This window comes from Chryseobacterium sp. Tr-659, assembly GCF_011752975.1.
Taxonomy (GTDB): domain Bacteria; phylum Bacteroidota; class Bacteroidia; order Flavobacteriales; family Weeksellaceae; genus Chryseobacterium.
The window spans coordinates 1-57671 of the sequence record NZ_VWWP01000013.1 but is presented as its reverse complement, the minus strand read 5'-3'; the positions used below and the strand labels follow the sequence as shown (position 1 = coordinate 57671).

Below are 57671 nucleotides of genomic sequence, written 5' to 3'. Positions count from 1 at the left end.
CATTTGCAGGCTTCTATCCGGCGGATAGCCCGAAATATACGTGTTATGTGATGGTAAGTGAGCCAAGCCCTTCAAAAGGGTTTTACGGAGGAACAGTTGCCGCACCGGTATTTAAGGAAATTGCAGGAAAAACATTCCTGAAAACTCCACAGAACATTGAAAAAGAAATGCTTGTGGACAAAAAGGTAAACCTGAACAAAATGGTGGAACCTAATGTAAAAGTAGCTGTCAATGATAAACAAATGCCCAATGTGGTAGGATTAATTGGAAAAAATGTAATCCCGCAATTGGAAAATTTAGGATACCGTGTAGACTATAAAGGAGTAGGAAGAATTAAAGAACAATTCCCATTAGAAGGCACAACGATCAGTAAGAATCAGAGAATTTATTTATCTCTGCAAAATTAGAAAACAGAGTCTTTAAAGACGATTTAAAACAAAATAGAACACAGTTCTATTGATAAAAATGATAATAACAGAATTAGTAAACAGAATCCCAGTAGTAGAGATCCACGGTGATAATAACCGTGACATTGCAGAATTGGTGATCGACAGCAGAAAGATTACAGAAAACTCTCTTTACATTGCCATGAGAGGAACAGTAGTGGATGGTCATTCATTCATCGCTTCTGCTATTGAGAAAGGAGCAACCGTAATTGTTTGTGAGGAGCTTCCTGAAACATTAGCAGAAAACATTACTTACATTCAGGTAAAAGATTCATCCAAAGCTTTAGGTCATCTTGCTTCCAACTTCTACGGAAACCCGTCTCACAAATTAAAACTGATTGGTGTTACGGGAACTAACGGAAAAACATCTGTTTCTACCCTTCTTTTTGACGTATTCAAAAATCTGGGATATGATGCAGCTCTGCTTTCCACTGTTGAAATCAGAATTGGTGAACAGATCATTCCGGCGACACATACAACTCCGGACGTTATTACCATCAACAGAATCTTAGCCGAAGCCGTTGAAAAGGGTTGTGAATATGCTTTCATGGAAGTAAGTTCACACGGAATTGCTCAGAACAGAATTGAAGGATTACACTTCAAAGTAGCAGGTTTCACCAACCTTACCCATGATCATTTAGACTATCATAAAACATTCGAAGAATATCTAAAAACTAAAAAAAGATTCTTTGACCAATTAGAAGATACGGCCATTGCTATCACCAATGTTGATGATAAGAACGGTAATGTGATGCTTCAAAATACAAAGGCTAAAAAGAAGTCTTATGCTTTGAAAACCATGGCAGACTATCACGGAAAACTTTTAGAAGTGGACTTCAACGGAATGCTGTTGAACTTCAACGGAAAAGAATTCTGGACGACATTGACCGGAAAATTCAATGTATACAATTTACTGCTTGTTTTCGGAATTGCTGCTGAACTAGGTTTTGAGCAGAATGAAATTCTTCAGGCAATCAGCAAATTAAAAAGAGTTTCCGGGAGATTTGAAACCTTCAAATCAGATGGTGGAATTTTCTTTATCGTAGACTATGCACACACCCCGGATGCTTTGGAAAATATTCTGGACAGCATTAACGATATCAGAACCAAAAACGAAAGATTAATCACAGTTTTCGGCTGCGGAGGAGACAGAGATCACTCCAAAAGACCTGAAATGGGGAATATTGCCACTAAAAAATCAACACTGGCAATCATCACTTCAGACAACCCGAGAACAGAAGATCCGACACAGATCATTAAAGAAATTGAAGCAGGCGTTGAACCACAAAACTTCAGCAAATACACTTCAATTCCGGATAGAAAAGAAGCCATTAAGATGGCCATAAAATTTGCAGAACCTAAAGATATTGTTTTGGTTGCCGGAAAAGGCCACGAAAACTATCAGGACATCAATGGTGTAAAACATCATTTTGATGACAAAGAAGTGATTAATGAACTTTGGAAATTAATGAGTAAGTAAATTATAAACGATAATTGATCAATAATACCCATTTTATCATTCATCAATTATCAATGATCATTTATTAACAATTGAAACTATGCTATACTATCTATACGAATATCTAACCAACCATGGAATTCACGTTCCGGGATTAGGAATGCTGAAATACATTTCCTTCCGTGCCGGAATGGCCGTGTTATTCTCTCTGGTTATTGCTCTTGTCTACGGGAAAAGAGTCATCAATTACCTGAGAACAAAACAAATGGGCGAATTGGTACGTGATCTTGGATTGGATGGTCAAAAACAGAAAGAAGGAACCCCTACCATGGGAGGACTTATCATTATTCTGGCCACCATCATTCCGGTATTGCTGTTTACAAGGATTACCAATGTATATATTGTTCTGCTTCTGGTTTCCATGTTCTGGATGGGGGCTATTGGTTTCCTTGATGATTACTTAAAGAAAATCAAAAAAAATAAAGACGGCCTAAGTGGTAAATTCAAAATTGTAGGTCAGGTTGGATTAGGGTTAATTGTCGGAATTACAATGTATTTCCATCCGGATATTACAGTTAAAAGAAAATATGCAGATGCAAAAGTGGTGAACAGAAATAATGTAGAACAGAACTTTATGCCTACGGAAAAAATTACTGTTTCTACCGTTCCTTTTGCAAAGAACAATGAATTCGATTACAGTGGAATGCTATTTTGGATGAATGATAAAGATGCCCATGAGTGGGCATGGATTGTCTTTATCCCTATTGTAATATTCATTGTAACGGCAGTTTCAAACGGGGCCAATATCACAGACGGAATAGATGGTCTCGCAGCAGGGACGAGTGCCATTATACTGCTCACCTTGGCACTTTTCGCCTACCTTTCCGGGAACATCATCTTTGCAGACTATCTCAATATTATGTTCCTTCCGAATATGGGAGAAACCACCATTTTTGCTGTGGCAATGGTAGGAGCTGTTATCGGATTTTTCTGGTACAATACCTATCCTGCACAGGTCTTCATGGGAGATACCGGAAGTTTGATGCTGGGAGGAGTAATTGCTGTTTTAGCCATTATTTTAAGAAAAGAATTGTTGATTCCTGTATTATGCGGAATCTTCCTTATTGAAAACCTATCTGTAATGCTGCAGGTAATTGTTTTCAAATACAGAAAAAGAAAATACGGGCTGGAATATGCCCAAAACAACAGACTATTCAAAATGTCACCATTGCACCATCATTATCAGAAAGAAGGATTCCACGAAAGTAAAATCGTGAACAGAATGATCATTATCGGGGTAATATTGGCTATTGTATGTCTGATCACATTAAAAATGAGATAAAAATTAAAAGCTGTACGCAATAAGCAATAAGCTTAAAGCCTATAGCATAAAGCTTTTATAATATGAAAATAGTTGTTTTAGGAGGTGGAGAAAGCGGATGCGGTGCTGCTTATCTGGCTAAAAAGAAAGGTCTGGAAGTATTTCTTTCAGATAAAGGAGCCATTAAGGATAACTATAAGCAGTTTCTTACCGAAAATGAAATTGAATTTGAAGAAGGAAACCACGATGAAGAAAGAATTTTAAATGCAGACTGGATCGTAAAAAGCCCGGGAATTCCTAAGAAGGCAGAAATCATTCATAAAATTCATGAGAAAGGAATCAGACTTTCTTCTGAAATTGAATTTGCTTCTGAATTTACAGATGCTAAAATCATCGCAATTACCGGAAGTAACGGAAAAACAACAACCACTTCCCTGATATACTATATCCTGAAAAATGATGGGATGAATGTAGGTTTAGGAGGAAACATAGGATATAGTTTTGCAAAACAGGTTGCAGATGAAAACCATGAATATTATGTACTGGAAGTAAGTTCTTTCCAGCTGGATGATATTCAGAATTTCAGACCTTATATTTCTTTATTGTTGAATCTGTCTCAGGATCACCTGGATCAGTACAACTACAACTATGAGGAATATGCTCTGGCAAAATTCAGAATCACTGAAAATCAGGAAAATGATAATTTCTTCATCTACAACAAAGATGATGAGATGAGCAAAAATCTTCTGGAAAAGCTTGAAATAAAAGCTAAAATGATTCCTTTCTCAACAAAAGAGAAGTTATCTGAAGGAGGATTTATCAATGATGATGAAATTGTGGTAAAAATGAAAGATGAATTCGCAATGAAAGTTGAGGAATTATCTCTATTGGGGAATCACAATGTTGCCAACAGTTTAGCAGCATCCATTGCCGGTAAGATATTAAAAATCAACAATGAAAGCATCAGACATTCATTAATGACCTTCCAGGCAGTTGAGCATAGATTGGAATTTGTTACTGAAATTGACAGTGTAAAATACATTAATGATAGCAAAGCAACCAATGTAAATGCAACTTATTACGCATTAGAAAGCATGAAAACCCCAACCGTATGGATTGTGGGTGGTTTAGATAAAGGAAATGACTATACTGAAATTGAAGATTTAGTCAAAAGAAAAGTAAAGGCAATTGTCTGCCTTGGAGTTGATAACAAGAAGATCATAGATTTCTTTAAAGATAAAAAAGAATTTATTTATGATACTTCAAGTATGGAGGAAGCCGTGAAAATTTCAAAATCACTGGCTAAAAAAGGAGACACCGTACTTCTGTCACCATGTTGTGCAAGCTTTGATTTATTCAAAAGCTATGAAGACAGAGGACGTCAGTTTAAAGAGCAAGTATTAAAAGACAACGGCCAATAGCATTAAATATGGACGAACAGAATACAGAAAGCAGATTTGAATTTCTAAAGGGCGATAAAGTACTTTGGATGGTCATTCTTGTGATCTCCATTTTCTCTATTTTCCCTGTATATTCTGCAAGTTCAAATCTGGAATACATTGTTAATAACGGGACTACAACGGGTCACGTTATCAAGCATATGTTCTTTGTAGTCTTAGGTTTAGCAATTATGAGACTGGTAGGAACTATAAAATATGAATACATCGGAAAGCTCAGCAGTATATTGCTCGGGCTGATGATTATATTATTGGTAGTGACCATGTTTACCGGACAAACCATTGATGGAGCCAGTGCTTCCAGATGGCTGAAAATCCCGGGAACCCCAATTTCATTCCAGCCATCATCTTTTGCATTTTTAATGTTAATCATCTATTTATGTAGATATTTAACTAAAAAAATTACCCGGGAAAGGCTCCCGATAGAGAATATCATGTATATTTTCGGACCTATCTTACTTGTCTTTGTACTGGTTGCCAAAGATAATGGTTCCACAGCCTTAATGATTTTAATGGTTTCCGTGATTGTTCTCATAATAGGACAGCTTCATTGGAAATACATTGCAGGATTTATCTCCGCTTCATTCATAGCTATTGTATTCTTCCTGTTAATAGCGCTGAACACCAGCCTGATCGGAGGAAACCGTGTCCACACATGGATGAGCCGTATTGAAACGTTTACCTCAAGCAAAGCAAAAACTGCAGATGTAGATGACGAAAGCGTAAAAGCCAAGAATTATCAGGTAATGCAGGCTAAAGCAGCCATCGTACACGGTGGAATTACCGGAATGGGGCCTGGAAAAAGCGCATTAAAACAAATGCTTCCACAATCCGCATCTGACTTTATCTTCGCTGTAATCGTAGAAGAATATGGAGTGATTGGAGCTGCTTTCCTGATCAGTTTATATCTGATTATGATGATCAGGATTGTAATGATTGCGAGTAAAATGCCGGCATTCTTTGGATCGTTGCTCGTGCTCAGTCTCGGAGTGATGATCTTTATACAACTCTCGGTGAATATCGCCGTAGCTGTGAATCTGATCCCGGTAACAGGACAGCCTCTGCCTTTGATCAGTTACGGAGGAACCTCAATGCTGGTAACCTATTTACAGCTGGGTATTATTTTAAATATAAGCTCAAGAATCCAGATCTATGATGAAGAAGGAATGGGCAAAAAACAAAGTATAGCAGAAATAAACGATATCGCTTAAAATGGACAAAAAATTAAAAATAATATTATCAGGTGGAGGAACAGGAGGACATATCTTCCCTGCCATCGCCATTGCAGATGAGATCAAGAAAAGATTTCCTGATGCAGAGTTTTTGTTCATTGGTGCCAACGGAAAAATGGAAATGGAAAAAGTTCCACAGGCGGGCTATAAAATAGAAGGAATTGATATCGCCGGAATAGACAGAGGAAATTTGTTATCCAATCTGGGACTGCCTTTCAAGATTTTGAAAAGCTTATCAAAATCTAAAAGAATTATCAAAAACTTCGCTCCGGACTTTGCCATTGGAACAGGAGGGTTTGCCAGCGGACCAGCTCTTTATGAAGCGAGCAAGATGGGAGTTCCTATTTTTATACAGGAACAGAATGCTCATGCAGGAGTAACCAACAAAATATTAAGCAAGAAAGCGAAAGCCGTTTTCACTGCCTATCCGAAAGTAGAAGGTTTTCCGGCAGAAAAAATAAAGTTCCTGGGAAATCCTATCCGTGAAAACATTGTTTCAGGAATGCAGGAAACTGCTCAGGCAAAAGAAAAAATGGGATTAAATAAAGATAAACTTACGATTCTTTCCGTAGGAGGTTCTTTAGGTTCCAGAACATTGAATAATGCCTGGAAAGAAAACATTGAAAATCTGAAAGAAAAAGGATATCAATTAATTTGGCAGACAGGAAAGTTGGATTACAAAGAATTGTCTTCCAGCCTCCAGCTTCCAGCTTCCGTTCATCTGAAAGAATTCATTAAAGATATGGAGCTGGCTTATTCTGCTGCTGATATCATCGTTTCAAGAGCCGGAGCCATTGCCATTTCAGAGCTGGCAGTAGCACAGAAACCGGTCTTATTGGTGCCTTTCCCTTTTGCAGCGGAAGACCATCAAACCAAAAATGCCATGAATCTGGTTGAAAAAAATGCAGCCAGAATGGTAAAAGACTCTGAAATGCAGGAAAAATTCTGGAATACATTATCAGAAATCTGCGAAAATGAGAATATAAGAAAAGAAATGTCTGACAACCTGAAATATTTTGCCAAACCAAACGCCGCAAAAGAGATTGTAGACGAGATTTTTAAAGCAGTAAAATAAAAATGATAACTGGGATTTATTACCAATGTTATCAAAAAAATAAGATGAAAGATTAGAAGGCTTCGACAAACTCAGCCTGACACCATTAAAATTTATTTCATTAATGAGTCATGGAGGTTAGTTGATTAAAGCTTATAATATTAATAATAAAAAACTCTGAACCAATTCAAGAGTGATTAAAGATTAAAATATAAATGAACATTTTACAAACATATCAAACTTTTTACTTCGTTGGAATCGGAGGTATCGGAATGAGTGCTTTAGCACGCTATTTCAATGCATCCGGGAAAAAAGTATTGGGCTATGATAAAACCAATACTAAACTTACTCAGAATCTGATGAATGAAGGCATTGATATCGTTTTTGAAGACCTTATTGACGAAAGGATCACCTCCCTTCAGAAAGAAGATACACTTGTCATCTATACCCCGGCAATCAAAACACTTGGAATTTTAGATTATTTCAACCAAAATCAGTTTGAAGTCTTAAAACGTGCTAAAGTTTTAGGACTGATTACAGAGAATACAGATTGTATCGCAGTGGCTGGAACTCATGGAAAAACAACAACGTCTACCCTGGTTTCTCACTTGTGTAAAGAAGCAGATCTTCCTTTCTCATGTTTTTTAGGAGGGATCTCTGAAAATTTTAAATCCAACTTTCTGTATAATGGATCTACCTATTCCGTAGTAGAAGCAGATGAATATGACAGAAGTTTCCTGAACCTTTCTCCGGATTGGGCAGTAGTAACTTCTACAGATGCGGACCACCTGGACATTTATGGAGATAAAACTCATATAGAAGAAGGATTTAGACAGTTTGCCGCCTTGGTTCCCGAGGATAAGAAACTGTTCGTAAGAAAAGGAGTTGAAATCGGCAGAGGACATCAAACCTATGCAGTAAATGAAAAAGCAGATTATTATTCCGATAACCTGCGTATGGATCACGATAAAATCTATTTTGACTTTCATACTCCAACTGAAACAATAAAAGATTTCGTCTGGGAAATTCCGGGTATTCATAATGTTGAAAATGCTACGGTAGCACTGGCTATTCTGCATAATTTAGGCGCAGATTTTGATACGCTGAAAAAAGCTATTGCCAATTTTAAAGGAATTAAAAGAAGATATACTAAACATATCTATCAAAACGGGAAAATTTACATTGATGACTATGCGCACCATCCTACAGAGATCAATGCAGTAATGGGCTCAATTAAAACATTTTATCCTGATAAAAAACTACTGGTAGTATTCCAGCCACACCTGTTCAGCAGAACCAGAGATTTCGCAGACGGATTTGCTGAGAGTTTAAGTAAAGCTGATGAGCTAATCTTGCTTGATATTTATCCCGCAAGAGAGCTTCAGGAAAATTTTAAAGGAATTACCTCGAGCTGGCTGTTGGAGAAAGTAACCTTAGATAAAAAAGAAGGATCAGCATTATCTGATGCTTTTGAAAAAATAAAAGAAAAAGAATTTGATATCCTTCTTACAGTAGGTGCAGGGAATATTGATACCCTTTACGATCCTATTTGTGATTGGATAGAGAAAATTTGAATATAATAAGTATAAACGCAGTGTTCGCAAAGATAGAATAAGAATTTGTTCACAAGGCGTTTCACTTAGCAAAAATGGTAAAACTTAGAATGATTTTAAATTTTCATTCAATGTTATCTAAAAATGGAGTAAAACGAGTTGTAAATAAATTATTAAGAAAATAAAACTACTTTACATCCTTTGTGATTAAAAAATATGAAAAATAAATACAGAATATTAAAAATTGTTGTTACGGTAATCATCCTTGGATTATTACTGAGTTTCTCCTTGAAGAGATTCGGTGGCCAGAAGATTACGGACAATAAGATTTCTGTAAAAATGAGCGAAAAAACTCCGGTATACTTCGTTGATGAAAAAGATATACGGGAAATCGTAAAAAAAGAAAACCCATCAGGAAAAGTTGGAGATCTTAATATCCCTTCACTGGAAAAAAAGATCAATTCCCTGCCGGCTGTAGATAGCGCCAATGTCTATCTTAACCTGAACGGAAAACTGAATCTGGACATTAAACAGAGAGTTCCTGTCTTCAGACTGAATAAAGACGGAAAAGACTTTTATGTAGATGAAAAAGGGATTGAATTTCCTATCTCAAGGACCTATTCTCACCCTTGTATGCTGGTAACAGGAAATGTTCAGCCTGATGAATATGAAAAACTGGCAGAACTGGTTGAAAAAATTGATAAAGATGATTTCAGTAAGAAATACTTTATCGGGATCTCAAAATATAAAGACAGCTATAATCTCCTTACAAGTGAAGGAAATTACAGAGTAGAGATCGGAGATTTGGACAATATTGATTTTAAGGTAAAAGGATTTAAAACCTTTGTGGAAAAATACCTGGTATATCAGGATCCACAAAAATACAGCATGGTTTCTGTAAAGTATCAAAACCAGATTGTAACCACTTTAAACCCGTATTTTAAAGAAAACGACAGTCTTCTGAAAGCAGGAAAACTGGAATTGGCAAAAGCCCCTTCCCCGGCGGCTATTCCTAAAAAAGCAGACAATAAACCCAAGCCGGCGGAAACAAAAAAAACAAACTCAACCACGGCCAAACCGAAAGAGAGCATAAAACCGAAAACACATACAAAAGACACGAAAAAAACAGAGAAAAAATCAACGGTACCGGCAAAACCTAAGCCAAAGGCCAAAGTAAAAATAGAATAAAAAAGTCCTCAAAGGGCAATTTAACACAAATAGAACAAAGTTCTATCATAGAAAAAGTAGAAAAAATCAAATCGATATAAAAATGGAAAATCAAGAGTATTCAGTAGGTCTGGACATCGGGACAACGAAGATAGTCGCGATTGTCGGAAGAAGGAATGCACACGGGAAAATAGAAGTTCTCGGTGTAGGAAAAGCTAAAAGTCTTGGTGTTCATAAAGGTATTGTGAATAATATTTCACAAACTATTAATTCAATCAAGGCTGCAGTATCCGAAGCACAATCCAGTGCTGGAGTTCCTATCCGCAAAGTTACGGTAGGTATTGCAGGAAAACACATTCGTTCTCTGCAGCACTCCGATTATATTATGCGTGAACATCCGGATAAATTTATTACAGATGATGACATTGAAGCACTAAAAGATCAGGTAAAAAAACTGGTTATGCTTCCCGGAGAAGAAATTATCCATGTACTTCCTCAAGAATATAAAGTGGATTCCGAAGGTGAAATTCAGGAGCCTGTCGGAATGCACGGAAAACGTTTAGAAGCCAACTTCCACGTAGTTGTAGGCCAGATGGGCAGCATCAGAAACATTGCAAGATGTGTTCGTGAGGCCGGACTGGAAATGGAAGCCCTTACTTTGGAGCCTTTGGCCTCTTCAGAAGCCGTTCTTACAAAAGAAGAAAAAGAAGCCGGAGTAGCCATTGTAGATATTGGTGGGGGAACTACCGATATTGCCATATTTAAGGACAATATCATCCGTCATACCTGCGTAATTCCATACGGAGGAGGAATTATCACGGAAGATATCAAAGAAGGCTGTTCAATCATCGAGAAACATGCAGAACAACTGAAAGTAAAATTTGGTTCTGCCGTTCCGGAATTGGAAAAAGACAGTACTTTTGTAACAATTCCCGGGCTTCACGGAAGACCAGACAAAGAAATTTCTTTAAAAACTCTAGCACAGATCATCAATGCAAGAGTAGAAGAAGTTCTGGAAATGGTTAATACAGAGTTGAAAGCTTATGGCGCCTTTGAACAGAAGAAAAAACTTATTGCCGGAATTGTTCTGACAGGTGGTGGTTCAAACCTGAAACACCTGCGTCAGCTTGCCAATTATACAACAGGTTTTGACAGCAGAATCGGTTTTGCGAATGAATATATCGCCAACGATAAAAACCAGTATCTGAAAGGCCCTGAATTTGCTACGTCTATTGGATTACTAATGGAAAGTTTAAAGATCAGGGACAAAAAACAAACAGCTGAAGAAGTAATTGAAGTTGTCACTGAACAAGCCAAACCGGAAGTAGCTGCAACACAAGCAGAAACGGTTCAGCCAATTCAACAGACAGCACCAGTACAGGAACAACCTGTTTCGAATGAAAGGCAAGAGAACAGAAAAGCGAAACTGACCTTTGGGCAGTCGCTTATGGAAAAAGTTAAAAAATTCTTTGAAGAAGTAGAATAAATTGTAAATGAGAAATGATAAGTATAAATAATCTTGTTCTTATCATGAATCATCTGTCAATTATTAATTATTAAAAGTATAGTTATGGAAAATATAGGTACACAAGGATTTTCATTTGATTTGCCAAAAGGAAATTCATCCATCATAAAAGTAATCGGTGTAGGGGGCGGCGGAAATAACGCTTTGAAGCACATGTACGAAAAAGGGATTCACGGGGTTGACTTCGTGATCTGCAATACAGATGCTCAGACTTTAGATAATAACCCCGTAGCCAATAAAGTTCAGCTGGGGACTTCAATTACGGAAGGTCTTGGAGCTGGTGCCGACCCTGAAGTAGGTGAGAAATCAGCAATCGAAAGTATTGAAGATATCAAAGCTGCTATGGGCCAGAACACCAAAATGGTGTTCATCACTGCCGGAATGGGCGGTGGTACCGGTACTGGAGCTGCTCCTGTTATTGCAAAAGTAGCAAAAGACATGGGTATTCTTACCGTGGGTATTGTTACGGTTCCTTTCAGCTTCGAAGGTAAAAGAAGATTGGATCAGGCTGAAAACGGTCTTGATAAACTAAAAAATAATGTTGACTCATTAATTGTCATCAACAATGATAAATTAAGACAGCAGTTCGGAAACCTTGGATTCAAACAGGGATTCTCAAAAGCAGATGAAGTTTTAGCTAATGCAGCCAAAGGTATGGCAGAAGTTATTACAGGTTACTTTGATGTAAACATTGACTTTAGAGATGCTAAATCTGTACTTCAGAATTCTGGTACCGCATTGATGTCTACAGGAACAGCTTCAGGCGAAAATAAAGCAGAAGAAGCCGTAAGAAAAGCCCTTGATTCTCCATTATTGAATGATAATAAGATTACAGGTGCTAAAAACGTTCTTTTATTGATCAGAAGTGGTGCTGAAGAAGTTACCATGGACGAAATCGGTATCATCATGGATCACATCCAGAAAGAGGCCGGAAATACAGCTGATATCATCTTTGGAGTAGGTGCAGATGAAGAATTGGGAGATGCGGTAAGCGTTCTTGTTATTGCAACAGGTTTCTCTAATGACAACAAAAAATTCGCCGGACCTACTGAGAAAATCAGAATAAGTCTTAATGATAGTTTTGAAGCCCCAAAAAACTCTCCTTTTAAAACAAGAGAGGAAAGAGAAGCCACTCCTGAAGCAACGCATGATTTCGGCGGAAAAAACCTTTTTAGACTTGACGACGAAGACCATGATGCATCATTCAATGTGACCTCTTCTGAAAAAAAAATGATTATTGAAGAAGAGCAGATCAGAACTGAGATCAAATTCTTTGATAAAGAAGAAGATACGATAAATACTCCGGAACAAGGATGGAGAAATGAAGAAGAAGCAGAACAGGAATACAGCTTATTCTCTATTGATGAAGAAAACGAAGATCCAAACGACCTGGAGATCCAGTCTTTTTCATTCGATTTTGAAAATAAGAAAGAAGAACCTCAGTCTGGTAACACATTCAACAACTCTTTTTCAGAAGAAAAGCCTGTTGAATTCAGTTTCTTCGTAAATGAACAGACCCGAAATGAGCCAAAAACAGATTTCGGACAGCCTAAAGCAGAGTTTAATGCTCCTGTAAGTGCCGTAGCAGAACCTGCTCAAAAAGTTGAAACATTCTTCCAGAAACAGGAAGAACCAAAAGCAGAAACCAAAGCAGCTTTTGAAACCAAAGCTGAAATTGAAGCTCCAAAAACTGAAGAATCAGAATTCACTTTCGTGAATAAAACGATCGATCAGGACAGAGTGATTGAAAGAAGAAATAAATTAAAAGAATTCAACTCCCGCTATCAGAGCTTTGACAGCACCAGCGAATTTGAATCTATTCCAGCTTTCAAAAGAAAAAATATTTCGATCGACGGAAACAATGCTTCAGACCAGAATATCAATACCTATCTGTCTGATAACAACGGATCTATGCAGATTAGAGAAAACAGGTTCTTAAATAAAGACGTAGACTAATTAATATAACAATGTAGAAATGTACCAATGTAACAATTACTATAATTTTATGGGTAAATTGTTACATTGATACATTGTTAAATTTGAAACCATGAGTTTAGAAAATACAATAAACGAAGCTATAAAAACAGCAATGAGAGCTAAGGACAAAGTGGCTTTAGATTCTCTTCGTGCTGTAAAATCTCAGATATTATTGCTGAAAACAGAAGCTATAGGAGCTGAGGTTACGGCAGAACAGGAAATTGCTATTCTTCAGAGAATGGTAAAACAGCGTAAGGATTCTTACGATCAGTTTACTGCACAGGGAAGAAATGACCTTGCAGAAGTAGAAGATGCCCAGATGAAAGTTATTGAGCAGTTTTTACCAAAACAGCTTTCTGCAGAAGAGCTGGAAGTAGAAATTAAAAACATTATTTCTGAGGCCGGAGCTGAATCTATCAAAGATTTAGGGAAGGTAATGGGAGTTGCTTCAAAAGCATTAGCCGGAAAATCAGATGGAAAGAGTATTTCCGAGATGGCTAAAAAGCTCCTTTCATAAGGGAAGTGTGTGGGGGTTTCGGATCCGAAGCCAAACAAAAACCACCCTACCCTTAACTTAAGGATATTCAACCTTTGCATATCGATTTGATTAGAAGCCCGGAACTGATGAGTTCCGGGCTTCGTTTTCTTTGGATATTAAAGTTTGTTAATCAATTTTGAAATCAAAACTGAAAAAAGAATTTAATTACTACCATTTTTCAGGCAGTATTTAAGTGGTTGATTGCTTGAGGGAAAGCTTTAAATGTTTTTTTCATGGTCGTTTGTTTTTCAGAATCATTTCAAATTTAATAAATATATTTTATTATTCCTACTTTTAATTCACTTTTTTTTGAATATTATTGTAATATTAATATTTGATTAATTTTAAATGACTAAACGATTGATAGTTTTTATATATTGAAGAAACGTAAAGAATTGCTTAACTTTGTACTGATAAAAAACAAAATATATGTATCCAACAGATTTAGTAATGCCTATGAAGGCAGAACTTACAGATAAAGGTTTCCAGGATTTAACAACCCCTGCTCAGGTGGAAGAAGCTTTAAAGCAGTCCGGAACTACGTTATTAGTTATCAATTCCGTATGCGGATGTGCAGCAGGTGCTGCAAGACCGGGAGTTGTATACTCATTAACAGGAGATAAAAAACCAGATCATTTAACAACTGTATTTGCAGGATTTGATACGGAAGCTGTGGTAGAGGCTAGAAAGCACCTGGCTCCATTCCCTCCAAGTTCTCCATGCGTAGCTCTTTTCAAAGATGGTGAATTAGTTCACATGTTGGAAAGACACCACATTGAGGGGAACCCTGCAGGAGCTATTGCAGCCAATCTTCAGGCTGCGTACGACGAGTACTGCTAGAAAACAATCAACTCAATATAAGACCGTTACATATTTTGTAACGGTTTTTTTATTTAATTCCTGAAAAAATTCCCTGAAAAATCAAATATCATTATATTTGTTGGAATGGCAACCAAAGCACTTTTTAATACTGTCGTTAACTGGTTCATCCGTCAGAGGATAGACCAGATACAAAATTTCATGGATCATCCCATTGAAACACAGAAAGGTATACTCTTTTCTCAGCTGTTTCATGCAGAAGATACGGAATACGGCAAACTATACGGATTCAATTCCATTTCAAGCTATCAGGATTTTAAAAACAAAGTCCCGATTGTTACGTATGAAGAAATGGAACCTTATATTGAAAAAGCGAGACAGGGACAAAAAGATATAAGCTGGCCCGGCTATATCAAACATTTTGCTAAATCTTCGGGAACAACTAATGCTAAAAGTAAATTCATTCCGATCTCAGCAGAAAGTCTGGAGTACTGTCATATGAAAGCCGGAAAAGATATGGTTTCCATTTATGCCAACAACCATCCGGAAAACCAGCTATTTAATTATAAGAATTTACGTTTAGGCGGAAGTTCTGAATTGTATGCAGATTTCAACACAAAATTTGGCGATTTATCCGCTATTTTAATTGATAATCTACCATTTTGGGTAGAAATTACCACTACGCCGAGCAAAAAGGTTTCTCTTATGGGAGAATGGGAAAGCAAGTTGAGAGCTATTACCTCTGAAGTAAAAAATGAAGATGTAGGAAGTATTCTCGGGGTACCCAGCTGGATGATGGTTCTTCTGCAAAGGGTTTTAAAGGAAACCAATGTAGGAAGCATATCAGAGCTTTGGCCTAATTTAGAGGTCTTTTTTCACGGTGGAATTAGTTTTAAGCCTTACCGGGAGCAGTACAGACAGATCATCGGAAAAAACATCAATTACTACGAAATTTATAATGCATCTGAAGGCTTCTTCGGAATACAGGACAGATCCAATAGTGACGAAATGCTCCTGATGCTGGATTACGGAATATTTTACGAATTTATTTCTATGGATCAGTTTCATTTTTCAAATCCGAAAGTAGTAAACCTTGAAGATGTGGAAATTGGAAAAAATTACGCCATGGTGATCACAACCAATGGAGGCTTGTGGAGGTATCTTATTGGTGATACGGTAGTTTTTACCTCAATAAATCCTTTCAGAATCAAAATAACGGGCCGAACCAAGCATTATATCAATGCCTTTGGTGAAGAACTGATGATCACCAATGTGGAATCCGCCCTCTCAAAAGCCTGTGAAGCAACAGGAGCCCAGATAACAGAGTTTACAGGAGCTCCGGTATTTATGAAAGAAAATGAAGGAGGGGCCCATGAGTGGATCTTTGAATTCAGCCATTATCCTGATAACCTGGACCGCTTCGTTGATGCTTTTGATCAGCATTTGAAGACGATCAATTCTGACTATGAGGCGAAAAGGTATAACAATATGACACTTAAGAGACCTATTGTTCATATTGCTAAAGACAATCTTTTTTATCACTGGCTGGAATCTAAAGGAAAGCTGGGAGGCCAGAATAAAGTTCCTAGATTGAGTAATGACAGAGAATACATAGATCCTTTACTGGAAATGAATAAATAAAGAAGCCTTTTTTGGCTTCATTCTATAAAAATAAAACCCTCAATTCCATTGAATTGAGGGTTTGCATTTATTTACTGAGGTCTTCTTTTACTTTTTTAGCAGCTTCCTCTACTTTTGAAGCTCCTTTTCGGGCGGCTTCTTTGGCATCTTTACCCGCTTCCTGGGCTCCCGATTTAATATCTTTTCCTACTTTGTTCGCTTCGTTTTTGATATCCTGACCGGCTTTGTTAAGATCCTGTTTCGTTTTATCTGCTGTGGCATCAATTTTATCTTTAGCCTTTTGAGCGGCATCATCTATTTTATTACCGGCTTCATCCACTTTTGTTTTAACGTTTTCTTTGGCTTCGTTAATTTTTGAAGTATCCACAACATGAGAAGGGCTTTCCGTAACGGTAGTCGTAGTTGTACTAATAGATCCATCTGGGTTTTCTACCTGTTCCGTCTTTGTTGTCGATTTTGTGCAGGCTACCGTGAATACTGAGATCACTAACGCTGCTAAGATTTGTTTTTTCATATTGTATATTTTAATGATATTGGATTTATTCTGTTTTGGTTTCCTTTGCTTCTTTAGCCGGTGGCGTTTCTGAAGTCTTTTGCTTTTTTTCGGCCTCTGCTTTCTTTTTTTCTTCTTCCTGCTTGGCTTTATTTTCTTTTTCAAGCTCTGCCTTTAGCTTATTCTCTTCATCTTGAAGTTTCTTAGCTCGTTTTACAGAATCCAGATACTGTGGTGAAGACATTCTTATCTTACGGGCAATATCTACTGAAACAGCCCCTGTTGAGAACGAATCAACAGCAGTAGTATCATAATGAATTTGAACGTCCTGCTCTGCACCAAAACCCGGAGATTCTTTCTTGGAGCATGCAGTGAACAGGATTATAAAAATAAAAAGCGCAGACAGTAAATTTTTCATGGAACTAATTTAGAAGAAATTCTGCAATTACCGGATAATGATCTGATAATTTCACAGATTGATCTACTTTATAGCTTAAAGGAATAATTGATTTTGAGGTGAAAATATAATCTATCCTCAAAGGGACCTTGTAGTCATGAAAACTGCTCGCACTACCCTTTCCTGCTACTAAAAAGGCATCCTGAAGATCTTTGCTTAAATTATAATATTCGTAAGAATTGGGAACGGAATTAAAGTCTCCGGCTACGATAACAGGATAAGGAGACATATCTATCACCTTTCTTATTTTTTTCACCTGATCTTCGTGTGCCTGAAAAGTGGGAATCATGTGGGAAAGAAGTGTTGAAACATTTCCTATTCCCAGTTTGTCCAGCTTCATAAACATCGATTTGTGAAGACGGAAGGGCTCAAGATAAACATTGATGATTCTTATAATTTTCCCGTTAATATCTACATCTGCATAGAAAGAATTACCTCTTGATTTATCATCAATCAGTTCTGCCTGTCTTACAATCTTATGTTTTGTTTTAAGGATAACGGAAGGGTACTTTACAAGATCCTGTCTTAATGCACGGTTTGTATCTTTTTCCTGAACAAGAATAATATCTGCGTTCTGTTCTTTAATGTAATTTTTTACTTTATCCCATCCGAATTCTCCATACTTCACATTAAAAGTCAACACTTTGATGTCGCGTATTGTTTTTACATTTTCAGTTTTAGGAGAAAAGTTAACCCATCTTCTTATGGGATTATAAAAAACCAATGTTCCCAAGACAAAAGCAATTGCTATTTTTTGTTTTTTAACAATCCATACCAAAGTAAGAAGTATGTACGCAAGCATCAGATAGGGAAAACCTAGAGAAAGAAGATTCAGGTTGCCCAAAATATTAGGCGGAATCCATGCATTTCCCAATGTGCATAATAGCAAAACAGCAACAGCGATATGTATAAATAGTAATATCTGATTCGACTTCATGAAAAAACGGTCTTGGTACGGATTTTTTTAAGCAAAAACCCTACCAAGGAATCATTTATTAACTATTTTTATGATTATTTCTTGTCCGCCGAAAATTCTGCGACTATCGGATAATGATCTGAAAGACTGACGGAACGATCTACTTTATAAGAAACCGCATGGATTGATTTTGAAGAAAAAATATAATCTATTCTGATTGGAAATTTATAGTCATGAAAGCTGGTTGCACTTCCTTTTCCTGCTGTTACGAATGCATCTTCAAGTCCTTCGGACAATTGGTAATACTCGTAAGAATTTGGAACAGAATTAAAATCTCCCGCTACAATAACCGGATAAGGAGAATTTTCAACGACCTGCTTAATCAGTTCTATTTGCTCCTGATGTTTTTTAAACGTAGGAATCAGTCTTTTTATAATTCCTTTTACTTTCTGCTCATTAGCATCTGTATTTCCGTTAAGAGCCACCATCTCTTTTCCAAATTTAAACGGATTGAGATAGACATCAATAAACCTATATTTCTTACCATTTATTTCAATATCCACCTGAATAGCGGGAGTTTTTAAGCCTTCCTGCTCTGGTTCTAAGATCTTTTCACTGATAACTTTATGTCTGCTGAGAATAGTAATTCCTCTTAATGTACTTACTTTTTCATAGCCCGCAAATTCATACCCTTTACCTGCATCTTCCTGCAAAAGAATAACATCTGCGTTCTGAGATTTCAAATAATCACCAACTTCACTTCTTTTCAAAATGCCTGTTCTGGTATTGAAAGAGATCACTTTGATATCCGCATTTTCTTTTGGCTCCGCAGCATAATTCACCCATCTTTTTACAGGATTAATAAAGGCTAATCCAATAAGCATGAATGCAAAAGCTCTTTTTTTCCAACAAAATACCCAAAATATTGTCAGTATCACATACAAAATGATTAGAACCGGAAATCCTAAGGAAAGTAGATTAAACCAAGGAAAAACTTTAGGAGGAACATAAGCATTCAACAAAGTACCTAACAGCAAAAACAGAATGCCAAGATGTATAATCAGGAGTATAAGTCTGAAAACCTTCACAAGATTATTTTAATTGAACCTGTATAAATGCTTTTTCCAGTTTCTGGCCAGCAGCCACCCAACCAAAGCGCCTCCTACGTGAGCCAGATGGGCAATGCCTCCTCCGTTTCCTGAAACACCAAGATATACGGAGATAACAACAATAATAGGTAACAGGTATTTTACTTTAATAGGAACCGGAATAAACATAATCCCAATTTTGGAATCAGGATATAATGTAGCAAATGCAGCCACCACTCCGAAAATAGCTCCGGAAGCACCCACCATAGGTGTTGCAACAATCCCTTTTAAGCTGTCCAATAATTCTTTTTGTTTTAAAATAGAATCTGTATTTCCTGTAAATTCAACACTTGCTCCGGACATATATGCATTTACATTAAATCCTAGCTGCTGCAGTTCACTTGAAAGTTGCTGGGCTTCCACAAAATTCCACGCATTAAACAGAAAAAAGGCCCCTAAACCACTTGCAAAATAAAGGATAAGGTACTTTTTATCTCCCAATGTTTGTTCCAAAATAGGCCCAAAACTAAATAGCGTCATCATATTAAACAAAATATGCATAATACTTCCATGCATAAACATATGGGTAATGATCTGCCATGAATGGAAGAAGGGAGAAAGTGGATAAAAACCTGCCAGGTAACCAATAACCTGATTTCCCATTAAGGATGTAACAATAAAAACGATTACATTGATTATGATAATATTTCTTGTTATTGGTGGTATATTGTTAAACATAATTTTTAAAATTTGTTTTTAAAATCATTAAACGGAACTTCATAGAAGCATCTTTTCCCGTCAGGTAAAAACTCTGGGAAACCTAATGCTGTAAAATCTTTGATAACCTGTTCCGCATCTTTTTTATAAATAAAGTCAAATCTTGACTTAGACTGCATTTTATTCCATTGGTTATGGTAGTATTGCAAAAACTCTTCTTCTGTTTTATAATCCAGAATTTCAAAAAGGTTTTCCAGAAACTTCATGGCCTGTGTTTCTTTCAACCCTTCAGGAAGGGAATCAATACGCAGCACACTTTCATGAGCAATTTTCATGTCAAACCCTAATTCCGGAAGATATTTTTTGATCGAATTGTATTTATTTTTTTCAATCTCATTCATATGATACTCCAGAGAGAAGAGAAGTGCGTGGCTGTTTGTATTTGATTTTCTGGAAGATTTGTTGTTCTCAGAAACCAGCAATCTATGCATTCTTCCTAAATCCAGCATCAGGGTTACATCTCCTTTATTGAAAAGCCAGTATCCGTTGGGAAGCCTCATTAAATCTTCATCAAAATCTTCGTCTTCAAATAAGTTGATCTTTGAAGGCTCTGCCGTAATATTCTGATGATACATTTCTGTAAGGTTCTGAATTTCTTCCGGATGTACCACATTTTTTTCCTCAAGGAAAGGGTTATAGTCTTTGTCTACGATAATTTCCGGCATTTTGATAACCCCACTTCCACCTCCACTATTGCTTTTACTCGGAATAGGCTTATTCATCATTTCATCCAGCTCAGGATCTCTGTCGAAATCAAGGCTTGGCGAAACATTATAAATCCCTAAGGATCTCTTAATGGTTGAACGCAATAAGGCAAAAATAAGGTGCTCATCCTCAAATTTCACTTCTGTTTTCTGCGGATGGATATTGACGTCTATTTTCTCCGGATCAAGCTCCAGGAAAAGGAAAAACGAAGGCACATATCCTGGTTGAAGCAGTCCTTCAAAAGCTTCCTGCACTGCTTTATTGAAGTATGGACTTCTGAAATATCTGCCGTTTACAAAAAGAAATTGCTCTCCTCTTGCTTTCTTAGCGCCTTCAGGCTTTGCAACAAAACCATGAAGCTTACACCAGATAATATCTTCTTTGATTGGAATCAGAAGCGGCTGCAGCTTTCTTCCGAAAACATCTACAATACGCTGCATCTGACTCCCTTTTCTTAGCCTGAAAACAGCTTCATCATCATGAAACAATGAAAACTCCAGATTCTCATGAGCCAGGGCCACACGCTGAAACTCATCAATAACATGCCTGAATTCGATATTATTATTTTTCAGAAATTTTCTTCTTGCCGGAACATTATAAAAAAGATTTTTTACTAAAAAGTTTGATCCTTCTGCTGTCTGAACCGGATCCTGAAACTGGAAAACGCCTCCTTCAATATAGATGTTGGTTCCTATGGATGTATCTTTCTGTTTAGTTCTCAGCTCAACCTGTGAAACAGCAGCAATAGACGCCAAAGCTTCACCACGGAATCCTTTTGTAGCGATCTTAAAGATATCTTCTGTTCCTTTGATCTTGGATGTAGCATGTCTTTCAAAAGCCATCCGGGCATCTGTTTCAGACATCCCTTTACCATCATCCACCACCTGTATAAGATTTTTTCCGGCATCCCGGATGATCAATTCGATTTTCGTTGCATCTGCATCTATAGCATTTTCCAAAAGTTCCTTCACAATGGATGCAGGTCTCTGCACCACTTCTCCTGCTGCAATTTGGTTGGCTACATGATCCGGTAAAAGCTGAATAATATCTGACATAAAAACGTAAATCAACTTACAAAAATAGTTAATGAAAACGGGAATTAAAATACTAAAATCGTGATTTAATATTTAATTATCAACATTTTTACCTATTTATCCCCATCCGCTTTTTTTACTGTTTGTAACGAAGGACTTTAGCGACTTACTTGTTCTACTCGGGATTTGCCTTTTTTCAGAGTTATGAAAGTACGATCAATCCTTAATAAACTTCCTCATCTTATATCCTCTTTTCAAAAAAAAACACCCCTATTCTATTATAAAATAAGGGTGTTTACAGCTAGTTTATACAAAAAATTAATAGTGATGTATCGATTTTAGTCTTCAAAAACAAGTTTTCTTTTCTTGTCTCTTTTAGGAATTCCATGGATTTTCTCATATAAGTAAGCCAATAGGTTCGGCTTTTTATAAATCCTGTTGTATCTGTATTTCGTATTGAAATGTCGTACATGAATTTTATATGCATCATATCCGATAACAATTAAAAGGCATATACTGATTACATAAAACACTCTGAATTCCAGATAGTAATATGTTAAACCTGAAAATACTGCTCCAAGAACATAGGCAAGCATAATACTCATCAATAGCTTGGCTCTTCCAATTAACTCACCATTTCTTCTGTACTTTTTCTGGGTAAACATAGACACCAGGATTCCCAGATCGGTTGTAGTACCGGTAAGGTGGGTTGTTTTTACAGAGAAGTTGGAGATACTTGCAGTCAATCCGTTCTGTAATCCCGTTGCAAAAAGCATCAGGGCTACGAGATATTCTGTTTCTTCCAATGTTTTCTGGTAATACAGTTGTCCGTACACACCTACAAACAGAAGACATATGATTTCCAGCACAATGGGCATTGCGTGGGCAAAATATTTACTTTTCTTATTGAAATTGATTACAATAAAGTTGGACAGGAAACTTCCGAAGAAAAACAGAAAGATCCATCCTCCCACTACCGCAACCTGTGACCAGTTTCCTTTACTGATCTCTGCTGCCAGAATAGCGTAATGTCCTGTTACGTTTGATGTAAAAGAGAGGAATATCAATAGGGATGCTATATTTATAGTACCTGCGGTAAATGCAGTCAGCGTCCCCAATCTGATATTGTCTCCCAGTGTCCTGCTGTTACTATAATTTCTTAACATTTTTTACTTTTTTAGTTGGTTCATTTATGTTTTTTAGACCTCTACAAAGATCTCTGCCAGTCTTCCTCTTTCCGGAAGGCTTTCTCTTACTTCAACTGTAATTTCATGAGACTGCAGTTCTTTGCATTTTTTGATATAAGGAATAAGATCAAATTTTCCTTTTCCTTTACTTTTAATAGACGGAGCATAATAGGCTTCCTCAATATTTTCTGCTTTTACATATTGATTGAATGTTCTTTGGAAACTTCCTGTAAAAATGTCACAGATAACTTTTTTAACCAGATGAGGATATTTATTCTTGATTATTTCATAGGCCTCACAAAATTCTACAGGTCTTATCTTATTGAAGATCGAAGTTTTAGTATTAAATAAAAGCTCTCTGATAGAATCTCCGGAATCATATCCGGATGTAAGAAGAATATTATATTGGTTCTGATCTTCCGATGCGTCCTTCTCTTTAAGTATTTTTTTCAATATGTTCAATGACTCAAGAGAGTAATCCGTTGCAATTAAAATTGTTTTAGCCATGTTCTTTATTATTTTGTATTGTGTTTATCTTTTTTGATGATACAAAACTAGAACGGCCAGATTAGAGGACCTTTGGAACAGAATTAAAATGTGATTAAAGAGATTAAAATGAGATTAGAAAATTGTTAAGGGGAATTAACATGCGAAAAAGTGAAATTGTAAAACGGAGAAATGGTGAAACAGCGAAAAAAGGCTTTTTGCAAATTCGCGATTTAGCTCTTTTGCTTTCTACCTTTTTTCCTCTTTATCCTTTTGCTTCTTCTCCCTTCTGCATACTGTAAAAGTTCGGGAAACGCATCTGTACCGTAGTTCCCTGGTTTTCATGTGAACTTACGATCAATTCGCCATGATGCATCCTTACGATGTTTCTCGCCAGAGGAAGGCCAATTCCGTACCCTTCATAATTATTGGTATTGGAAGCTCTGAAAAACGGATCATAAATTTTGTTCATCTCCACTTCCGGAATTCCGATCCCGTTATCCTTTACAATGATATATACATCGGAGTCCGTCGCTCCCAATGAGACTCTAACCTGTTGAAAATTAGAATATTTACATCCATTACTAACGATATTAGCTACCGCAAGATGCAGGAGCTGCTCATTCCCCTGTACTTTCAGCTTTTTAGGATTATCCGGGAGCATACTGATATCCAGATAGATATTATTTCTTGAATCAATTCTTCTTAGGGTTTCAATAACATCCCAAAGCAGCTGATCCATTCTCACCTTATCCATTTTCTGGATCTTGCCATCAAATCCTGTTTGGGCAATCATTAATAAAGCTTTGATCTTTTTATCCAGTTTTTCGGCTTCATCCAGAATAATCCCAAGCGTTTCTTTATATTCCTCTGCCGTTCTGCTGATGGAGAGCGCAACATCTGCTTCTCCCATAATGGAAGTGAGAGGTGTTCTCAATTCGTGGGATACATTTCCGATCAGGTGATTCTGAGTTTCAAAAGACGTCTCAATTCGGTTAAGCATATCATTGAAAGTATCTACCAGTTCGTTCAGTTCCTTATTATCCGGCTGGGATTCCAGTCTTAAATGAAGATTTTCGGAACTGATTTCCTTTACCTTTCCTGTAATTTTTAAAATAGGCCTGAATAAAGTTTTTGACAGATAAAAGGAAAAGATCATACTGAAGAACAAAGAAAGAACAATACACGTAAGCAATGTTCTTTTCAGGAAACCAAGATAATAGATCACATAATGATTCTTTGCAGATGCAATGGCGATATAATCTTTATCATCATATTTAAAACTTTGTCCTATATAATAGAACTCTTTGTCATTATAATTCGCCTCACCCTCTTTGATTATTTTTTTAAAGAAATAATCCGGAATATGAACTTCCTGCGATATTTTTTTGAAATTGGAATCTGTAGGAACCCCAAAAACATAATCCTTTTCCATAGGCAGCTCTTCATCATTCAGGCTGCTGAGAATATAATTTTCAGGAAGATCAAGATGATCCTTACTTTTTTCAATCTGCACAATGGTTGCCGTACGGATCTTTAAAAGTTCATAAAACCTCTGGTGAGAAAAGTTAACGATTGAAAAGTAAACCAAACCACTGAACAACAAAATGATGGCGGTAAAAACCAACATTAAAAGTACCATCGTTTTGGTCTGATTTGTAATTACTTTATTAAACATTCATTACGTTTTTTTCAACACGTACCCCATCCCTATCACTGTATGGATCAGTTTATTGTCATCCTGGTGGTCCAGCTTTTTTCTTAGATAATTTACATAAACATCCACAACATTAGTTCCCAGTTCATAATTCACTCCCCATACAGCATCCAGAATTTCGGCTCTGGAAATTACTTTTTCAGGATTATTAAGAAAGTATAGTAATAGCTTATATTCTGTGGAAGTAAGGGTAATTTCGTCTCCGGCACGGGTTACTTTTTTTGTGTAATCGTTCACTGTAAGATCTGAGAAATGAAATACATGTTCATTGTCAGGCTCTGCTTCAACCGTTTCCTGTGGGCTGTTATTATTACTCCTTCTTAAAAGAGATTTTACACGGGCAACCAGTTCAATAAATTTGAAGGGCTTTACCAGATAATCATCTCCCCCGCTTTCCAGCCCGAGAACAATATTTTCGGATGTTCCCAATGCCGTTAAGAATAAAATAGGAACACTTTGATTTGTTTTTCTTATTTCTTTACATACATCCAGACCATTCATTTCCGGAAGCATAATATCCAAAATTACCAGATCGAAGTCATTAGCCTGTACCAATTGTACACCTGTACGCCCGTCAAAAGCAACAGAAATTTCATAGCCGTTTTCCTGAAGTCCTTTTTTAATAAAAGAAACCACACTGGTTTCGTCTTCGATGAGAATAATTTTTTTCATAAATGAAATAAGGAGTTTTACAAAAATAAGGAAATTTTCTTGTGATGGGCAAGAAGACTGAGAAAGCTGAGAAAGCGATAGGGTAAAATCGCAGATTAGTAAAAAAACTTTTATTATTTCGTCCTTTTACCTCTTAACGGTTTGATCCTTTCAATAATAATTTTCAATGAATTGATTCTCTCCTTTATACAATCTACAAAGAATAATATTACCTTTGCTTTTCATATAATCACGAAAAATAATTCAGGTTAAATTACACAGAGTATGAATGACTTTTTAATAGGTATCGGAAAGAGATTAAAGGATATTAGAAAAAAGAATAATTTAACCATTAATGAACTGGCCTTTAAAGCCAATGTGAGCAACGGCCTTGTTTCCAGGATCGAAAACGGAAGAACGATTCCTTCGCTTCCTGTTTTATTGGATCTGATTCAGTCTCTTGAGATTGATGCCAGTTATTTCTTTGAAGGTGTAGAGAAAAAATCTAACGCCAAGTTTATTTATGTTCCAAAAGAAAGCCAGCAAGTCATAGAAAAAGAGGTTGAAGCTGAAGGGTTTAAATATATGCATATCTTCAGTAAAAGTCTCCATTCTTTAGGTTTTGAAGCGGTGTTACTAACTCTAGAGCCAAATTCGAAAAGAGAAAAAGTCATTACTGATGCCTGGGAATTTAAATATATACTGAAAGGAGAAGTAAAATATGTAATTGATAATGAAGAAGTCATTCTAAAAGAAGGGGATTCTTTATACTTTAATGGAAAGTTTCCACACGTTCCGGTAAGTATCAGTGATGAAAGCTGTGTAATGCTGGTGCTCTACTTTTATACTGCATAGTCATTTTTTATAGGTGCATATCTTTTAAAACGCAAAGCCTTATTTTCCATGCGTAATATTTTAAGGAGACAAAGATCAAAATCAATAAAATTGATTCTTTTTAAGCGAACGCTATAAAACCCTCCTTCATCAACGACCACGTCAACATCTTTGCTCACTTTAATAAAATATTCAACCCATAAAACTTTGCGTTTAATAAATAACTATTGAGATTATTTTAAAGCAAAGCTACACATCTTTTCAAACGCAAAGCCTTATTTCCCATACGTAATATTTTAAGGAGGCAAAGATTGGAATCAATTTCATTGATTTTTTCTAAGCGAACGCTATAAACTATCCTTCATCAGCGACAACGTCGAAACCTTTGCTCACTTTAATAAAATATTCAACCCATAAAACGTTGCATTTAATAAATAACTATTGAGATTATTTTAAAGCAAAGCTACACATCTTTTCAAACGCAAAGACTTATTTCCCATACGTAATATTTTAAGGAGGCAAAGATTGGAATCAATTTCATTGATTTTTTCTAAGCGAACGCTATAAACCATCCTTCATCAGCGACAACGTCGACACCTTTGCTCACTTTAATAAAATATTCAACCTATAAAACTTTGCGTTTAATAAATAACTATTGAGATTATTTTACAGCAAAGCTACACATCTTTTCAAACGCTAAGCTTTATTTTTCATGCGTAATATTTTAAGGAGGCAAAGATTGGAATCAATTTCATTGATTTTTTCTAAGCGAACGCTATAAACCATCCTTCATCAGCGACAACGTCGACACCTTTGCTCACTTTAATAGAAGATTGAACCCCATAAAACGTTGCGTTTAATAAAAACATAAAATATTTCAAAATTTTCATCACTTCAGATAGGTCTTTATTGTATATCTTTTACATTTATTTACTTCCACATATCTTATTGAATCCTACGAAAGTTTACAAATATGCAACTTTTGCTTTTTTATTTTCTTCTTAAATGAACGGAATATTAACTAAAACAGATGCTTTTTCATGAAGTATTCCCATCTACCACTTTTACCCATTATTTACAAAAAACGTTAACACAACGAATTTAAACTACCTTTCATTCCGTTTTTACTGCTCTTTTTGTATACTTTTCAAAGTAAAATAGGTGTAACAAATAGTGTTTATTTGTTAATCAATACTTAATACGAAATATTTATATATATTAAAATTATTAGCGTGATTTGCATAAAAAATTTAATATATGTAAAAATGAAAACAACATTAGAGAAATTACTTACCCTTGTTTTTGTCTGTTTCATTATTTTTGTTTCAGCGCAGAAGCAGTTAATTATAGGAACTGTTCTTGACGACAGCCAGCCCCTTCCGGGAGCATCAGTCAAAATAAAAGGTCTTTCTAAAAATACGACCACAGATATTGACGGAAAATTTACCATCAATGATATAAAAGAAGGTCAGTATAACCTTCAGATTAGCTACATCGGATATGAATCATCAGATATCAGTGTTGATTTAAAACCGGGAGAAACGTTTGATTTGGGAACTGTAAAGCTTTCCCAGCAACGAAAAAACATTGACGAAGTTGTAGTGACAGGAACTTTGAAAAACACGGAAGCAAGAGCTTTAAATCTTCAGAAAAATGCCATCAATATTACCAATGTTATTGCTTCAGACGGTATCGGAAAATTACCGGACAGAAACGCAGCAGAAACGGTACAGCGTGTACAGGGAGTTTCCATTGAAAGAGATCAGGGAGAAGGAAGATTCGTTTCTTTGAGAGGACTTCCACCATTCTGGGCATCAACAACCATCAACGGAAACAGACTTCCTACAGCAGAAGAAGAGACTACTTCCAGAGCTACGGCTTTCGATTTTTTTCCTACGGAACTGATCTCCTATGTGCATGTCAATAAATCCTTTACTCCGGATATTGAAGCTGACGGAATTGGCGGCGGCGTTAACTTTATCACTAAAACGCCTCCAATGAAAACAGAATTTAAAGCGACTATAGGAAGCGGGTACAATGCCAAATCAGACAAAGGAGTTTACAACCTTGGATTGTTGTATGGTGGAAGAACAAAGGATAAAAAATTCGGTTATTTATTCAACTTTGCCCACTTTATCAGAAACTGGTCTACCGATAATTTTGAAGCGAGAAGAAGTGGAGACCAGGGTGTTTTCAGACTGGAACTTCGTGATTATAACGGTGTCAGAAAAACAACAGGAATCAATACTGCTTTTGAATATGTTTTATCTCCAAAAACCACTTTCTATCTGAAAGGAATGTATGGAACACTTTCGGATGATGAAACCCATTACAAACACAGAATCAGATTTGATAAGTTCAGTTCTGCAAATAATACGGCAAGAGTTGAGCTTCAGAATATCCATAATTTATTGATCACGGAGCTTACTTCCGTGTCCTTAGGTGGAGTTCATAATTTAAATAAAGGAAAAATCGACTGGGATCTATCTTATTATGATAACAGATTCAAATATGGAAATATTCCTGATAAACAGAACAATTCTTATTATGTTATCAAGTATACCCAATCCGGAGTAGGCATCAACCCTGATTATATTTCTGATCACGGAAATGGGCCAAGAGCTTACTGGAAAGCAGATGGCGGCAAATTAGATTATAAAAATCCGGATGCTTTATTTGGTTTCTACAGCGATCCTAATTTTAAAATGGATGCTTCTCAGATGAGATTCACAGACTTGGAATTTTACAAGGTTTTTGTAGAGGAGAAGGATAAAATTGTAGCGGCATTCAACCATGAAATTAACGCTTCAGATCAACTAACATTGAAATATGGTTTTAAGTACAGAGATAAGGAACGTAATGCAAGGTTTTCTGATATTTTCTACAACTGGAGCAACGGAACGGCACCTCTTTTATCTGACTATTCTCAATATATTACAACACAAGCCCATGGAACTCAATATTTAAGTGAAATGAACACCCACATCGGGAATACTTTCGGGCCGGTACTTTCTACTACAGGAATGAATCAGTTCTGGTTCCAGAATCAAGGAAATCTAAAAATCAATCCTGCAGATTCTGAAGCATTAGAATACAATAAGGCTTTGGGAAGAAACTTCGATGTATTTGAAAAACATGCAGATGCTTACGGAATGGCAACTTATAAATTGAATGACAAAATCACAATTCTTGGAGGAGTAAGATTGTCAAATACCAATACAAAAGTAAGAGGATACAGCGTGATTGATGATGTTTTAACACCTGTTGAAAATACTAAAAACTATCTGGCTGTTCTTCCGATGATCCATTTAAAATATACTTTGAATGATAAGACCAACCTTCGCTTTGCAGCAACAAGAACCTTTTCAAGACCTAATTTCGGAGATCTTACTCCGGGAGGAACTTATATTGAAGCGGATAATGAATTCAAAGGAGGAAACCCCAACCTTAATCCTACTTATTCATTGAATTTTGACCTGATGGGTGAATATTATTTTTCCAATGTCGGAATTCTGAGTGGAGGTGTTTTCTATAAATCCATTACAGATCCGATCTTTCAGGATTCGTTTATCGGAAATTATAACGGAATCAGCGGAGTACAGTTTACAGCTCCAAATAATGGAAATGCAGCCTGGTTAGGAGGTATAGAATTAGGTATCAATAAAAGGTTTGACTTTTTACCGGGTTTCCTTCAGTATTTCGGAGTACAGCTTAATGCTACTTTCATGACTTCTGAAATGGAAAAACCAAGTGGCAGAAAGGTGGCGCTTCCCTATCAGGCAAAAGAACTTTATAATGCACAGCTTTTCTTTGAGAAAAAAGGATTCAATGCAAGGCTTGCATACAACTACAAAGGAAAATATGCAGTGGAATATGCTGAAGAGGATATGAATGACACTTACTATGGTAAATACAGCAATCTTGATTTTGGAGGATCTTATCAGTTTACAAAGTACCTGACCTTGTATGCAGATGTAAACAATATTCTGAACAAACCGCTGATCTATCATTTCGGTAAAAATGAAGACCGCCCTGAGCAGGTAGAATACTACGGAGTAAGATTCAATCTTGGTGTAAAACTGAACTTCTAAACCAAAACAATGGCAAGAACCATCAATAAAAAAACTTTAGTAACACTGAAAGCTGCTTTTGCCGCTTTCGGTGTTTACTTCTGCATGTACGGTTTCAGAAAACCTTTTACTGTAGCATCTTTCGAAGGCCTTTCATATTTCGGGGTAGATTATAAAATCCTGATTATCATTGCTCAGGCTATCGGATATTTTGTTTCAAAATTCATCGGTATTAAATTTATTTCCGAACTGAAACCTAAAAAAAGAATTACTTACCTATTCACCTTCATTGTGATCGCTGAACTTGCCCTGCTGGGATTTGCGGTGGTTCCGGCTCCTTACAACATCCTGTTTATGTTCATCAATGGTATTCCGTTGGGAATGATCTGGGGTATTGTATTCTCCTATATTGAAGGACGTAAGACAACAGAAATTATCGGTTTATTTTTATGTTCGAGCTTTGTGGTTTCTTCGGGATTTACAAAATCTGTAGGGAAGTTTCTGATGGATACTTTTCATATTTCTGAATTCTGGATGCCTTTTTCAGCAGGACTTGTCTTTATTATACCCTTGATTCTGTTCGGATTGCTTTTAAACAGAATTCCAAAGCCTACTGAAGAAGATATTTTGCTTAAAAATAAGCGACAGCCATTGAATGGTACAGAAAGAAAAGCTTTGGTTTATCAGTTCTTTGTTCCGATTGTATGTATTATCTTTCTTTACATATGTCTTACCGTTTTAAGGGATTTCAGAGATAATTTCAACCGAGAAATCTGGGACGGGCTTCATTTTACTTTTGACAGCTCTATTTTTACCTTAACGGAAATTCCTATTGCTGTGATGGTATTGGTGATTCTAAGCTTTATGGTAAAAGTAAAGAACAATAAAAAAGCGTTTGCTTATTATCATTATATTCTTTTTGCAGGAATTATTACGGTAGGGCTTTCTACTTACTTATTCCAGCAAGGCTCATTATCTCCGTTTTTATGGATGACTGTTTCCGGATTTGGAATGTACATCTGTTATATTCCTTTCAACGGAATTTATTTTGACCGGATGATTGCTGCTTTTGAAATTAAGGGCAACGTGGGATTCCTGATCTATATTGTAGATTCGTTCGGTTATCTGGGAAGTGTACTGATCCTTTTATACAAGAACTTCGGCTCTGCTCAAACTTCGTGGCTTAATTTTTATATTCAGTTAAATTATATTATTGCAGTCACAGTTTTAATTCTTTCGGTGATCGCTTTTCTGGCATTCAGAAAAAAATCAAAACCGAAATCAAACTCTAATTCTAATCAATTCATCAATTTCGATACGTCGAAAATTTTATAAATAATCGTAAAATGACAACAAAATTTGATTTACTCGTTGTGGGAGGTGGAATTTTAGGAACATTCCATGCATATCATGCGCTAAAGAGAAATCTTAAGGTAGCTTTACTGGAAAGAAACTCTGTTCCTCAGGGTGCAACTGTAAGAAACTTCGGGCAGGTGGTTCCATCCGGAATGGATCTTAAATGGCAGAATTTCGGAAGAGAAAGCCTTGCAATATATAATGAACTTCATAATCAGGCTGATCTTACCATCAGAAAAAACGGATCTGTATACATCGCTTCCAATGATGAGGAGCTTCAACTGATTGAAGAATTATTTGAAATTAACAGAAACAATGATTACGAATCTGTTTTATTATCAAAAGGAGACTGTATCAAGAAATTTGACGGTCTTCGCTCCGATTACTGTAAAGGCGGTTTATTCTTTCCTCAGGAGTTATCTGTGGATTCTGCAGATATGATTGTAAAGCTTCATAAACTGTTGCAGGAAAAAATGGGACTTCAGATCTTTTACAACACAACGGTTCTGGAAACCCGTGAGGACGGCCAGAAATGTACAGCTGTAACAGCAGACGAAACGGAATTCCATGCATCCAAAATCATTATTTGCGGCGGACATGAATTTAAAACATTATATCCAACCGTATTTAATGAAAGCGACCTGGAAGTAAGTAAACTGCAAATGCTTCAGACCAAACCTCAGGGGATTTATTCTCTTCAGGGAAATATTCTTACCGGCCTTTCAATCAGAAGATATGAATCATTCAGTGAGTGTCCTTCTTTTCAAAAGATCAAAGCCCTGGAAGATTCCAACTCATTTGAAAAGAAATATGGCGTTCATATTTTATTCAAGCAAGCGCTAGACGGTTCTGTGATTCTGGGAGATTCTCATGAATATGCTGATGCTAAGAATGCTGATGATCTTGGATATGATCTTAATATGGAGATTGATGAATTTATGATCCATGAAGCAAAAAAGATCATTGATCTTCCTACCTACGAAATCCAAAGAAGATGGTTTGGGGTATATTCCCAGTGCAAAACCAAAGATATTTTTGAGCACAGCCCATCCCCCAATATCCACATTGTAACCGGTATCGGAGGAAAAGGAATGACAGGAAGCGGTGGCTTCTCCAAATTTAATATTGAAAAAATATACGCATAAATTGAAAATGAAAAATATAGAATTACTCGTTCTGGATATGGCCGGAACAACAATTGATGAGGACAATGTAGTTTATAAAACCCTTACGAATGCTGTTAACGATTATGGCTATGAAGTAAGCCTGGACAGGGTATTATCCAGCTGTGCAGGAATGGAAAAACTGGAAGCCATCACAAGTCTGCTGAAAGAAATTAATGGTAATGAAGAGGATGCTCCCGCTATTTTCGAAAACTTTTCAGATCAGTTGAAAGAGTCTTACCAAAACCTTGAGGTGAGACCCATCAACGGAACTGAAGACTTTCTTCTTAAAATGAAAGCTCAACATAAAAAGATCGTTTTAAATACCGGTTACACTTCTGAAATTGCCCTCCAGCTTTTAAGTAAACTCAACTGGAAAGAAAATGTTCATTTTGATGCTTTAATTACAGCCGATGATGTTTCCGAAAGCCGGCCAAGCCCGGAAATGATCCATCTTGCTATGAAGAAGTTTAATATTGACCAGCCCGATAAGGTTCTAAAAGCCGGTGATTCAGTAATAGATATTGAAGAAGGTAAAAATGCCGGATGCGGACTGACAATTGCCGTACTTTCCGGCGCTCAGAGCAGAGCAGAGCTGGAAAAGGCGGCCCCGGATTATATTCTGAATACAATTTCTGAGGCTGAAGGTATTCTTTAACAACTTCTTTTCACCCTGAATTATTAATTCAGCCTCATTTTTTTAAATACTTGATGGCACAAATGTTTTCACAGATCATACGATTGAAAATGTTTGTGCTTTTTTACCACCTCTTCAAATCTAAGATTTGGCGCCCTTTCGGAAAAGAGGAATATAGGATCTTCGTTGACGATTTCTCGAAAATAGTAGATTTCCAGGAAGTTTACGGGATGTTTAAAAAACTTAGCCGCCACTTAAAAAATAATCAAAGTATTTTTAAGCTTTTGTGACTTTTACGGTTTTTACTACTCTCGTTTACAGGAACTTTTTAATTATCAATTAATTAACCTTAGGTTCATATAAGTTTACAAATAGTAAACTAATTTTACAATAATTAAAAATAAATTACTATTTGTAAACTTTTCTTTTTCAAAACCCTTTATCCCATGAAAACAAAACTATTCTCAATGGCTATTGTAATGAGCTGTTTCCTTGGAGCTCAAACTAAAAAAGTCCTTTTTATCGGTATTGATGGATGCCGTGCTGATGTAATGATGTCTACCCCGACTCCTAACATTCAAAACCTCATCAATCATTCTATTTATTCTCTGGACGGGCTTTGTGCTGCCACTACCTGGAGTGGAAACGGCTGGAGTACAATGCTTACCGGCGTATGGCACACCAAACACAATGTTCAGGACAATAATTTTACCAACCCAAACTATGTAAATTACCCTGATTTTCTATCAAGAGCTGAAGCTTTTAATCCGGGTCTAAGAACCATTTCATTGGCACACTGGGCACCTATCAATGATAAGATTGTTCAGAATGCAGATGTAAAAACCAATCTTGCCACAGATCTTGCTGTAAAAAACGCGGCTGTAAATGCTTTGCAGAGTGATAATCCTGATATTCTTTTTGTGGATTTTGATGATGTAGATCATGCAGGACATTCTTATGGATTCACATCAAGTATTCCACAGTATGTGTCTTCTATTCAGACAACGGATGCTTATATCGGGGAAATTGTTGCTGCTATGAAAAACAGAGCAACCTATAATAATGAAGACTGGCTGGTGGTACTCACCACCGATCACGGGGCTGTAGAAACCTCTCACGGAGGAGGAGCTCTTTCTGAGAGAAATATTTTTACGGTGTATTCCAATCCTGGGTTTACACCTCAACAGATCAGCAAAACGATATTGGAATCCAACAAAACATTCAACCAATTGAACTTCCCAGCAGGAACATATGCAAAACCAACTAATCAGACTCCTTTTAATTTCGGGACTAATCAGGATTTCACTATTGAATTCTGGGTAAAGCCCAACGTTTCTTATAGCAGTGATCCGGTAATGGTGGGTAATAAAAACTGGGCGAACGGAAAAAATAAAGGGATCATTTTCTCGGGATATTCCGGACAGACCTTCAAACTGAATATAGGAGACGGAACCAACAGAATTGACCTTGTAGGCGGGAAAGTGGAAACGAATAAATGGAAACATATTGCAGCCAGTTTCGACAGAGATGGTCTTGTAACTCTTTATGAAGACGGTGTTCCGGTAACTTTTGCAAAAATGAATTCCATTGGAAATATAGATTCAGGGCTTCCTTTGACCTTAAACCAGGATGGAACCAATACATATGGAATCAATCTTGCGGCATCCTACAAAGATGTCAGAATATGGAAATCTGCGCTTCCTAATGATGTAATTGTAAACTGGGCGAATCAGGATATTACTCCTTCACATCCTTATTACAATCAGTTACTAGCCAACTGGAAATGTAATGAAACTTCCGGAAACACGCTGGCAGATGCAAGTATTAATGCTAATAATATGACAATTACAGGATCTCCTTCTTATAATGCAAATACTACCAATAACTTCAAGGTTTATGATTATACCTCAACAACAAGAGAAACTGACCATTTCCCAACCGTTTTGAACTGGCTTTGTGTTCCGGTACAGTCTTCTTGGGGAATTGATGGAACCAACAGAATTCCGGCCTGTTCCAACGAGGTTCTAGCCAATAAAGAAATCAAACCGATAGCAGAAGATTTTAAGGTATTCCCAAATCCTGCTTCTACAAGTATAAATATCCACTATCAATCTGAAGATAAAGAAATTAAGACAGAAATCATTGATGCGAAAGGATCGGTTATTCTTACCAATCATTTAAAGTCTTCACAGGGCTTTTATAATGAAAAGCTTAATATTGAAACCCTTCCGTCCGGAGTGTATTTCATTAAGATTACCGGAAACAAAAGTTCGCGTTCAAAAACTTTTGTAAAGAAATAAAACAGTAAAGCAATTAGATTTAAATTTTGATATTAGAACAAGGGTCTTTGATCCGAGTTCTAATATCTTTTTTGTTTAATCTCTGATATTCAACTGCATTTGAACATCCACACGGTCGTAGCCCGCATCTGTAATCGGAATATGCCTGAATCCAAGTTTCTCATAAAGTTTAATGGCAGGAACCAGTACTGAATTGGTTTCCAGAACAATTTTTTCAGCTTTCAATTCTCTGGCCAGATCTACCAAAGTTTTCCCCAGCAGATAACCTATTTTCTTTCCCTGAGCTTTAGGGCTTACAACCATTTTCGCCAGTTCATAAGTCACAGGCTCGTGCTCAGATTTCATTAATGCACATGTTCCTACGGCTTCATCATTTAATATCGCAAAAACAATATGCCCTCCTTTATTTAAAATTTCTTCTTCGGGATGATCCAGTAATTTATAATCGCTAGCCTCCATTACAAAGAATGTTCTGATCCATTCTTCATTTAATTTTTTAAAAGCTTCTTTATATTGAGCCTCGTAGCTTATTATTTTTACTTCATCTTTACTATCATTCATCGTTATAAGGTTTTGTTATATTCTGTTTTTAATCATTTTTCCCAGTTTCTCCAAGTCACTTTCTACTCTGTCTGTCCATTCTAAAGCATAGTTCAGCCGCATACAATTCTGATACTGATTATATTGTGAAAACATTCTTCCGGGGGCGAAGTTTACTTTCTGTTCCAGTGCTGCATCGTAAAGATCTTCCGTACAGATTCTTTTATCCAGTTCCAGCCACAGCATAAAACCTCCTTTGGGTTCAGAAATCTTGGTATTATCCGGGAAGTATTGATTCACGGCTTTCTGAATCTGAAGATAATTCGCATAGAGCTTTTTCCTGAACATCCTTAGGTGATGATCATAACGTCCATGAGCAAGAAAATCTGCAATCACATCTGAAAACAAAGATGGTCCGCTTACGGTTTGTACCAGTTTCTGACGGATAATTTTATCTTTAAACTTTCCGGGAGCTACCCAGCCTACCCTGAATCCGGGAGCCAGTGTTTTCGAAACGGATCCCGCCCACATGACAAGATCTGCCTCATCATAATATTTACAAGGCTTCGGCCTTTCTGCCCCAAAATAGATATTCCCATATACGTCATCTTCAATCAGGGGAACATTATATTCCGTGATCAGCCTTACCAGTTCTTTTTTATTTTCATCCGGCATCTGAAAGCCCAGCGGATTATTGAAATTCGTCACAAAGCAACATGCAGAAAGCTTTGGTAATACTTTTTTCAAGGCATCCAGATCTACTCCGTAAATTGGATGCGTAGGAATTTCCACAGCTTTTAATCCCAACAGCTGAATCGCCTGAAGCATTCCGAAATACACAGGGCTCTCCACAGCTACTGAGTCTCCAGGCTGAGTTACTGCCATTAAGCAGTTATAAACGGCATTCATGGCACCGGAAGTGATTACCATATCATCTTCTGTAATTTTGCCTTCCATTACAATAGACCATTTGGCAATTTCGCGGCGAAGAGCCTCACTCCCCTGTACCGGTTCATAGTTTGTTCCGCTGTCATTTTTCCTCTTCATTACATCAATCATGCATTTTTTCATCTTGGCTACAGGAAGAAGGCTCTTCCCTGGAATTCCTAATGCAAACTGTGTAATATCTGTTCCTTCAATTGTTCCGAATACTTTATCAATAAGGTCCTGCGGGGTGTTTTTCTTTTCGGATAATTTCATTTGAGCTACAGACGGCAATGCCAGCTTTCGCCTGGAAGTCTGGCTCACATAATATCCGTATTTGGGCCGTGACTCTACAAGGGAACGGCTTTCCAGTTCCATATACGCTTGTTTTACAGTATTCAGACTCACATTATATAATTTCTGGGCACTCCTTAAAGAAGGCAGCCTTTCTCCAAACTGCAGCGTTTCACTTTTAATCTGCTCTGTGACAGAATTGGCTATTTTAAGGTACAGAACATCTTTAGACATTGGATTCCGGTTTTAAGTAAATGTACAATTTTCTTCTTGTTTTTATTCAAGATTCAGCCAGCTGACCATTCTGCTGATACTCATTTTTAATTGTTCAGGATCTCGAAAATTTGGGGTATTATTCTTTTTAAAATAGTTTTCTATTCTGGAGATGAAACTTCTCTTCTCAGTATCCGGCATCCCTTTTTTGTCATATATTTTAAAAGAAATTTCTTTCTTTTCATTCATAACAAGACTTGCAAATGCAATAATTTCATTGTCTTTTTTGGCTAAAAGAAAAGGAAGTCCGAAATTCTGATTTATTTTTCTACAATTCTGTATCTGCTGAAAAATATTCTTCAGCACTCCCATGTCTGAAATATAGGCTTCTGTATATTGAAGCTGCTCCCGATGTTGAATGATCTTTTCCATAATACTCTGCTTGTGTAACAAAATTATGGAGGATTCAACTTTGGACACAGATACAGAAGAATATAATATTATGGATACAGATTGTATATTATTCATTTCAATAATATTATAGATTCAATAACCAGCGAATAAAAGTTATGTTTAAATTTTCTATGAATGAAAGATTCTGTATAAATATGTATTTTTATTCTTTAGATTCAAATAAAAAAATAAACATACATACAATGACGAGAAAATTTTTAAAATTTATTAATCTTCATTCCGGTGAAGAAGACAAGCAAAAGGTTCTTGAGAATATCACTGATAATATTTCTTTCCGTGGCTCCAATCTCTGGATACTTGCCTGTGCAATTGTTATTGCTTCTGTAGGGCTCAATGTTAACTCTACAGCTGTCATTATCGGTGCCATGCTTATATCTCCTTTAATGGGACCTATTGTGGGAGCAGGATTTGCATTGGGAACTTACAACTTCCAGCTGCTCAAAAGATCTATGAAAAATCTTCTTATTGCAACGGTGGTGAGCTTGCTGGTCTCTTTTATCTATTTTTTCTTAAGCCCGTTTAAAGAAACACAATCTGAGCTTTTAGCCCGAACATCTCCTAATATTTATGATGTATTGATCGCATTTTTCGGTGGTCTGGTAGGTGTTATAGCCATTACAAGGGTAAAACAGGGAAATCCTATCCCCGGTGTGGCTATTGCTACGGCTTTAATGCCACCTCTCTGTACTGCCGGATATGGACTTTCTATAGGAAACTGGAGCTATTTTATGGGGGCGTTCTATCTTTATACGATTAATTGCTTTTTCATTTGTATCGCTACTTTTCTTATCATTAAATATCTGAAATATGCTCCTATTGAGCTTGTAGATAGAAAGTATGAGAGGCACATAAGATACGGGATAACGGCATTAATCATTATTATGATTGTTCCGAGCTCGTACCTTGCCTATAATTTACTGAATCAAAAAAGGTTCACCCAGAATGTAGATCAGTTTATCAATAATGAATTTACGCAAAAAGGATATACCATGATTTATAAAAAGGTAAATTACAACTCTTCTCCCAGAACTATAGAACTTGCCTTTTTATCTAAGAAATTTGACAAAAACGAATTAGATTCTATTAATAAGCAGCTTCAAACTGCCGGCATCTTAAATACAAAACTTGTTATCAAGCAGGATGTTACAGACCTGAAATCTGAAATACTTAATGAAATTGGGCAGCGCAATAATGTATTGTCTGAAAAAGACATTGTTATCAACCAGTTAAGACAGCAATTGGATAAGTACACGGTAAAAGATTCAAGCCTTGTTAAGGAGATCAATATCCTGTTTCCTTCATTCCATAATATTTCGATAGGTAAGGTAACCAATTTTCCGAACACAGATAGTGCCAGGGTAAGTACCGTAGTCCTTTATCAGTCTGAAAAAGAGGAAAAAGACCAGGAGGGAAAAATGAAACAATGGATCTCTGAAAAATTATCTGATAAAAATACAAAAGTGATCCGTCAATAAAATTAAAAACAGCAACCATTCGATGGTTGCTGTTTTTATATCAAGACTAAACTTCTTTTCTCAGGACTTCTTTAATTCCTTCCAGCCCATCTCCAAATTGGGCGAGTAATGCTACAATCTGAGACATCCTGTCATTTTCTCCTAATCCTTTTATCGTTTTATTTTTAACGAATGTCTTTTTAATCTCTGTCCAACGTTCTGTTTCTTCTTTTGAAATGGTTCCAATCAGTTCTTTCAATTTTAACATATTGGCTTCTGATCCTGTCGTTAACGTCTGAGATTCATTCTGATAGTGGTCCAGAACAATCTGAGTCACTTCATTGGTTTTTAGAATAGGCTGAATTTGTGCAATAAGTTTATTCATATTACGGTAAGATCCCTGCAGTTTGAATGACGGTTCATTTCTATAATCGTCAGCCATTGCCGCTGAAGAGATATATTCTTTATTCACTTTCAGTACCATATTTCTTACCATGATTGTGTTTTTCAATACCGCACGGAAATCTGATATTTCATTGGAGCTGAAATTCCCTTTAAGATTATCTGCCGGGTTATCCGTAAGCACGCAGTCATACAGCTCATAAAGGTTTTCTATTCCCGGCTGGGTAAGTCTTGTCAGATATTCATTGGACATTAAAGCATTTTCTATAAGGCTTACATCAAAAAGATCGGTTTTTGATCCGGATATTTCTCCGAGGTTGTAAGTATCTGAACGATTGGCAAGCATATCCGGAATTTTAAATTTTTCTCCGTTTTCCGTGTATGGATTTCCAGCCATCACCAGACAGAATCTTTTGGAACGGAGATCATAGGTCTTACTTTCTCCGTTATAAATTCCTTCTATTTTTCTCTGTCCGTCAGCAAGTGAAATAAATTTCTGTAAAAACTCAGGATTGCAATGCTGAATATCATCAAGATACAACATCACATTATCTCCCATTTCCAAGGCCAGATTCAGCTTTTCAAGTTCTTGTTTTGCTCCCGCATTTTTAGCCTCCGCAGGATCCGTTGAAACAATATCATAACCCAAAGACGGGCCGTTAATCTTCATAAAAACCAGCCCCATACGCTCCGCCATATATTCCATCAGGGTTGTTTTTCCGTATCCAGGAGGAGATACCAAAAGAAGCATTCCCATTCTGTCTGTTCGCTTGTCTGAGCCTATTGTTCCTAATTGCTTGGCTAAATTTGCTCCGATCAGAGGGAAATAAACATCGTTAATCAGCTTATTTCTGACAAAAGAACTTAACACCTGTGGCTGAAAGGTGTTTAATTTCAATGCTTTCTTCTTTTCATCAATCCAAGTGTATTTCAATTCCTGAAGACGCTTGTATTTCGGAACGGTAACGGTATTGAATTGGTTCAGGCGGGCTACAAATTCAAAATAATTAAGATTGTATTCTGCATCTTTTTCAAGAGACTTCAGTTCTTTTATCGTTACTTCATAAGAAATACGCCTGATATTTTTCGGATCAAACTTTTGGGTGATGATAAAGGCAGCCGTCTCCCGTATAATATTTTTCTCAGCATGCGGATCAAAGGCCTGCAATGCACTTTCTACAATATAATAACACGCAGAAGGATACTGATACATTGCCTGTATCTGTGTAATAAACTCAAGATCTTTGCCTTTTTCTTTCAGTTCTTTTAAAAATAATTCGTACAATCTTCCTGCTTTTTCTGAGATCAGGAAGTTTTCTTTGTCTTCCTGTTTCAGGTATATTGCAGAATTGATACAATCTGTTTCTTTAAAAATATTATGTGTTGATGCAAAAGCATTCATTTCTCCCGCCAGCTCCCGGCTTAAGTACTCAAACCCTTCCTTTACAATGAATGATTGTGAGATGATAGCTGCCGCTTCAAACTGTTTCGTATAATATTCTTTTCTTTCTTTTTCGAGGAAAAACCAAAATATCTGTGCCAGTGCTCTTTCTTGTGCAGTAAACCTCATCAATCCCAGCTCATTATGTATTTGCTGTAGTCTGGTCACAATATGCTGTGCATCTTTATCGTGGATTCCTTTTACCAAACCTTCTCCAAAGTGTTCTGTTGTAAACTGCTGTACAGAAGTTTCATTCTGTAGCTCCGTTGCAATTTCTTTATGTACTGAAAATACGTTCCAGGCAAGGTATTCGAATCTTTTTACCTGGCTGTTTTCCGAGACGAATTCCTGATTCCAGACTTCTTTGAATTCATCTGCTGTATTAAAGCTCAACGGTTCATAAAAGCTTGTTCCGGTAAGATGATAATAATACTGTGCATTTCTTAGTACCAGAGTAAGATCCAATTTTTGCCGGTTGACTGCAAATTTATAATCTCCCAAAGCAATGACGCTTTCACCGTCTGCATAGATCTCTTTTTTATCTTTAAGTTTTCTGACGGCCTCCTGTTGAGAGGTTTTTAGTAGTGTCTGAATCTCTTCTGATTTTGCCGAATCTTCCAATTCTGCAAGCTGCCTCGAAAGATCCTTCATTTTTTCTACCATCAGATCTGCCGCAAAATACCCGTTGATCTCATTTTCAGAATCAAAGGATTCGGCCTTTGTCTGTACAGACTTCAGGATTCTTTGGGCGGCATCAAAAAGATTCTGTGTTCTTTTGTTTCTCGCTTCGGTAAGCTGTACTCTTTTATTCTGGAAGTGCCCATAAACTTCTTCCCTTTTGGTTCCTATTTGCTGGATAAATTCTTCAAAATCGATAAATTTTGTTTCCATTTCTTCCAGTTGAATGGAAAGTTTAGTGAGATATTCATCACACTTCTCGGGAGTTTGGGAAAGTTCCAGGAAATTAATAACAGACTGATCAAATAAAGTGATCTGTGCCTGAAAGTCTGAAGCCAGTTCTTTTCCTGAAATTTCTCTTTTCCTTTTGCCGAGTTCCAGCCTTTCCTGATTCAGACGGGCAAAGATCAGCGAGATATTTTCAATGATCTGGGTAGATTGGGAAGTATCTTCTATTTTAAGATTATTGACAATATCCACCAATAGTTCCAACTGCCCGGATAATATATTGATATTTTCATCAATTCCTTTTGCATCAACAGCCTTTTGAAGTGCAATAATATCTTCAGATATCTTTTGTGCTTTGTCTTCATACGGCAGCAAAGCTCCTTCCTGAAGCAGAAAATCCACACAGGCGTTTGAAAGCTCGGTGTAACGCTCTGCCAAGGCTTTTTCAAGTGAATCAAGTAAAGCAGTATCTGCATATTTAAGATCTCGGGCTCCCGTAATTTCACCTCTTAATGCTCTTATTTGCGAGAGTGCGTCAATATATTCCGAAAGCTGGGAATAGTGAAGTCTTTTGGTATCATCTAAAATTTTATCACAGGAATGCTTTATCTTTTCTAAAGCTTCTTCTGTCTTTTTTCTCTGTTCTACTACTTTTTCATATTCATTGATTGCAGAATGGGCAATTCCCCGGATTTCCTTCAATGGCTGATCCAACTTTTCAACTTCCTCCTCACCAAGAAAATAATAGGTATCCAGAATGAAGGTGGAAAGCTTTACAATATCATTGTACAATCCACTGTAAGAATCTTTTTTATTAAGAAGCGTAATGAGCTCCTGGCTTTCTGCCATTACTCTTACAATATCTTTATTTCCTATTTTGTAAATTAAGCTGTCTGCTTTTTCGGCATTTGGCAATACTTCTTTGGAAAATGGGGTCTGCCAGATCTGGGCAAGATGATTTTTTGTAGTTTCTATACTTTCACGGAGGTAAATCAGTTTTCCGTCATTCAGGAAAGTAAATCCACTGCAGCGGATTGGTGTTTCAATGGTTTGGGTGATGATATTGTAGGAAATCAATTGATAATTATTTGTTTTATCATCATAGAAAACATACAAAAAGTTTTCACCATTGGGTTCTGTAATGGTCTTTAGATAATACAATCTGTTCTGATCCTGGGAAATAACTTTTAACCCTCCCGTCTGGAGTGCATATCCGTTGGAAAACAGTACTCCCTGGTTTTCCGGAAGCAGTAATCCTGAATATTTAAGGGCATCTGCTCTGGAAACAGTCTTTTCTTTATGATTGTAAATAAAATAACGTTCAGTTTCCTGATAAGGTTTAATTTTAAACACAACAAGATTATCCAGATCACAAAAATAGATCTCGGCATCATCCAGATTTTGATCTTTATGAATCACATCTTCGGAATAAATTCCTTTTCCCGTATCGGTATTATCTTCTACTTTGATCGTGATATCTCCACCAATACTTTCTACAAAAACTTTATCTGCGAGGGAAATATGAGGATGTTTTCCGGATCTCTGCATATCTCTCGTTGCTTTTGTCCATACAAAACCATGCTGTTGAGGATAAGATGTTTCGGAAGCACTCCTGGAATCTATATAAATAAGCCCATTATCTTTAATAAGCCATTTGAAAGCTTTGATATCAGTTGTACTTTCAGAAAGCTGGAAAACCATGTACAAATAGTTTTCCGTGAAGGTAAATCTGGCAAAAAACGTATTTCTGTAGTATTTGTACAGGTTTTTAAATTCATCAATAAAACCCTCATCATTGATCAGGGTATAGTCCTGAGGTTCAAATCGATTGTTATTGATCTTGTATATTGAAAATACATCCGAAATATTAATTTCAGTCTGTAAGCCTAAATGAGCATTGGAACCAAAGATCAGATGATTCCCCAAAGAATAGATATCTTTGGCGATACAGCTGTGATCGGTAGATATCCTTTCGTTGGCAATAAGGGAAAAATCTACGCCGCCAAATATATTTTTACGGCTTTCATTCAGCTGCTGAAGCCTTTGAATGAGATCGTTTTTCTGCTCATTCAATCGGTTCTGAATAATTTCGTAGGTCCCGGAATTAAGTTGTTCTGACATCGTTTTTATTTAGGTAGTCATGACTTTGCTATAATGCCTGATTTTAAACCTTACAGGTTTTGGAAACTTGTAAGGTTTGATAGCATTGAATACGTTGTTTAATTCGATATTGAATTAAATGTGGTTGTTATTGACCGGTTTATTTTCCACTCCCAGATGTCTGGCCATATCAAGAGCTCTTTCCAGTATCCCTTTTTCCTGCTGATTGGCGAGTCCGTTCAGCTTGAAAATAAGTGAAGCGATACTCATATTTTTGATATCATCTGATGAGATTTTGTATTTATCTACCATTCCCATTACTCTCCCAATGATATTTTCTCCATCTCCTAAAAGGTTTTCTCTTACGATCTGAGCATTTTCACTGTGGTTGAAGAATTTATCTAATCCTTTTCCTGCAGAAACCTGACGGATCACGTTATCAAAGAAGGTGTTATCTCCTCCTACAATGTCAATTTTTGCCGTTTTGAAGGCTTCTGCCAATACCATAGACTGAGCTTCTGCAATATCTTTCTGAATAGCGATCTGAGCCAGCTCCACATCTTTTTCTTTTGCCAATTGAAGACGGAATTCTTCGTGGTCTTTTCCGGCGTCGTTCAGCTTTTTCATAGCTTCGGCTTTTTCAGTGATTCCTGCTGCTTCGGCCAATGCTTTTTCTTTGATAACTTCGGCCTGGGCAATTCCTTCTCTCTTGGTAGCGTCTGCTTTTTTCTCGATAACAATGGCTTCTACAATACCCTGTCTTTCTGCAGCATCTGCTTTTGCATGCATTACCTGAGCTTCTGATAATCCTACAGTAGCTTCTTCTTTTGCTTTTGCATCAGCGATGATCTTACGGGCTTCTGCTTCTTTTTCTGCAGCATCTCTTTTTGCCTGCGCTTCGATTACATATTTCTGTGCATCTTTTTCTGCAGCCAATCTACGGGCTTCTGCAGCTCTGGTTTCTTCAATCAGCTTTTTCTCTGCTTCCTGAGTGGCCACGGTAATTTCTACCTGCTTGTTTCTTTCTGCAGTTTTGAAGGCTTCGAGATCTTTGATTCCCTGCTGTTCTTCCACAACCGTTTTTTCCATTGTTAAACGCTCACGGATCGCATCCTGAATACTTTTCTTCTCTAGTTCTATTGCTTTTTCCTTTTCAATCTGTGCAAGGGAAACAATTCTTTCTCTTTCTGTTGCCTCTAGTGCTTTATCTTTTAACACTCTTTCTGTTTCTACCAGATCTGCACGTTCTTTATTTTTTGCTGCAATAACAACCTGACGGAGTTTATTTTCTTCTGCAATCTGTAGTTTTTCTTCTGTAGCAATGCGTACCGTTTCATATCTGAGACGTTCTTCTTCTTCAACTTTTAAAATTTCAGCATTTTCGCGTGCTTTGATATTAGCTACTTCTCTTTTTTGAGATTCTTGTTTTTCTGCCAATTGCTTTTCAAGTTCCAGAATGGCTTCACGGGCTTCTACGTTCTGCTTGGTAATGGTCTTTTCTTCATCACGACGAACCTGATTGGCTTTAATATTTTGTGTAGCGGTAAGTTCTGTGATCTTTTTAATCCCCTCAGAATCAAGGATATTATCTTTATCTAATTTATCGATTGAAGTCTGTTCAAGGTAGTCTATAGCACAGTCGTCCAATACATATCCGTTCAGATCTGTTCCAATGATATCAAGGATTTCCTGGCGGAATTCACTTCTGGCTTCGTATAATTCTGTAAAATCAAACTTCTTTCCTACAGTTTTAAGGGCTTCTGAGAATTTCGCTTCGAAAAGCTCTCTTAGGGTTTGGGCATCAGAAGCTCTCTGACATCCTATGGTTTGGGCAACGTTAACGATATCATCTACGGATTTGTTGACACGAATAAAGAATGCCACCTGAATATCTGCTCTCATATTATCTTTACAGATCAGTCCGGCTTTTCCTTCTCTTGATATTTCCAGCTTTTTTACAGAGATGTCCATAGATTCCATACGATGGATAATGGGAATTACAATTCCGGCATTGAAGAAAACTTTCGTGCCGCCGTATCCAGTTCTTAAGATGACAATTCCCTGAACGGTCTTCTTATACATGGATAAAATCCAGAATATCAATCCGATTGATGCTACCGCAACAATTATAATTCCTGCAATTAAAGGTAAGTTCATAGTTTTATAAGTTTATTGAATATATAAATGTGTTTTTTTGTTTAAAAAAACCGGAGAAGAATCTCCATGATATAGTTCAGCATGATCAAAAAAAGAGTTAACATGGTTATTAGTTTTCGTTTTTTTAATATCTCATTGATCTCTGTACATAATAAATTCTTTTATCCGGTTCTTCATCTACAATCATGACATGGGTTCCGTGTTCCAGTTTGCTTCCGTCTTTGCTTCTCACCATCAGTGTCATAGGGTCGCTTCCGATAAAAACTTCCATCATTCCTATTTTATCAGCCTGTATGCTTGATTTTAAACGGCCTTCTCTTCCTAAAAATGCGTACGACATTTCTCCTTTATGGTTGATTTCTCTAAAAAAAGGATTTAAAGGCTTCAGAAGCATTTTAGTAAGCAACATTCCTATGATCATCAGAGGAAATAAGATCAGGATTCCAGCCCAAACAGGTAATGGAATAAAATAATTCAGATAAAAGGATCCCAGCCAGGTAATAAGAAGTGATAAGGTAAGAAAATAGGTTACCGGAACAATATCCAGATTCAGGAACTTCAGGAAATGCATCCATGCGGTGGGATCATGATCCGGAGCATGAAAATGACCGTCCGGTGTGTCAAGATCAGCTCCTGCGTCCAGGTCGGAATGAATTCCCACATCAATATCCAAACCGGTAAGTATGGTAAACAGCCAATAGATTACCGAAAGCCCTAACAGGACACTCAGAACTGTATTCACCGGAGAAAATGCTATGTTTAAAAATTCCTGAAAGGTCATAGATTAGCCTTTTTTAAGTGTTTCTTTTAATCTGTTTAAAGCTGCTTCCGCTTCCGAATCTTTGTTATTGACCATCGCATCAATTTCTTCATCAATCGTTTTCTCTGATTTTGACAGATCAGCATACGCATCTGCCAATGCTTCCTGCTGTACAACCCGGTCCTTAAGCTTTTCCAGCATGCTTACAGTACTTCCGGTATCCATTTGTGTCATTTTCTGATTGATATCTTTCGTTGCTTCGCTCACCTGTACTCTTGCTTTCAGGGTTTTCAGTTCATTTTCCCATTTGGCAATACTTGATTTCAAATGGTTAATGTTTCCCTGGAGTTTTTCACATTCAGAGTGCAGTTTTTCATGCTCTTTCTGATGATCTGCTGCTTTTTCCTGTGAAGAGGTTTGCCTTTTCAGTGCTTCTTTGGCCAGACGGTCTGCTTCTGCTGTCCCTACATCTCCCTTTTCTGCTTTCTGAACTATCACAATCGCTTTATTATAATAATCTTTAGCAGCCTGTTCTTCAGTTTCAGCCTCGTTCTTTTTACGAATAGCTAAAGCTTTTAATTGAGCCAGCGCTTCAATACTTTTCCCCAGCTGTTCCTTCATGTCGCGGATTCCCTGCTCCGTTATATTGATGGGATCTTCAAAGCTGTCGATCACTGAATGAATCTCCGCTTTTCCAATAGTTAATAATCTTTTAAAAATGTTCATTTTAAATATCTTTTGTAAATTACTTACTCATTTCAAGCATTTCGTTGGTAAATTCTCCCACCAGAATTCCAAGTGAGTTAATGGATGCCATCACTTCATTTTGGGCCATGTTATCCGTAGGAAGGGTATCTCTGAAAATCACTCTTTTTCCTGAACTATCAAGAACAAAGGCTCCGTGAACGATATCTCTGTTTTTCTGAAGCAGTTTTCGGAAGGTATGTTCGGTTGGGTTTTTGATTTCAAAAAGAAACTGTTCCATAATCAGAATTGAATCTGATATAATAAGGATCATATTTTTTATCCCGTTAGATTCTTTTTCAATAATTAAGATTCTCTGAGCCTCATCTTCTAAAGTGATTGTAAACTCATAATCTAACAACCACTCTTTGACCGTTCTAAATATTTGATTTCTCATGATGGCTAGTTTTGTGTTCAAATTTCATCTACACAAATATAACATAAAATTTTCAAATTGCAAATATTTTTAGCAATCATTTATTTAATATTCTCTATATTTGCAAAAAAGATTAGACAAGATGAGCTTCTTTGGAACTAATATTAAGAAGATAAGACAGGTTAAAGGACTGAGCCAAAAGGCCTTTGCTGACTTATTTGATCTGAACAGAGGAGTAATAAGCTCTTATGAAGAAGGACGTGCGGAACCTAAAATTGAAACAATACTAAAGGTTGCCAGCCACTTTAATCTGAATCTGGATAAATTATTAACAGAAACCCTACAGGTAAACCAGTTAGCAAGCGTTTCTGATATTGATCAACTTATGCTATTTCCTGAATTAGCAATACAGAATAGTCAAGAATCAAAAGTAATTTATAAGGATGATCATCCTAACGCCAGCATTTTGCAAAAAATATTAGCATTTGTAGATTTGGTTTATGAGTTTACACCGGAAACTGAGCTTCTTCCACAATATCAATCCGGGGATATTCTTTTTCTGAATAAAGCAGATCTTAAAAATGACTCTTCTTCCAATTTATTATTATATAAAGAGGGGAATCTGCAATATCTTGCTGATTGTAAAGGAAAAAACAAAAATGAACAGGAGCTTTATAAGATTATGGGATACGTTTCTATAACGGGAAAAAACATCTTTACAAGTATTTTTGAAAGGCTTGAAAATTTAGAAAGAAAATCTAACAGTATATAAATAGAAATTCCCTGCACCAATAGCTGCAGGGAATTTTCTTTTATTAAAAATCTAAATCCTGAAATTTTATAACCTTGTAATCACCATTCTTCGTACTGAAGAGGTCATTGAAGCTGCTCCACAACCAAAACACATCACAAGGCTTCCCTTGATAGCATCTCCCTGTTGTAAATTGGCCACTACGGAATTATATCCTGAAGCCCTCTGTGAAGCTGCAATGGATAAGATTACCATTGTATAATACTGATCTGATATGGATGTTCCATTCTTAAGAATAGACATCAAACGATGTGCTGCTACATTGGTAGTAGTATGAAACCCAGTTTCCAAAAATTCTATTTTATAGTACCCTGATTTTGGACATGTCCAGGTATCTGTAGTCAGATTAAAATCTCCTCCACCATTTGTACTAAAATCTATAGAATCAAAATTTGCAGTAGTAAGAACTCCCTGATTCTGAACTTCTGCTGCTGAAGAAGAGACTGCATAAATATAACTTCCATCAGATTTAGACAGCAAGACCAGTTCATAAGTAGATCCGCTGGCTGTATTAACATCTGTTTTAACAATCAGCGCAGATTCTCCAGGCATTATAGAGACCGTTTGGGTATTATCTATCAACTCTGTTCCATCCGCATCAATGGTGAGGGTATTGGTTGATGAAATGTTTTTGATATAGTAAGTTCTTCCGGTACGGGTTAACCCTGTGGTAGAATTAGGCAGTGTCATTGTACCGGCAGCCGTTCCAGACCAGGAAAGGTAAAAATCGTTTTCTCCAATACTATAGGTATTAGAGGTTATACTCCCATAGGCCGCTGCAAAAGAACCATTTACAGTAAGCTTTGAGCCAGGTACTGTAGTATTAATACCAACATTCCCAACTTGGGCGTACAGGCTTATAACATTACATAAAAGAATGAGGGTAGTCAAAATGAGTTTCATACATCTCTTGTTTTAAATTGTTTGTGTGTTTTTAGATTCAAAAAAGTCCACAATTTCTGTCAGAACTTTTTACTAAAATTATTTCTATTCAAGAAAAAATATTACAATCACCCTGTTAATTAACATTAATGAATTTCTTTTTCAAGCTAAAAAAATGTTAATTTTAAATCTATAATCCTTTGATATGCAAAATATTATTCAATAAACAATATTAATAACAGAAAAACACAAATACAAATGTTGCTCATCCTACCCAAAGCACACAGATTATGAGAATATTTTTATACTATTTTTTATTCATTTTCATGTTAAGTTCCTGCAGTTCCCCAGAGCAGGGAAATGAATATCTTCACTCGATAGACCGGGAAATTTCTCCCTTTAGAGGGAAAAATAAGGGAGAAATCGAAAAAATATACATACGGGAACTCCGTAAGTATAAACAAACCGGCAAGAAGATATTCCTTCTCAGCAGCAAATATGTAAACCTTGTTATTCATGTGAATGAAAGGCTTAAGCAAATCCCCATGGTTTATGAGCTTTTGAGATTAAATGACAATCAATATGACTACATTATCATTGCATGCAACTACAATCTTGCCAATCAATTTGAAAAGAGCTCCCCGGAATGGGCATTAAAGTGCATAGATACAGCCATAGAATCTGATGAAAAAACAGGAAAAAGGTATTACCTCCCCCATCTCTACCATTTTAAGGGAAGAATTCTATACAACAATAATGATAGCAAAAATGCTTTAACCTATTTTAATAAAGCGCTTCAAACTTATGATCCTCAAAAGGAAACCTTATATATAGCATCCATGTATAATAATATCGGTATGTGCTATGATCAAATGAAAAAGCCGGACATGGCCATTAGTGAAACCTTAAAAGGAATCAGATTACTGGAACAAAAAAAACAACCGAGTGAGGCTGAAAATGTTTTTATCAATTATATGAAAGGAGGACTGTCTCAGTATTTTCTTGAAATTAAGGATTATAAAAAAACAGAAGAATTATTATTAGCGAAGCTCAACTTCTCTCTTTATCATCATAATTACCGAATGGCTTTCTATGCCTCGAAAGAACTTATAACCCTTTACAGAGACGTCACCCATGAAACTGATAAAATAAATAGCATCATCCATTCTTTGAATATGGTTGAGCCTAATTTAAAAGATCCGGAAGACAGAATTGCATTTTACGAGATGATTCAGGAATACTATTCTGATAAAAATGATATTCAGAAATTTAAATCAGCATCTCAAAAACTGGTGGCTGCCAATAAAGAATATAATAAGCTCGCTAAAAAGGAGCTGAAAATAAACTTCGATATCGCAGATAACTATATTATAAAAAACGCCAATAAAGAGAACAGGGAGCAAAGAAAGAAAAATCTTTTATTAACTATTTCTATATTTCTTATCTTTTTTATTTTCCTGATTATCATCATCAATCTTATCCGCACAAAGAAAAAGAAAGAAGAATTAATAACGAAGGAGAAAAGAATTTTTGAACAGGATCTTGAGCTGCAAAGAGAAAAAATCAGAAACCTGCACCTGAACCTTAATTTAAAGACGGAAACCGAAAGAGCGTTTTTAGAAAACCTGAAAAAGATCAAAAGATCAAAAAATATTGAACCGGAAGATATTGTGAAAGATCTTCAATTCAAAGTAAATAATCTGATTCTCATTGACAGAAAAAGTAATGACCTGATTAATGAAAGCTCGCAGGAGAATAAGATATTCATGAAAAAACTATCCAAAATATTTCCAACTTTGTCTGCGCAGGAACTTAAACTCTGTGTTTATTTTAAACTTAATCTGGCAGCAAAGGAAATTTCGCTAATTGAAAACTTTACGGTAGGAAGCATCAGAGTTTATAAGGCTAAGGTAAAGGCTAAACTTGGTTTGGAAAAGGAAAATAATCTAAGTGAGTTTCTAAATAAATTCTAGGCTACTCAAGAATTCCTTATTCATTCTGGAGATTTTTTGAAAATATTTGCCTCCAAAATATGTGACAGAATAAATCATTTACAATGCAGAAATAACGTGATATTCTGGCTTAAAACTAAACTTTGGTGTAGTCATATTTCGGCTGCTTACCTATAATTTTGTTATAAAAGATAAAGACATGAAAGCTCAATATTCTCGAAACAGATTATACGTAAAGGAAGAGGAACAGAATGCTATTAAAAACGTTTCTATTCTACTTGCCGGAAGTGGTATTGGCAGTAATATTGCCGAATGTGCCCTGCGTTTCGGGTTTGAAAATATTACCATCGTAGATGGTGATGTTATTGAGCAGTCTAACCTTAACAGACAGAACTATACTTACGGGGATATTTCATCTTATAAAGCTGAAACGTTGTACCACCGTCTGAAAAGCATTAATCCTAAAGCCAAAATCCGTTTCCGCAGCGAGTTTATCACTCAGGAAAATGTAGCCGAAATCATTGGGGATCACGACATTGCCATCAATGCTCTGGATTTCTCAAGTAATATTCCGGTTGTCTTTGACAGAATCTGCCAGGAAAAAGGAATACATGTACTCCACCCCTATAATTTGGGATGGGGAGGACTCGTAGCGGTTATTGAGCCCAATGGCTTACCAATCGACATCCTTTCTGATGACAATTTTAATGAACTCAAAATGGTTGAATATATTGCAGGATATTTACGTTTCTGGAGAACCCCCAACGAATGGCTCGAAAATATTATAGACGACTACAAGCAGGAAAAGGAAAACCTTCCTCCACCACAATTAGCTATTGCTTCATGGATCGTTGCCGGAATGTGTACCCATGTCATGTTCAAAATTGCCACAGGAAAAACTTACAAAACTTTTCCTCAGTTTTATATGAATGCTATTTCAGAATAAATAAAGTGGTTTATATCAGTTTATAATTGGTAGCATACGATAACGCTTCTGTGATGTTACTCACTCCCATTTTATCAAACAGCTTTCTTCTGTGAAACTTTACGGTATCTCCCGTTACAAAAATCTTATCGGCAATCTCGTTGATGGTTAGCCCCTGTGCATACAATCTTAAAATTTCGGCTTCTCTTTCTGAGAGCTTTACTTTTTCTTCTTTTATCCACCTGTTTTCTTTCAGGTCATAATTCCAAATCTCATCTGTTCCCTGCTTTACAATAGAAATATTTCCGGACGAATGGTTATGGGATAAAGATACAATACACATCGCTTTCCACATTTTACCTTCTGCAGATAAGAAAAGAGGGGTAAGCTTATGATTAATCAGAATCGTGTTTTTACTTTCATTAACCAAATGAAAATCGTAGGAAATTGTATATAGCTTTCTTTCGTTTACAGGCAGGTTTTCATAAAACTCAAAGCCTACTTCATTGATCTTAAATAAGAGGTCCAGATCTTCTTTTTTCACGTGTCTGAAATAGAAAGCATAGCCCATTGTTTCAACTTCCTTGGGGGTATGGTCACATAGAAATAAGGGGTTATCTGAAACGTATTCAAAGTTCTGTTTCTGATAGTCGATAACATACAAACTCATATAGGTGATTCTGGCAAAGGCTTTAATGACCTCCAGATAATCAGAAGTCTGATTATTCTCTGACTCTGAGATATTTTCGATACTGTTTTTGTTCGAAAAAAATTTACGAATCTCTTCCATTCCTTAGTTTTTTGGGTCTAGTTTTTAGCTTACTACACTTTAGTGTAGACTTTAAGGAATCTACACTAAAGTGTAGCATATCCCACCAGTCAGTGTAATAATTTTACTATAAAGATAAAAAAAATATGGAACAATTTAACTTTTATTCCTTAGGTAGCAAAAACTTATACGAATTAGCAAAATTTGTTGTTACAGAAAATTTTAGTCATCATGAGGACCATTCTAACACTGAAAAGTTCAAGACTGAAGTAGATAGTATATATAATGAAGAGAAAGCCTTTAAGGAATCTAAGATATTTGTTTCCAGGGATAATGACGATAAGATTAATGGATCAATAAGAGTTTTGAAATGGAACCAAACAGATGTTCTTCCATTGGAAAAGCTTTTCCATATTAATCCTTCATCTTTCATTAAAAGTAAAGCAACCGACATCTGGCATATCGGGAGGTTTGCCATCAAAAAAGGAATTGATAAAACAGGTTTTGGGATTTTCAAAACGTTAATGGCTTATGCTATCAATGAAGTTTGTCAAAATGAAAATTCTGTTGCTATTGCAGAATGTGATGCCAAGCTATTGAAAGTACTGAAACTTATGGGAATAGAAGCCATTACATTAGCAGAACCTATTCATTATCTAGGATCTGAGACAATCCCGGTTATGTTAACTTATAATGGGCTGAAAAAGTTCCTTGATAAGAATTATCATTTGATAACCACTAAGCAGGCAGATGCCCTACACCAAAGTGTAGTATTACAACAGACCGCTTAAAACTACACTTCGGTGTAGCAGCATTCAAAACACAACATTCTACATTTGAAACATAAAATAACAATCATGACAAAGAAATACTTAATACCATTACTATCCTTCTTAGGAATGAGCGCGCACTTGAACGCTCAGAGTATTTCCGGTAAAGTATCTAATGAACAGGGAAAAAATATTTCTTATGTAGAAGTAATTCTGTCAACAGGGAACAATACATTTTCTGCAATTACAGATGACAATGGTCTTTTTAGTATTAAGCTTCCCCAAAAAGACTCTTATACTATTAATTTTTTCTTAAACGGAAGCAAAGTATATGAAGCAACTGAAGAGATTAACGGAGACCTCAATAAAGACTTTACTATAAAAGCTGCTGATGTCAAAGAAATCAAAGAAATTAGTTTAACCCAGAAGAAAAAATTAGTTGAAAGAAAGGTAGATCGTATTATTTTCAATGTAGAGAATTCAGTTTCTGCAACTGGAGGGACTGCCTTAGATGCCTTAAAGACAACGCCTTTGGTTCGTATACAAGATGAAACGGTTTCTATTGTAGGAAAAGGAGAAGTCCTTGTAATGATTGATGATCGTATCCAGAGAATGTCTCCGGAAGATTTATCAAGCCTTCTAAAATCAATACCTTCGGATAATATCCAATCTATCGAAGTAATCACTACTCCACCGGCTAAATATGATGCACAAGGCGATAATGGACTGATTAACATCAGATTGAAAAAAGCAAAGGCAAATTCGTGGAATGCTAATATCGGTAGTTCTTATACTCAAAAAACCTATGCCGGAGGAGCACTTCAGGGCGCATTCAACTATAACTACAAACGTTTATCTGTACAACTATCTGCTAATACAAGCTCACAGCGGCTCCGTACAACATCTGACAGCAGAATTTATTATCCGGATGAATTATGGATAACAAGCTTAAAGAATAAATCCGAAGACAATAATCTTGGATTAGGGCTAGGTATAGATTATAAAATATCAGATAAGTGGACAACAGGTGTAAAATATCTTGGGAGTTTTACGAAAAGTACCTCATCAAATAATCCTTTCACAACAAGAATGAATGAACAAACAGAAGTGATTAATTCCTACATCTCTTCAGGGTTAGATGCAAATAACAAACCTAATATGAATTCTTTTAACTGGTACAATTCTTTTAAGATAGATTCTTCAGGCACAAAAATAACTACTGACTTTGATTATTTCAATTATAGAAAGAGTGATTATAGCTTTTTTGCAGGAAATGAACTTGATAATCAAAGAAATGTTCTTCCAGGAAGCTTTTTTTCAGCTACCAATACCAATATGAATCATATTGAAAACTATTCCGGAAAGGTGGATGTGGAAATGCCTTTGGATTGGATGGCTTTAAGTTTTGGGGCAAAATACACTTATACCAATACCAATAATGATCTGGTTGTTTATGACAACAAAACGGGAGCTCCTATTTTGGATACTCAGCAATCCAATATTTTCAATTACAAAGAGCACAATGAGGCAATATATGTTTCTGGAAGTAAAAAATTGGGGGAAAAATGGGAAGCTCAGGCAGGGTTAAGATTAGAATCAACACAAACAACCGGATACTCTCATAACATGAATCAAACGAATAAAATTAATTATGTCAAATTATTCCCTACAGCTTATATAACTTATAATCCGGATGATAAAAATGCATTTTCAATTAATTATAGCAGAAGAATAAGAAGGCCTAATTTTGACTATCTGAACCCATTCGTAGTACGTACAAGTCCTTATTATTATTCTGAAGGAAATCCATTTTTACAACCCTCCATAATTGATAATCTGGAATTTTCATACATCAGGAATCAGAAATGGGTATCCTCTGTTTATTACTCTCAGGTTTCAGATTTCAGCCAAAAGCTGTCAATTTTAGATCAGAGTACAAATATTACCAGAAGTACCCCACTGAATTATGCAAACACCTATCAGATTGGTATTTCAACCTATTATAACTTTAACAAATGGTCCTGGTGGAACAGTTTTACTGGATTTAATGTAAACTACCAGAATGTAAAGTCTAAAATAGACGCTATCAGCTCAATTGATGGATATAATGCTTATATCTATTCTAATAATGACTTCACATTGAATAAATCAAAAACTACATTCTTCAGTGTAAATTATGGATTACAACTCCCGGGGCGTTATCAGATATTTCATATCTCAACTTTAAATATTCTGGATATTTCTATGAAGTTTCTGCTTCTGGATAAGAAACTTACTTTAACGGTAACAGGACAGGATTTATTAAATGGCCAAAGATCCGTCATCACTTATGAATCCAATGGAGTGAAGACAGATTCCCAGAGATACAATGACACAAGAGGCTTCAGAATTTCCCTCAGCTATAAATTCGGAAACAAAAATTTAAAATCCGAACAAAGAAAGCTTGGTAATGAAGACGAAAGAAGTAGAGTTAAATAAACAAAAATATACTTGCAAGTAAGGTCCAACAAAGTTTTATGACTATAAAAGATAACTAAAATTTAATCATTAAAATTTTAACATCATGCAAAAAATCAAATTAACTAAAGGATTACAAATCAACAAAGAGCAAATCAGCAAACTTCAGGAAGAGCAAATGAACAGCCTGAAAGGAGGTAACAACCGTATCCAGGCGCCTAGCCAATCTTGCGGGCAGTGTTCTTGCAACGGGTCTACTC

Annotated in this window: 46 protein-coding genes (1 of these 46 running past the window's edge); 26 read left to right on the top strand and 20 right to left on the bottom strand. The window is 36.3% G+C overall.

The features are described 5' to 3' along the window. From F3J23_RS20535 to F3J23_RS20475, 13 genes are all read left to right on the top strand, one after another. Nucleotides 1–407, top strand: the 3' portion of a protein-coding gene (locus tag F3J23_RS20535) for a penicillin-binding transpeptidase domain-containing protein (RefSeq protein ID WP_167033259.1). The gene continues 1585 nt to the left of window position 1, outside the view; the window shows 407 of its 1992 coding nt (coding positions 1586–1992); the start codon falls outside the window, past its left edge; it ends in the stop codon at nucleotides 405–407. Between the two features lie 58 nt (nucleotides 408–465). After that, on the top strand, nucleotides 466–1926 hold the full coding sequence (locus tag F3J23_RS20530) for a UDP-N-acetylmuramoyl-L-alanyl-D-glutamate--2,6-diaminopimelate ligase (RefSeq protein ID WP_167033257.1): 1461 nt from the start codon (nucleotides 466–468) through the stop codon (nucleotides 1924–1926). Nucleotides 1927–2005: 79 nt separating this feature from the next. Further along, nucleotides 2006–3247 (top strand): phospho-N-acetylmuramoyl-pentapeptide-transferase, encoded by a 1242-nt coding sequence (gene mraY / locus F3J23_RS20525; RefSeq protein ID WP_167033255.1) that lies wholly within the window; start codon nucleotides 2006–2008, stop codon nucleotides 3245–3247. Between the two features lie 62 nt (nucleotides 3248–3309). Beyond that, the gene (gene murD, locus F3J23_RS20520) at nucleotides 3310–4647 is read left to right on the top strand and encodes a UDP-N-acetylmuramoyl-L-alanine--D-glutamate ligase (RefSeq protein WP_167033253.1); all 1338 of its coding nucleotides are present in this window, start codon (nucleotides 3310–3312) and stop codon (nucleotides 4645–4647) included. An 8-nt stretch (nucleotides 4648–4655) separates the two neighbouring features. Beyond that, on the top strand, nucleotides 4656–5894 hold the full coding sequence (locus tag F3J23_RS20515) for an FtsW/RodA/SpoVE family cell cycle protein (RefSeq protein WP_167033251.1): 1239 nt from the start codon (nucleotides 4656–4658) through the stop codon (nucleotides 5892–5894). Nucleotide 5895: 1 nt separating this feature from the next. After that, the gene (murG, locus tag F3J23_RS20510; protein WP_167033249.1) at nucleotides 5896–6990 is read left to right on the top strand and encodes an undecaprenyldiphospho-muramoylpentapeptide beta-N-acetylglucosaminyltransferase; all 1095 of its coding nucleotides are present in this window, start codon (nucleotides 5896–5898) and stop codon (nucleotides 6988–6990) included. Between the two features lie 194 nt (nucleotides 6991–7184). Then, on the top strand, nucleotides 7185–8543 hold the full coding sequence (murC, locus tag F3J23_RS20505) for a UDP-N-acetylmuramate--L-alanine ligase (RefSeq protein WP_167033248.1): 1359 nt from the start codon (nucleotides 7185–7187) through the stop codon (nucleotides 8541–8543). Between the two features lie 195 nt (nucleotides 8544–8738). Further along, a complete protein-coding gene (locus tag F3J23_RS20500) occupies nucleotides 8739–9710 on the top strand; it encodes a cell division protein FtsQ/DivIB (protein WP_167033247.1) in 972 nt (323 codons plus the stop codon). 82 nt (nucleotides 9711–9792) lie between these two features. Continuing rightward, the gene (gene ftsA / locus F3J23_RS20495; protein ID WP_167033245.1) at nucleotides 9793–11175 is read left to right on the top strand and encodes a cell division protein FtsA; all 1383 of its coding nucleotides are present in this window, start codon (nucleotides 9793–9795) and stop codon (nucleotides 11173–11175) included. Between the two features lie 84 nt (nucleotides 11176–11259). Beyond that, a complete protein-coding gene (gene ftsZ / locus F3J23_RS20490) occupies nucleotides 11260–13170 on the top strand; it encodes a cell division protein FtsZ (protein ID WP_167033243.1) in 1911 nt (636 codons plus the stop codon). A gap of 91 nt (nucleotides 13171–13261) precedes the next feature. Continuing rightward, nucleotides 13262–13708: a GatB/YqeY domain-containing protein gene (locus tag F3J23_RS20485; protein WP_167033242.1), complete on the top strand. Its 447-nt coding sequence runs from the start codon at nucleotides 13262–13264 to the stop codon at nucleotides 13706–13708. A gap of 450 nt (nucleotides 13709–14158) precedes the next feature. After that, nucleotides 14159–14569: a BrxA/BrxB family bacilliredoxin gene (locus F3J23_RS20480; RefSeq protein WP_047099553.1), complete on the top strand. Its 411-nt coding sequence runs from the start codon at nucleotides 14159–14161 to the stop codon at nucleotides 14567–14569. Nucleotides 14570–14674: 105 nt separating this feature from the next. Then, entirely contained in the window at nucleotides 14675–16189 is a 1515-nt protein-coding gene (locus tag F3J23_RS20475; protein ID WP_167033240.1) for a GH3 auxin-responsive promoter family protein, read from the top strand. 67 nt (nucleotides 16190–16256) lie between these two features. Here F3J23_RS20475 and F3J23_RS20470 read toward each other — a convergent pair whose 3' ends face one another. From F3J23_RS20470 to F3J23_RS20425, 10 genes are all read right to left on the bottom strand, one after another. Then, nucleotides 16257–16703, bottom strand: a complete 447-nt coding sequence (locus tag F3J23_RS20470) for a hypothetical protein (protein WP_167033238.1) — start codon at nucleotides 16701–16703, stop codon at nucleotides 16257–16259. A 25-nt stretch (nucleotides 16704–16728) separates the two neighbouring features. Next, complete coding sequence (locus F3J23_RS20465; protein ID WP_167033236.1) at nucleotides 16729–17100, bottom strand: hypothetical protein; 372 nt, start codon at nucleotides 17098–17100, stop codon at nucleotides 16729–16731. A 4-nt stretch (nucleotides 17101–17104) separates the two neighbouring features. Next, complete coding sequence (locus tag F3J23_RS20460) at nucleotides 17105–18076, bottom strand: endonuclease/exonuclease/phosphatase family protein (RefSeq protein WP_167033235.1); 972 nt, start codon at nucleotides 18074–18076, stop codon at nucleotides 17105–17107. 74 nt (nucleotides 18077–18150) lie between these two features. Then, nucleotides 18151–18939, bottom strand: coding sequence for an endonuclease/exonuclease/phosphatase family protein (locus tag F3J23_RS20455; RefSeq protein ID WP_167033233.1), 789 nt, complete (start codon nucleotides 18937–18939; stop codon nucleotides 18151–18153). Nucleotides 18940–19152: 213 nt separating this feature from the next. Next, nucleotides 19153–19881 (bottom strand): rhomboid family intramembrane serine protease, encoded by a 729-nt coding sequence (locus F3J23_RS20450; protein ID WP_167033231.1) that lies wholly within the window; start codon nucleotides 19879–19881, stop codon nucleotides 19153–19155. Nucleotides 19882–19886: 5 nt separating this feature from the next. After that, nucleotides 19887–21680, bottom strand: a complete 1794-nt coding sequence (mutL, locus tag F3J23_RS20445) for a DNA mismatch repair endonuclease MutL (protein WP_167033229.1) — start codon at nucleotides 21678–21680, stop codon at nucleotides 19887–19889. A 317-nt stretch (nucleotides 21681–21997) separates the two neighbouring features. Further along, nucleotides 21998–22825: a YoaK family protein gene (locus F3J23_RS20440; protein WP_167033227.1), complete on the bottom strand. Its 828-nt coding sequence runs from the start codon at nucleotides 22823–22825 to the stop codon at nucleotides 21998–22000. A 33-nt stretch (nucleotides 22826–22858) separates the two neighbouring features. After that, nucleotides 22859–23353 carry a hypothetical protein gene (locus F3J23_RS20435; RefSeq protein ID WP_167033226.1) on the bottom strand — a complete coding sequence of 165 codons (495 nt, stop codon included), beginning with the start codon at nucleotides 23351–23353 and terminating at the stop codon, nucleotides 22859–22861. 244 nt (nucleotides 23354–23597) lie between these two features. Next, on the bottom strand, nucleotides 23598–25010 hold the full coding sequence (locus tag F3J23_RS20430; protein ID WP_167033224.1) for a sensor histidine kinase: 1413 nt from the start codon (nucleotides 25008–25010) through the stop codon (nucleotides 23598–23600). Nucleotides 25011–25013: 3 nt separating this feature from the next. Next, on the bottom strand, nucleotides 25014–25721 hold the full coding sequence (locus tag F3J23_RS20425; RefSeq protein WP_167033222.1) for a response regulator transcription factor: 708 nt from the start codon (nucleotides 25719–25721) through the stop codon (nucleotides 25014–25016). A gap of 264 nt (nucleotides 25722–25985) precedes the next feature. Here F3J23_RS20425 and F3J23_RS20420 point away from each other — a divergent pair, with 264 nt between their 5' ends. The 6 genes from F3J23_RS20420 to F3J23_RS20395 all read left to right on the top strand — a co-directional run bounded on the left by F3J23_RS20420 (nucleotide 25986) and on the right by F3J23_RS20395 (nucleotide 36060). Further along, nucleotides 25986–26555: a helix-turn-helix domain-containing protein gene (locus F3J23_RS20420; RefSeq protein WP_120232272.1), complete on the top strand. Its 570-nt coding sequence runs from the start codon at nucleotides 25986–25988 to the stop codon at nucleotides 26553–26555. Between the two features lie 1244 nt (nucleotides 26556–27799). After that, complete coding sequence (locus F3J23_RS20415; RefSeq protein ID WP_167033221.1) at nucleotides 27800–30625, top strand: TonB-dependent receptor; 2826 nt, start codon at nucleotides 27800–27802, stop codon at nucleotides 30623–30625. Between the two features lie 9 nt (nucleotides 30626–30634). Further along, nucleotides 30635–31939 carry a DUF5690 family protein gene (locus tag F3J23_RS20410; RefSeq protein WP_167033219.1) on the top strand — a complete coding sequence of 435 codons (1305 nt, stop codon included), beginning with the start codon at nucleotides 30635–30637 and terminating at the stop codon, nucleotides 31937–31939. Nucleotides 31940–31950: 11 nt separating this feature from the next. After that, nucleotides 31951–33105, top strand: coding sequence for a TIGR03364 family FAD-dependent oxidoreductase (locus tag F3J23_RS20405; RefSeq protein ID WP_167033218.1), 1155 nt, complete (start codon nucleotides 31951–31953; stop codon nucleotides 33103–33105). Between the two features lie 7 nt (nucleotides 33106–33112). Further along, complete coding sequence (locus F3J23_RS20400; RefSeq protein WP_167033216.1) at nucleotides 33113–33781, top strand: HAD-IA family hydrolase; 669 nt, start codon at nucleotides 33113–33115, stop codon at nucleotides 33779–33781. 425 nt (nucleotides 33782–34206) lie between these two features. Then, a complete protein-coding gene (locus F3J23_RS20395) occupies nucleotides 34207–36060 on the top strand; it encodes an alkaline phosphatase family protein (RefSeq protein ID WP_167033214.1) in 1854 nt (617 codons plus the stop codon). A gap of 75 nt (nucleotides 36061–36135) precedes the next feature. Here the strand turns inward: F3J23_RS20395 and F3J23_RS20390 are convergent, their stop codons facing one another. Genes F3J23_RS20390 through F3J23_RS20380 form a run of 3 tightly spaced genes read right to left on the bottom strand, consistent with a single transcriptional unit; the run spans nucleotide 36136 to nucleotide 38463 of the window. Beyond that, nucleotides 36136–36621 (bottom strand): GNAT family N-acetyltransferase, encoded by a 486-nt coding sequence (locus F3J23_RS20390; protein ID WP_167033212.1) that lies wholly within the window; start codon nucleotides 36619–36621, stop codon nucleotides 36136–36138. Between the two features lie 15 nt (nucleotides 36622–36636). Continuing rightward, the gene (locus F3J23_RS20385) at nucleotides 36637–38052 is read right to left on the bottom strand and encodes a PLP-dependent aminotransferase family protein (protein ID WP_167033210.1); all 1416 of its coding nucleotides are present in this window, start codon (nucleotides 38050–38052) and stop codon (nucleotides 36637–36639) included. A gap of 42 nt (nucleotides 38053–38094) precedes the next feature. Further along, nucleotides 38095–38463: a hypothetical protein gene (locus F3J23_RS20380; RefSeq protein ID WP_167033208.1), complete on the bottom strand. Its 369-nt coding sequence runs from the start codon at nucleotides 38461–38463 to the stop codon at nucleotides 38095–38097. A gap of 224 nt (nucleotides 38464–38687) precedes the next feature. On the opposite strand from F3J23_RS20380, the gene F3J23_RS20375 reads away from it, so the two are divergent. Beyond that, nucleotides 38688–39980, top strand: a complete 1293-nt coding sequence (locus F3J23_RS20375; protein ID WP_167033206.1) for a DUF389 domain-containing protein — start codon at nucleotides 38688–38690, stop codon at nucleotides 39978–39980. Between the two features lie 46 nt (nucleotides 39981–40026). On the opposite strand, the gene F3J23_RS20370 is transcribed toward F3J23_RS20375, so the two are convergent. From F3J23_RS20370 to F3J23_RS20350, 5 genes are all read right to left on the bottom strand, one after another. After that, the gene (locus tag F3J23_RS20370) at nucleotides 40027–44829 is read right to left on the bottom strand and encodes a DNA repair ATPase (protein WP_167033204.1); all 4803 of its coding nucleotides are present in this window, start codon (nucleotides 44827–44829) and stop codon (nucleotides 40027–40029) included. Nucleotides 44830–44943: 114 nt separating this feature from the next. Continuing rightward, on the bottom strand, nucleotides 44944–46965 hold the full coding sequence (locus tag F3J23_RS20365; protein WP_167033202.1) for a flotillin family protein: 2022 nt from the start codon (nucleotides 46963–46965) through the stop codon (nucleotides 44944–44946). A 124-nt stretch (nucleotides 46966–47089) separates the two neighbouring features. After that, the gene (locus F3J23_RS20360) at nucleotides 47090–47746 is read right to left on the bottom strand and encodes a YqiJ family protein (protein ID WP_167033201.1); all 657 of its coding nucleotides are present in this window, start codon (nucleotides 47744–47746) and stop codon (nucleotides 47090–47092) included. 3 nt (nucleotides 47747–47749) lie between these two features. Further along, nucleotides 47750–48451, bottom strand: a complete 702-nt coding sequence (locus F3J23_RS20355) for a PspA/IM30 family protein (RefSeq protein ID WP_167033199.1) — start codon at nucleotides 48449–48451, stop codon at nucleotides 47750–47752. A 19-nt stretch (nucleotides 48452–48470) separates the two neighbouring features. Further along, nucleotides 48471–48866 (bottom strand): YbjN domain-containing protein, encoded by a 396-nt coding sequence (locus tag F3J23_RS20350; RefSeq protein WP_167033197.1) that lies wholly within the window; start codon nucleotides 48864–48866, stop codon nucleotides 48471–48473. Nucleotides 48867–48966: 100 nt separating this feature from the next. On the opposite strand from F3J23_RS20350, the gene F3J23_RS20345 reads away from it, so the two are divergent. Continuing rightward, a complete protein-coding gene (locus tag F3J23_RS20345; RefSeq protein WP_410498210.1) occupies nucleotides 48967–49617 on the top strand; it encodes a helix-turn-helix domain-containing protein in 651 nt (216 codons plus the stop codon). Nucleotides 49618–49683: 66 nt separating this feature from the next. Here F3J23_RS20345 and F3J23_RS20340 read toward each other — a convergent pair whose 3' ends face one another. Then, nucleotides 49684–50559, bottom strand: coding sequence for a hypothetical protein (locus tag F3J23_RS20340; RefSeq protein WP_167033195.1), 876 nt, complete (start codon nucleotides 50557–50559; stop codon nucleotides 49684–49686). A gap of 269 nt (nucleotides 50560–50828) precedes the next feature. Between F3J23_RS20340 and F3J23_RS20335 the strand changes: the two genes are divergently transcribed. Beyond that, nucleotides 50829–52511, top strand: a complete 1683-nt coding sequence (locus F3J23_RS20335; protein ID WP_167033193.1) for a tetratricopeptide repeat protein — start codon at nucleotides 50829–50831, stop codon at nucleotides 52509–52511. Between the two features lie 178 nt (nucleotides 52512–52689). Continuing rightward, a complete protein-coding gene (locus F3J23_RS20330; protein WP_167033191.1) occupies nucleotides 52690–53436 on the top strand; it encodes a ThiF family adenylyltransferase in 747 nt (248 codons plus the stop codon). Between the two features lie 10 nt (nucleotides 53437–53446). On the opposite strand, the gene F3J23_RS20325 is transcribed toward F3J23_RS20330, so the two are convergent. Further along, nucleotides 53447–54205, bottom strand: coding sequence for a response regulator transcription factor (locus F3J23_RS20325; RefSeq protein WP_167033189.1), 759 nt, complete (start codon nucleotides 54203–54205; stop codon nucleotides 53447–53449). A 125-nt stretch (nucleotides 54206–54330) separates the two neighbouring features. Here F3J23_RS20325 and F3J23_RS20320 point away from each other — a divergent pair, with 125 nt between their 5' ends. The 3 genes from F3J23_RS20320 to F3J23_RS20310 all read left to right on the top strand — a co-directional run. Then, complete coding sequence (locus tag F3J23_RS20320) at nucleotides 54331–54975, top strand: hypothetical protein (protein ID WP_167033187.1); 645 nt, start codon at nucleotides 54331–54333, stop codon at nucleotides 54973–54975. A 66-nt stretch (nucleotides 54976–55041) separates the two neighbouring features. Continuing rightward, on the top strand, nucleotides 55042–57432 hold the full coding sequence (locus tag F3J23_RS20315) for an outer membrane beta-barrel family protein (protein ID WP_228455394.1): 2391 nt from the start codon (nucleotides 55042–55044) through the stop codon (nucleotides 57430–57432). 85 nt (nucleotides 57433–57517) lie between these two features. Next, nucleotides 57518–57671, top strand: a 154-nt coding sequence (locus F3J23_RS20310) for a class I lanthipeptide (RefSeq protein WP_167033185.1), incomplete at its 3' end; no start/stop codon positions are given.

What these genes read in the sequence shown, in the direction of transcription:
- F3J23_RS20530 (WP_167033257.1), top strand. Translation starts at nt 466, where the DNA reads ATGATAATAACAGAATTAGTAAACAGAATCCCAGTAGTAGAGATCCAC.
- mraY (WP_167033255.1), top strand. Translation starts at nt 2,006, where the DNA reads ATGCTATACTATCTATACGAATATCTAACCAACCATGGAATTCACGTT.
- murD (WP_167033253.1), top strand. Translation starts at nt 3,310, where the DNA reads ATGAAAATAGTTGTTTTAGGAGGTGGAGAAAGCGGATGCGGTGCTGCT.
- F3J23_RS20515 (WP_167033251.1), top strand. Translation starts at nt 4,656, where the DNA reads ATGGACGAACAGAATACAGAAAGCAGATTTGAATTTCTAAAGGGCGAT.
- murG (WP_167033249.1), top strand. Translation starts at nt 5,896, where the DNA reads ATGGACAAAAAATTAAAAATAATATTATCAGGTGGAGGAACAGGAGGA.
- murC (WP_167033248.1), top strand. Translation starts at nt 7,185, where the DNA reads ATGAACATTTTACAAACATATCAAACTTTTTACTTCGTTGGAATCGGA.
- F3J23_RS20500 (WP_167033247.1), top strand. Translation starts at nt 8,739, where the DNA reads ATGAAAAATAAATACAGAATATTAAAAATTGTTGTTACGGTAATCATC.
- ftsA (WP_167033245.1), top strand. Translation starts at nt 9,793, where the DNA reads ATGGAAAATCAAGAGTATTCAGTAGGTCTGGACATCGGGACAACGAAG.
- ftsZ (WP_167033243.1), top strand. Translation starts at nt 11,260, where the DNA reads ATGGAAAATATAGGTACACAAGGATTTTCATTTGATTTGCCAAAAGGA.
- F3J23_RS20485 (WP_167033242.1), top strand. Translation starts at nt 13,262, where the DNA reads ATGAGTTTAGAAAATACAATAAACGAAGCTATAAAAACAGCAATGAGA.
- F3J23_RS20480 (WP_047099553.1), top strand. Translation starts at nt 14,159, where the DNA reads ATGTATCCAACAGATTTAGTAATGCCTATGAAGGCAGAACTTACAGAT.
- F3J23_RS20475 (WP_167033240.1), top strand. Translation starts at nt 14,675, where the DNA reads ATGGCAACCAAAGCACTTTTTAATACTGTCGTTAACTGGTTCATCCGT.
- F3J23_RS20470 (WP_167033238.1), bottom strand. Translation starts at nt 16,703, where the DNA reads ATGAAAAAACAAATCTTAGCAGCGTTAGTGATCTCAGTATTCACGGTA.
- F3J23_RS20465 (WP_167033236.1), bottom strand. Translation starts at nt 17,100, where the DNA reads ATGAAAAATTTACTGTCTGCGCTTTTTATTTTTATAATCCTGTTCACT.
- F3J23_RS20460 (WP_167033235.1), bottom strand. Translation starts at nt 18,076, where the DNA reads ATGAAGTCGAATCAGATATTACTATTTATACATATCGCTGTTGCTGTT.
- F3J23_RS20455 (WP_167033233.1), bottom strand. Translation starts at nt 18,939, where the DNA reads ATGCTTATTGGATTAGCCTTTATTAATCCTGTAAAAAGATGGGTGAAT.
- F3J23_RS20450 (WP_167033231.1), bottom strand. Translation starts at nt 19,881, where the DNA reads ATGTTTAACAATATACCACCAATAACAAGAAATATTATCATAATCAAT.
- mutL (WP_167033229.1), bottom strand. Translation starts at nt 21,680, where the DNA reads ATGTCAGATATTATTCAGCTTTTACCGGATCATGTAGCCAACCAAATT.
- F3J23_RS20440 (WP_167033227.1), bottom strand. Translation starts at nt 22,825, where the DNA reads ATGTTAAGAAATTATAGTAACAGCAGGACACTGGGAGACAATATCAGA.
- F3J23_RS20435 (WP_167033226.1), bottom strand. Translation starts at nt 23,353, where the DNA reads ATGGCTAAAACAATTTTAATTGCAACGGATTACTCTCTTGAGTCATTG.
- F3J23_RS20430 (WP_167033224.1), bottom strand. Translation starts at nt 25,010, where the DNA reads ATGTTTAATAAAGTAATTACAAATCAGACCAAAACGATGGTACTTTTA.
- F3J23_RS20425 (WP_167033222.1), bottom strand. Translation starts at nt 25,721, where the DNA reads ATGAAAAAAATTATTCTCATCGAAGACGAAACCAGTGTGGTTTCTTTT.
- F3J23_RS20420 (WP_120232272.1), top strand. Translation starts at nt 25,986, where the DNA reads ATGAATGACTTTTTAATAGGTATCGGAAAGAGATTAAAGGATATTAGA.
- F3J23_RS20415 (WP_167033221.1), top strand. Translation starts at nt 27,800, where the DNA reads ATGAAAACAACATTAGAGAAATTACTTACCCTTGTTTTTGTCTGTTTC.
- F3J23_RS20410 (WP_167033219.1), top strand. Translation starts at nt 30,635, where the DNA reads ATGGCAAGAACCATCAATAAAAAAACTTTAGTAACACTGAAAGCTGCT.
- F3J23_RS20405 (WP_167033218.1), top strand. Translation starts at nt 31,951, where the DNA reads ATGACAACAAAATTTGATTTACTCGTTGTGGGAGGTGGAATTTTAGGA.
- F3J23_RS20400 (WP_167033216.1), top strand. Translation starts at nt 33,113, where the DNA reads ATGAAAAATATAGAATTACTCGTTCTGGATATGGCCGGAACAACAATT.
- F3J23_RS20395 (WP_167033214.1), top strand. Translation starts at nt 34,207, where the DNA reads ATGAAAACAAAACTATTCTCAATGGCTATTGTAATGAGCTGTTTCCTT.
- F3J23_RS20390 (WP_167033212.1), bottom strand. Translation starts at nt 36,621, where the DNA reads ATGAATGATAGTAAAGATGAAGTAAAAATAATAAGCTACGAGGCTCAA.
- F3J23_RS20385 (WP_167033210.1), bottom strand. Translation starts at nt 38,052, where the DNA reads ATGTCTAAAGATGTTCTGTACCTTAAAATAGCCAATTCTGTCACAGAG.
- F3J23_RS20380 (WP_167033208.1), bottom strand. Translation starts at nt 38,463, where the DNA reads ATGGAAAAGATCATTCAACATCGGGAGCAGCTTCAATATACAGAAGCC.
- F3J23_RS20375 (WP_167033206.1), top strand. Translation starts at nt 38,688, where the DNA reads ATGACGAGAAAATTTTTAAAATTTATTAATCTTCATTCCGGTGAAGAA.
- F3J23_RS20370 (WP_167033204.1), bottom strand. Translation starts at nt 44,829, where the DNA reads ATGTCAGAACAACTTAATTCCGGGACCTACGAAATTATTCAGAACCGA.
- F3J23_RS20365 (WP_167033202.1), bottom strand. Translation starts at nt 46,965, where the DNA reads ATGAACTTACCTTTAATTGCAGGAATTATAATTGTTGCGGTAGCATCA.
- F3J23_RS20360 (WP_167033201.1), bottom strand. Translation starts at nt 47,746, where the DNA reads ATGACCTTTCAGGAATTTTTAAACATAGCATTTTCTCCGGTGAATACA.
- F3J23_RS20355 (WP_167033199.1), bottom strand. Translation starts at nt 48,451, where the DNA reads ATGAACATTTTTAAAAGATTATTAACTATTGGAAAAGCGGAGATTCAT.
- F3J23_RS20350 (WP_167033197.1), bottom strand. Translation starts at nt 48,866, where the DNA reads ATGAGAAATCAAATATTTAGAACGGTCAAAGAGTGGTTGTTAGATTAT.
- F3J23_RS20340 (WP_167033195.1), bottom strand. Translation starts at nt 50,559, where the DNA reads ATGAAACTCATTTTGACTACCCTCATTCTTTTATGTAATGTTATAAGC.
- F3J23_RS20335 (WP_167033193.1), top strand. Translation starts at nt 50,829, where the DNA reads ATGAGAATATTTTTATACTATTTTTTATTCATTTTCATGTTAAGTTCC.
- F3J23_RS20330 (WP_167033191.1), top strand. Translation starts at nt 52,690, where the DNA reads ATGAAAGCTCAATATTCTCGAAACAGATTATACGTAAAGGAAGAGGAA.
- F3J23_RS20325 (WP_167033189.1), bottom strand. Translation starts at nt 54,205, where the DNA reads ATGGAAGAGATTCGTAAATTTTTTTCGAACAAAAACAGTATCGAAAAT.
- F3J23_RS20320 (WP_167033187.1), top strand. Translation starts at nt 54,331, where the DNA reads ATGGAACAATTTAACTTTTATTCCTTAGGTAGCAAAAACTTATACGAA.
- F3J23_RS20315 (WP_228455394.1), top strand. Translation starts at nt 55,042, where the DNA reads ATGACAAAGAAATACTTAATACCATTACTATCCTTCTTAGGAATGAGC.